Source organism: Streptomyces sp. XH2 (assembly GCF_049725035.1).
GTDB classification, from domain to species: Bacteria; Actinomycetota; Actinomycetes; order Streptomycetales; family Streptomycetaceae; genus Streptomyces; species Streptomyces roseoverticillatus.
In genome coordinates this window covers 1-54,855 of sequence record NZ_JBMMMZ010000017.1, presented here as the reverse complement: position 1 = coordinate 54,855, position 54,855 = coordinate 1, and the positions used below count along the sequence as shown (strand labels likewise).

At 73.1% G+C, this 54,855-nt stretch carries 48 protein-coding genes and 9 tRNA genes; 18 read left to right on the top strand and 39 right to left on the bottom strand.

Annotated elements, in window-relative coordinates:
- The first annotated feature begins 104 nt into the window (after positions 1 to 104).
- The gene (locus ACOTKD_RS31700; RefSeq protein WP_424892455.1) at positions 105 to 782 is read left to right on the top strand and encodes a VC0807 family protein; all 678 of its coding nucleotides are present in this window, start codon (positions 105 to 107) and stop codon (positions 780 to 782) included.
- Between the two features lie 22 nt (positions 783 to 804).
- Here the strand turns inward: ACOTKD_RS31700 and ACOTKD_RS31695 are convergent, their stop codons facing one another.
- Genes ACOTKD_RS31695 through pgsA form a run of 3 tightly spaced genes read right to left on the bottom strand, consistent with a single transcriptional unit; the run spans position 805 to position 3,622 of the window.
- A complete protein-coding gene (locus ACOTKD_RS31695; protein ID WP_424892454.1) occupies positions 805 to 1,965 on the bottom strand; it encodes a glycosyltransferase family 4 protein in 1,161 nt (386 codons plus the stop codon).
- Positions 1,962 to 2,957: a phosphatidylinositol mannoside acyltransferase gene (locus ACOTKD_RS31690; protein WP_424892453.1), complete on the bottom strand. Its 996-nt coding sequence runs from the start codon at positions 2,955 to 2,957 to the stop codon at positions 1,962 to 1,964. The genes ACOTKD_RS31695 and ACOTKD_RS31690 overlap by 4 nt, the downstream gene beginning before the upstream one ends.
- Positions 2,954 to 3,622, bottom strand: coding sequence for a phosphatidylinositol phosphate synthase (gene pgsA / locus ACOTKD_RS31685; protein ID WP_424892452.1), 669 nt, complete (start codon positions 3,620 to 3,622; stop codon positions 2,954 to 2,956). Before pgsA ends, ACOTKD_RS31690 begins: the two co-directional genes overlap by 4 nt.
- Positions 3,623 to 3,866: 244 nt before the next feature.
- Here pgsA and ACOTKD_RS31680 point away from each other — a divergent pair, with 244 nt between their 5' ends.
- Both ACOTKD_RS31680 and ACOTKD_RS31675 read left to right on the top strand, forming a co-directional pair.
- Positions 3,867 to 6,074, top strand: a complete 2,208-nt coding sequence (locus ACOTKD_RS31680) for an elongation factor G-like protein EF-G2 (protein ID WP_424892451.1) — start codon at positions 3,867 to 3,869, stop codon at positions 6,072 to 6,074.
- A 176-nt stretch (positions 6,075 to 6,250) separates the two neighbouring features.
- Positions 6,251 to 7,903, top strand: coding sequence for a hypothetical protein (locus ACOTKD_RS31675; protein ID WP_424892450.1), 1,653 nt, complete (start codon positions 6,251 to 6,253; stop codon positions 7,901 to 7,903).
- A 68-nt stretch (positions 7,904 to 7,971) separates the two neighbouring features.
- Here ACOTKD_RS31675 and ACOTKD_RS31670 read toward each other — a convergent pair whose 3' ends face one another.
- From ACOTKD_RS31670 to ACOTKD_RS31645, 6 genes are all read right to left on the bottom strand, one after another.
- Positions 7,972 to 9,207 carry a hypothetical protein gene (locus ACOTKD_RS31670; protein ID WP_424892449.1) on the bottom strand — a complete coding sequence of 412 codons (1,236 nt, stop codon included), beginning with the start codon at positions 9,205 to 9,207 and terminating at the stop codon, positions 7,972 to 7,974.
- Positions 9,207 to 10,070 (bottom strand): polysaccharide deacetylase family protein, encoded by an 864-nt coding sequence (locus ACOTKD_RS31665; RefSeq protein WP_424892448.1) that lies wholly within the window; start codon positions 10,068 to 10,070, stop codon positions 9,207 to 9,209. The genes ACOTKD_RS31670 and ACOTKD_RS31665 overlap by 1 nt, the downstream gene beginning before the upstream one ends.
- Positions 10,071 to 10,137: 67 nt before the next feature.
- Entirely contained in the window at positions 10,138 to 10,698 is a 561-nt protein-coding gene (locus ACOTKD_RS31660; protein WP_424892447.1) for an HIT family protein, read from the bottom strand.
- 143 nt (positions 10,699 to 10,841) lie between these two features.
- On the bottom strand, positions 10,842 to 12,818 hold the full coding sequence (gene thrS, locus ACOTKD_RS31655; protein ID WP_424892446.1) for a threonine--tRNA ligase: 1,977 nt from the start codon (positions 12,816 to 12,818) through the stop codon (positions 10,842 to 10,844).
- A 137-nt stretch (positions 12,819 to 12,955) separates the two neighbouring features.
- A complete protein-coding gene (locus ACOTKD_RS31650) occupies positions 12,956 to 14,197 on the bottom strand; it encodes a hypothetical protein (protein WP_424892445.1) in 1,242 nt (413 codons plus the stop codon).
- The gene (locus ACOTKD_RS31645; protein ID WP_424892444.1) at positions 14,197 to 14,829 is read right to left on the bottom strand and encodes a DUF4365 domain-containing protein; all 633 of its coding nucleotides are present in this window, start codon (positions 14,827 to 14,829) and stop codon (positions 14,197 to 14,199) included. The genes ACOTKD_RS31650 and ACOTKD_RS31645 overlap by 1 nt, the downstream gene beginning before the upstream one ends.
- A gap of 167 nt (positions 14,830 to 14,996) precedes the next feature.
- Here ACOTKD_RS31645 and ACOTKD_RS31640 point away from each other — a divergent pair, with 167 nt between their 5' ends.
- A complete protein-coding gene (locus ACOTKD_RS31640; protein ID WP_424892443.1) occupies positions 14,997 to 15,719 on the top strand; it encodes a 3'-5' exonuclease in 723 nt (240 codons plus the stop codon).
- 95 nt (positions 15,720 to 15,814) lie between these two features.
- On the opposite strand, the gene ACOTKD_RS31635 is transcribed toward ACOTKD_RS31640, so the two are convergent.
- The 4 genes from ACOTKD_RS31635 to ACOTKD_RS31620 form a co-directional block, all read right to left on the bottom strand.
- Positions 15,815 to 15,886: transfer RNA gene (locus ACOTKD_RS31635), tRNA-Val, on the bottom strand.
- Positions 15,887 to 15,948: 62 nt separating this feature from the next.
- The gene (locus ACOTKD_RS31630) at positions 15,949 to 16,446 is read right to left on the bottom strand and encodes an SRPBCC family protein (RefSeq protein WP_424892442.1); all 498 of its coding nucleotides are present in this window, start codon (positions 16,444 to 16,446) and stop codon (positions 15,949 to 15,951) included.
- A gap of 67 nt (positions 16,447 to 16,513) precedes the next feature.
- Positions 16,514 to 16,585, bottom strand: a tRNA-Val gene (locus ACOTKD_RS31625).
- 86 nt (positions 16,586 to 16,671) lie between these two features.
- The gene (locus tag ACOTKD_RS31620; RefSeq protein ID WP_424892441.1) at positions 16,672 to 17,127 is read right to left on the bottom strand and encodes a TIGR02611 family protein; all 456 of its coding nucleotides are present in this window, start codon (positions 17,125 to 17,127) and stop codon (positions 16,672 to 16,674) included.
- A gap of 192 nt (positions 17,128 to 17,319) precedes the next feature.
- Here ACOTKD_RS31620 and ACOTKD_RS31615 point away from each other — a divergent pair, with 192 nt between their 5' ends.
- Together ACOTKD_RS31615 and ACOTKD_RS31610 are read left to right on the top strand one after the other, a co-directional pair.
- Positions 17,320 to 17,733, top strand: coding sequence for an SsgA family sporulation/cell division regulator (locus ACOTKD_RS31615; protein ID WP_003959770.1), 414 nt, complete (start codon positions 17,320 to 17,322; stop codon positions 17,731 to 17,733).
- A 217-nt stretch (positions 17,734 to 17,950) separates the two neighbouring features.
- Entirely contained in the window at positions 17,951 to 18,508 is a 558-nt protein-coding gene (locus ACOTKD_RS31610) for a CGNR zinc finger domain-containing protein (RefSeq protein WP_424892440.1), read from the top strand.
- 198 nt (positions 18,509 to 18,706) lie between these two features.
- On the opposite strand, the gene ACOTKD_RS31605 is transcribed toward ACOTKD_RS31610, so the two are convergent.
- On the bottom strand, positions 18,707 to 19,153 hold the full coding sequence (locus tag ACOTKD_RS31605) for a hypothetical protein (protein ID WP_424892439.1): 447 nt from the start codon (positions 19,151 to 19,153) through the stop codon (positions 18,707 to 18,709).
- A 218-nt stretch (positions 19,154 to 19,371) separates the two neighbouring features.
- Here ACOTKD_RS31605 and ACOTKD_RS31600 point away from each other — a divergent pair, with 218 nt between their 5' ends.
- A complete protein-coding gene (locus ACOTKD_RS31600; RefSeq protein WP_424892438.1) occupies positions 19,372 to 19,875 on the top strand; it encodes a DsbA family protein in 504 nt (167 codons plus the stop codon).
- Positions 19,876 to 19,897: 22 nt separating this feature from the next.
- Here the strand turns inward: ACOTKD_RS31600 and ACOTKD_RS31595 are convergent, their stop codons facing one another.
- The 3 genes from ACOTKD_RS31595 to ACOTKD_RS31585 all read right to left on the bottom strand — a co-directional run bounded on the left by ACOTKD_RS31595 (position 19,898) and on the right by ACOTKD_RS31585 (position 22,658).
- A complete protein-coding gene (locus tag ACOTKD_RS31595) occupies positions 19,898 to 20,734 on the bottom strand; it encodes a GNAT family N-acetyltransferase (RefSeq protein WP_424892437.1) in 837 nt (278 codons plus the stop codon).
- A gap of 65 nt (positions 20,735 to 20,799) precedes the next feature.
- Positions 20,800 to 21,621, bottom strand: a complete 822-nt coding sequence (locus ACOTKD_RS31590; RefSeq protein ID WP_424892436.1) for an aminotransferase class IV — start codon at positions 21,619 to 21,621, stop codon at positions 20,800 to 20,802.
- Positions 21,618 to 22,658 (bottom strand): chorismate-binding protein, encoded by a 1,041-nt coding sequence (locus ACOTKD_RS31585; protein ID WP_424892599.1) that lies wholly within the window; start codon positions 22,656 to 22,658, stop codon positions 21,618 to 21,620. The genes ACOTKD_RS31590 and ACOTKD_RS31585 overlap by 4 nt, the downstream gene beginning before the upstream one ends.
- A gap of 175 nt (positions 22,659 to 22,833) precedes the next feature.
- Here ACOTKD_RS31585 and ACOTKD_RS31580 point away from each other — a divergent pair.
- The 6 genes from ACOTKD_RS31580 to ACOTKD_RS31555 all read left to right on the top strand — a co-directional run bounded on the left by ACOTKD_RS31580 (position 22,834) and on the right by ACOTKD_RS31555 (position 23,378).
- Positions 22,834 to 22,906 (top strand) — tRNA-Gly (locus ACOTKD_RS31580).
- Positions 22,907 to 22,941: 35 nt separating this feature from the next.
- Positions 22,942 to 23,015 (top strand) — tRNA-Cys (locus tag ACOTKD_RS31575).
- 1 nt (position 23,016) lies between these two features.
- Positions 23,017 to 23,091, top strand: a tRNA-Val gene (locus tag ACOTKD_RS31570).
- 19 nt (positions 23,092 to 23,110) lie between these two features.
- Positions 23,111 to 23,182: transfer RNA gene (locus ACOTKD_RS31565), tRNA-Val, on the top strand.
- Positions 23,183 to 23,212: 30 nt separating this feature from the next.
- A tRNA-Val gene (locus ACOTKD_RS31560) sits at positions 23,213 to 23,284 on the top strand.
- Positions 23,285 to 23,306: 22 nt separating this feature from the next.
- A tRNA-Val gene (locus ACOTKD_RS31555) sits at positions 23,307 to 23,378 on the top strand.
- A gap of 219 nt (positions 23,379 to 23,597) precedes the next feature.
- Here the strand turns inward: ACOTKD_RS31555 and ACOTKD_RS31550 are convergent.
- Positions 23,598 to 23,816 (bottom strand): hypothetical protein, encoded by a 219-nt coding sequence (locus ACOTKD_RS31550; protein ID WP_424892435.1) that lies wholly within the window; start codon positions 23,814 to 23,816, stop codon positions 23,598 to 23,600.
- A gap of 619 nt (positions 23,817 to 24,435) precedes the next feature.
- On the opposite strand from ACOTKD_RS31550, the gene ACOTKD_RS31545 reads away from it, so the two are divergent.
- On the top strand, positions 24,436 to 25,764 hold the full coding sequence (locus ACOTKD_RS31545; protein ID WP_424892598.1) for a protein kinase domain-containing protein: 1,329 nt from the start codon (positions 24,436 to 24,438) through the stop codon (positions 25,762 to 25,764).
- A 214-nt stretch (positions 25,765 to 25,978) separates the two neighbouring features.
- Here ACOTKD_RS31545 and ACOTKD_RS31540 read toward each other — a convergent pair whose 3' ends face one another.
- The 8 genes from ACOTKD_RS31540 to ACOTKD_RS31505 all read right to left on the bottom strand — a co-directional run bounded on the left by ACOTKD_RS31540 (position 25,979) and on the right by ACOTKD_RS31505 (position 38,422).
- Entirely contained in the window at positions 25,979 to 26,797 is an 819-nt protein-coding gene (locus ACOTKD_RS31540; RefSeq protein ID WP_424892434.1) for a TrmH family RNA methyltransferase, read from the bottom strand.
- 64 nt (positions 26,798 to 26,861) lie between these two features.
- A complete protein-coding gene (cobA, locus tag ACOTKD_RS31535) occupies positions 26,862 to 28,097 on the bottom strand; it encodes a uroporphyrinogen-III C-methyltransferase (protein WP_424892433.1) in 1,236 nt (411 codons plus the stop codon).
- 117 nt (positions 28,098 to 28,214) lie between these two features.
- Complete coding sequence (gene cobT, locus ACOTKD_RS31530) at positions 28,215 to 33,107, bottom strand: nicotinate-nucleotide--dimethylbenzimidazole phosphoribosyltransferase (RefSeq protein ID WP_424892432.1); 4,893 nt, start codon at positions 33,105 to 33,107, stop codon at positions 28,215 to 28,217.
- 219 nt (positions 33,108 to 33,326) lie between these two features.
- Entirely contained in the window at positions 33,327 to 34,577 is a 1,251-nt protein-coding gene (cbiE, locus tag ACOTKD_RS31525; protein WP_424892431.1) for a precorrin-6y C5,15-methyltransferase (decarboxylating) subunit CbiE, read from the bottom strand.
- Positions 34,578 to 34,713: 136 nt separating this feature from the next.
- Positions 34,714 to 35,355 (bottom strand): GNAT family N-acetyltransferase, encoded by a 642-nt coding sequence (locus ACOTKD_RS31520; RefSeq protein WP_424892430.1) that lies wholly within the window; start codon positions 35,353 to 35,355, stop codon positions 34,714 to 34,716.
- 174 nt (positions 35,356 to 35,529) lie between these two features.
- Positions 35,530 to 36,405: a MetQ/NlpA family ABC transporter substrate-binding protein gene (locus ACOTKD_RS31515; RefSeq protein WP_424892429.1), complete on the bottom strand. Its 876-nt coding sequence runs from the start codon at positions 36,403 to 36,405 to the stop codon at positions 35,530 to 35,532.
- Positions 36,406 to 36,545: 140 nt separating this feature from the next.
- Complete coding sequence (locus ACOTKD_RS31510) at positions 36,546 to 37,322, bottom strand: methionine ABC transporter permease (RefSeq protein WP_424892428.1); 777 nt, start codon at positions 37,320 to 37,322, stop codon at positions 36,546 to 36,548.
- Positions 37,319 to 38,422, bottom strand: coding sequence for a methionine ABC transporter ATP-binding protein (locus ACOTKD_RS31505; RefSeq protein ID WP_424892427.1), 1,104 nt, complete (start codon positions 38,420 to 38,422; stop codon positions 37,319 to 37,321). The genes ACOTKD_RS31510 and ACOTKD_RS31505 overlap by 4 nt, the downstream gene beginning before the upstream one ends.
- A gap of 574 nt (positions 38,423 to 38,996) precedes the next feature.
- Here ACOTKD_RS31505 and ACOTKD_RS31500 point away from each other — a divergent pair.
- Together ACOTKD_RS31500 and ACOTKD_RS31495 are read left to right on the top strand one after the other, a co-directional pair.
- On the top strand, positions 38,997 to 39,356 hold the full coding sequence (locus ACOTKD_RS31500; protein ID WP_424892426.1) for a hypothetical protein: 360 nt from the start codon (positions 38,997 to 38,999) through the stop codon (positions 39,354 to 39,356).
- Positions 39,357 to 39,358: 2 nt separating this feature from the next.
- The gene (locus ACOTKD_RS31495) at positions 39,359 to 39,787 is read left to right on the top strand and encodes a hypothetical protein (protein WP_424892425.1); all 429 of its coding nucleotides are present in this window, start codon (positions 39,359 to 39,361) and stop codon (positions 39,785 to 39,787) included.
- Here ACOTKD_RS31495 and ACOTKD_RS31490 read toward each other — a convergent pair.
- From ACOTKD_RS31490 to ACOTKD_RS31480, 3 genes are all read right to left on the bottom strand, one after another.
- Positions 39,784 to 40,335 carry a GNAT family N-acetyltransferase gene (locus ACOTKD_RS31490; RefSeq protein ID WP_424892424.1) on the bottom strand — a complete coding sequence of 184 codons (552 nt, stop codon included), beginning with the start codon at positions 40,333 to 40,335 and terminating at the stop codon, positions 39,784 to 39,786. The two genes, ACOTKD_RS31495 and ACOTKD_RS31490, sit on opposite strands and share 4 nt — an antisense overlap.
- Positions 40,336 to 40,427: 92 nt before the next feature.
- Positions 40,428 to 40,946, bottom strand: coding sequence for a sigma-70 family RNA polymerase sigma factor (locus tag ACOTKD_RS31485; RefSeq protein WP_424892423.1), 519 nt, complete (start codon positions 40,944 to 40,946; stop codon positions 40,428 to 40,430).
- Positions 40,947 to 41,205: 259 nt separating this feature from the next.
- Entirely contained in the window at positions 41,206 to 42,387 is a 1,182-nt protein-coding gene (locus tag ACOTKD_RS31480) for a glycerophosphodiester phosphodiesterase (RefSeq protein ID WP_424892422.1), read from the bottom strand.
- 232 nt (positions 42,388 to 42,619) lie between these two features.
- Between ACOTKD_RS31480 and ACOTKD_RS31475 the strand changes: the two genes are divergently transcribed.
- Positions 42,620 to 43,297 (top strand): lysophospholipid acyltransferase family protein, encoded by a 678-nt coding sequence (locus tag ACOTKD_RS31475; RefSeq protein WP_424892421.1) that lies wholly within the window; start codon positions 42,620 to 42,622, stop codon positions 43,295 to 43,297.
- Positions 43,298 to 43,334: 37 nt separating this feature from the next.
- Here the strand turns inward: ACOTKD_RS31475 and ACOTKD_RS31470 are convergent, their stop codons facing one another.
- From ACOTKD_RS31470 to ACOTKD_RS31450, 5 genes are all read right to left on the bottom strand, one after another.
- Complete coding sequence (locus ACOTKD_RS31470; protein WP_424892420.1) at positions 43,335 to 44,165, bottom strand: alpha/beta fold hydrolase; 831 nt, start codon at positions 44,163 to 44,165, stop codon at positions 43,335 to 43,337.
- A 291-nt stretch (positions 44,166 to 44,456) separates the two neighbouring features.
- Positions 44,457 to 46,007, bottom strand: coding sequence for an MFS transporter (locus ACOTKD_RS31465; RefSeq protein WP_424892419.1), 1,551 nt, complete (start codon positions 46,005 to 46,007; stop codon positions 44,457 to 44,459).
- Positions 46,004 to 46,570: a TetR/AcrR family transcriptional regulator gene (locus ACOTKD_RS31460; RefSeq protein ID WP_424892418.1), complete on the bottom strand. Its 567-nt coding sequence runs from the start codon at positions 46,568 to 46,570 to the stop codon at positions 46,004 to 46,006. The genes ACOTKD_RS31465 and ACOTKD_RS31460 overlap by 4 nt, the downstream gene beginning before the upstream one ends.
- 78 nt (positions 46,571 to 46,648) lie before the next feature.
- Positions 46,649 to 48,097, bottom strand: a complete 1,449-nt coding sequence (gene argH / locus ACOTKD_RS31455; RefSeq protein ID WP_424892417.1) for an argininosuccinate lyase — start codon at positions 48,095 to 48,097, stop codon at positions 46,649 to 46,651.
- An 87-nt stretch (positions 48,098 to 48,184) separates the two neighbouring features.
- Positions 48,185 to 49,381: an argininosuccinate synthase gene (locus ACOTKD_RS31450; RefSeq protein WP_424892416.1), complete on the bottom strand. Its 1,197-nt coding sequence runs from the start codon at positions 49,379 to 49,381 to the stop codon at positions 48,185 to 48,187.
- A gap of 202 nt (positions 49,382 to 49,583) precedes the next feature.
- On the opposite strand from ACOTKD_RS31450, the gene ACOTKD_RS31445 reads away from it, so the two are divergent.
- A tRNA-Pro gene (locus tag ACOTKD_RS31445) sits at positions 49,584 to 49,660 on the top strand.
- A gap of 96 nt (positions 49,661 to 49,756) precedes the next feature.
- On the opposite strand, the gene ACOTKD_RS31440 is transcribed toward ACOTKD_RS31445, so the two are convergent.
- From ACOTKD_RS31440 to argJ, 5 genes are all read right to left on the bottom strand, one after another.
- Entirely contained in the window at positions 49,757 to 50,959 is a 1,203-nt protein-coding gene (locus tag ACOTKD_RS31440; RefSeq protein WP_424892415.1) for an amidohydrolase family protein, read from the bottom strand.
- A gap of 133 nt (positions 50,960 to 51,092) precedes the next feature.
- Entirely contained in the window at positions 51,093 to 51,635 is a 543-nt protein-coding gene (locus ACOTKD_RS31435) for an arginine repressor (protein WP_424892414.1), read from the bottom strand.
- Positions 51,636 to 51,642: 7 nt separating this feature from the next.
- Positions 51,643 to 52,839 (bottom strand): acetylornithine transaminase, encoded by a 1,197-nt coding sequence (locus ACOTKD_RS31430; RefSeq protein ID WP_424892413.1) that lies wholly within the window; start codon positions 52,837 to 52,839, stop codon positions 51,643 to 51,645.
- A complete protein-coding gene (gene argB / locus ACOTKD_RS31425; protein ID WP_424892412.1) occupies positions 52,836 to 53,798 on the bottom strand; it encodes an acetylglutamate kinase in 963 nt (320 codons plus the stop codon). The genes ACOTKD_RS31430 and argB overlap by 4 nt, the downstream gene beginning before the upstream one ends.
- On the bottom strand, positions 53,795 to 54,855 hold a 1,061-nt coding region (gene argJ, locus ACOTKD_RS31420), incomplete at its 5' end, for a bifunctional glutamate N-acetyltransferase/amino-acid acetyltransferase ArgJ (protein ID WP_424892411.1). The genes argJ and argB, both read right to left, overlap by 4 nt.

The window sequence follows — 54,855 nt, the reverse complement described above, 5'->3', positions numbered from 1 at the left end:
CTCGGCCCTGGCTCCGATCCGCCTCCACCCGGCCCGGCCCTAGCGTCGTGGCAGGACCGGAGGAGCACCACGGAAGACCTGGAATCGCCCGGGGAGGAAACCCCATGACACCGCATGCCCGGCGAGCGCTGCTCGTCACCTTGACCGTCACGATCGCCCTGCCCGCCGCTCTGTACTACGCGCTGCGGGCACAGGGCACCGCCCCGTGGCAGGCCCTGCTGATCAGCGGCGCGATACCGGCCGCGCACGCGATCGTGACGGCCGTCCGCCGCCGGCACATCGCCTTCTTCGACCTGCTTGTCGTCGCCCTGCTCGCCGTCTCGGCAGCCACGTCGCTGGTGAGCGGGGATCCGCGGGTGCTGCTGCTGAAGGACGCCGCGATCCCTGCCGTACTGGGCCTGTGGATCGGGGGCACCCTGTTCCTCTCCCGGCCGTTCGCCTTCCACTTCGGCGCGCACCTGCGACGCGGCAGCGGCGACGCGGAGGCCGAGCGCGCCTGGCAGGAGCTGCCCGCGTACCGGCAGGCCCTGCGGGGGCTGACCCTGCTGTGGGCAGGCGTGGAGTTGCTCGACGCCTGCCTGAGCACGGTGCAGGCGCTCGTGCTGCCCGTCGACGCGGTCCCGGTCGTCGGCCGGATCCAGTCGTTCGCCCTGCTGGCCCTGCTGGTGGTGATCACCGTACGGCGCAGCCGGCGCTTCCGGGCGCGGCACGGGATATCCCTGTTCGGGACGGCCGGGGCGGCGGGGGCACCGGTGCCCCAGGGGGCGGGACCCGGCGCCTAGCGGCCCGGGTCCCGGGGCGGCCTCAGTCCCGGGCGAGGCCGAAGCGGGCGCGCAGGCCGGTGCGTTCGTCGGCGGCGACCGAGGCCGCGCCGGCCGTGACCGTCTCGTAGACGGCCAGGATGTCGGCGCCCACGCGGGACCAGTCGAAGCGGCGCACGTGCGTGCTGCCGCGCTCGCTCAGCCCGGTCCGCAGCTGCGGGTCGCCCAGCAGCCGGACGGCAGCGGCGGCGAGGGCGTCGGCGTCCTCGTTGGCGAAGAGCTCGCCGGCCGAGCCCTGGTCGAGCACCTGGGCGAAGGCGTCCAGGTCGCTGGCGAGGACGGGGGCGCCCGCCGACATCGCCTCGACCAGGATGATGCCGAAGGACTCCCCACCCGTGTTGGGGGCGACGTAGACGTCGACGCTGCGCAGCAGCCGCGCCTTGTCCTCGTCGCTGACCATGCCGAGGAATTCGACGCGGTCGCGCATCTCGGGGGGCAGGCCGGCCACGGCCTCCTCCTCGTCGCCCCGGCCGGCGACCAGCAGCCGGGCCTCGGGGCAGGCGGCGAAGATCTTCGGCAGGGCGCGCATGAGCACGGGCAGGCCCTTGCGGGGTTCGTCGATGCGGCCGATGAAGCCGATCGTCCCGCCCTGCCACTCCTGCTTGGGCTCGGCGCGGGCGAAGAAGTCCACGTCGACGCCGTTGGGGATGACGACGGCGTCGCCGCCCAGGTGCTCGACCAGCGTCCGGCGGGCGTATTCGCTCACCGCGATGCGGGCGCTGATCTTCTCCAGGGCGGGCTGGAGGATCGGATAGGCCGCGATCATCGCCCGGGAGCGCGGGTTGGAGGTGTGGAAGGTCGCCACGATGGGGCCCTGCGCGGCCCAGCAGGTCAGCAGGCCCAGCGAGGGAGAGGTGGGTTCGTGGATGTGGATGACGTCGAAGTCGCCGTCGTGCAGCCAGCGCCGCACGCGGGCGGCCGACAGGAAGCCGAAGTTCAGCCGTGCCACGGAGCCGTTGTAAGGGACGGGCACGGCCCGCCCGGCCGAGACGACGAAGGGCGGCAGCGGCGTCTCGTCGTCCGCCGGGGCGAGCACCGACACCTCGTGGCCCAGCCGGATGAGGTGCTCGGCCAGGTCCCGGATGTGGAACTGCACCCCGCCGGGCACGTCCCACGAGTAGGGACAGACGATCCCGATCCTCATGCCTCGGCCCTCCGGTCGCTCTCAGCCCTGCCCGCGCCCTCGCCCCGCGCCTCTCCCCCGGGGCCGCCCGGTGCCCGCTCCGGCGTGCCGGAGGGGCTGTCGGGGCGCGGCTCCAGGTCGGCGAGCCACAGTCGCTGGAGCATATGCCAGTCCTCGGGGTGCTCGGCGATCCCCGCGGCGAAGAGGTCGGCGACCTGCTGCGTCATCGCGGCGGCCTTCTCGGCGCGCGTGCCCTCCGCGGGCACCTCGACCGGGGCGTGCACCCGCCCCTTCATCACCGGCGAGCGGTCGTACCAGAGCGTCACCGGCAGCAGCAGCGCCCCGGTCTGCACGGCGAGCATCGCGGGCCCGGCGGGCATCTTCGTGGCCTCGCCGAAGAAGGTGACCTCTATGCCCGAGGAGGACAGGTCGCGGTCGGCCACCAGGCACACCAGCCCCCCGGCGCGCAGCCGGCGCGCCAGCGTGCCGAAGGCGCTGCCGCCCGCGTGGGGCAGCACCTCCATGCCCAGCCCCTCGCGGTAGGCCACGAAGCGGTCGTAGAGCGTCTCGGGCTTCAGCCGCTCGGCCACCGTCGTGAAGGGCACCCCGAGCCGGGTGGTCACCCACGCGCCCGCGAGGTCGTAGTTGCCCATGTGCGGCAGCGCGATGACCACGCCGCGCCCGCTCGCCAGGGCCTCCTCCAGATGGTGCAGGCCCTCAGGAGCGAAGGACGAGCGCCTGCGCTCCGCACTCCACACCGGCAGCCGGAAGGACTCCATCCAGTAGCGCATGTACGAGCGCATGCCCGCGCGGGACACCTGCGCGAGGCGCTCCGCGGACGCCCCCGGCAGCACCCGGGACAGGTTGGCCTCCAGGCGCAGCACGCCGCCGCCGCGCCGCCGCCACGCCACGTCGGCGATCCGCTGCCCCAGCCGTACGGCCAGCGGCTCCGGCAGCGTCTTGACCGTGGCCCAGCCGAGCCCGTACAGCGCGTCGGTCAGCCGTTCCTTCACCCGTTGCCACCGCCCTGCGCCGCCGCCGCGGCCTCGGCCTCCGCCTCGGCCGACTCGCGGCGCACCGTCACCACCCGCTGGATCAGCGTCACGAGGCTGCCGGCGGCCACGATCCACAGTGCCACCGGCAGCAGGTACTGGATGCCGGGCACGCCGAACTTGTGCAGGCCCGCGAAGCCGCACGCCACCAGCGAGATGACCAGCCGCTCGGCCCGCTCCACGAGGCCGTTGACGTTCACGGGCAGGCCGATGCTCTCGCCGCGCGCCTTCGTGTACGACACGACCTGGCCGCTGGCGAGGCAGAAGATCGACACCGCGCAGAGCACGTTGTCGTCACCGCCGCCCGCGTACCACAGCGCGAGCCCGCCGAAGATGGCCGAGTCGGCGACGCGGTCGAGCGTGGAGTCCAGGAAGGCGCCCCAGCGGCTGGAGCGGCCCAGCTGCCGGGCCATGTTGCCGTCCACCAGGTCCGAGAAGACGAACAGGGTGATGACGACGGTGCCCCAGAAGAACTCCCCCCGCGGGTAGAAGACCAGGGCGCCCGCCACCACACCGCCGGTACCGACGAGGGTCACCGCGTCGGGGCTGACGCCGAGGCGGATGAGCAGGGCGGCGAACGGCGTGAGAACACGCGTGAAGAACGCACGCGCGTACTTGTTCAGCATGGCCTTCCCGGAGGGGTGTCGTATCGGGCCGCGTGGTCAGGGAGGCCACCGGCTGGCCCATCGTAGCCAGGCGCCCCCTCCGGGCCGCGCACGCACTGCTCGCAGCGCGCGCACCGCGCCTCCGCCTCCCCCGGCGGCGCCACCGCGGGGCGTACGGATGTACCCCCGTGTGCGACGTATGGACGCAGCGTTACCGCAGTGGAAAGCTCGGTGTACCGCAGGTGTCGACCGGGAGGCGGGACACATGGGCGAGAAGACGGGCACGTACCCAGGGGCCGCGGGCAGAGCAGTATCGGCCGACCGGCCGAGCCACGTACGCAATGTGGTGCTGGTCGGCCACAGCGGCTCCGGAAAGACGACGCTGGTGGAGGCCCTCGCGCTGGCGACCGGTGCGGTGAACCGGGCCGGCCGCGTCGAGGACGGCGGTGCGCTCTCGGACTACGACGAGATCGAGCACCGCCAGCAGCGCTCGGTGCAGTTGTCGCTGGCCCCGGTCGAATGGGCCGGCATCAAGATCAATCTGCTGGACACCCCCGGCTACGCGGACTTCGTGGGGGAGCTCAGGGCCGGTCTGCGGGCGGCGGACGCGGCCCTTTTCGTCGTCTCGGCCGCGGAGGGCGCCGAGAACATCAACGGCGCCACCCGCACGGTCTGGGAGGAGTGCGCCGCCGTCGGGATGCCCCGCGCCATCGTCATCACCCATCTGGAGGCAGCCCGCTCCGATTTCGAGGAGATGACACAGACCTGCCGGACGGCCTTCGGCGGCGAGTCCCCCGACGGCGTGCTGCCGCTCTACCTCCCGCTGCACGGGCCCGAGGGCCCCGACGGGCACCGCCCCGTGGCCGGTCTCATCGGCCTGCTCTCCCAGCGGGTCTTCGACTACTCCTCCGGCACCCGTGCCGAGGCCGCACCCGGCCCCGAGCACCTGCCGCTCATCGAGGAGGCCCGCAACCGGCTCATCGAGGGCATCATCGCCGAGAGCGAGGACGAGACCCTCATGGACCGCTACCTCGGCGGCGAGGAGATCGACGTCAAGACCCTCGTCGAGGACCTGGAACGCGCCGTGGCACGCGGCAGCTTCCATCCCGTCCTCGCCGCGGCTCCCGCCGCCGAGGGCGCCAGGCAGGGCCTGGGCACCGTCGAGCTCCTGGAGCTGATCACCGGCGGCTTCCCCACCCCGCTCGAACGCGAGGCCCCGGCCGTCACCACCCCCGACGGCCGTCACCGCGCACCCCTGACCTGCGACCCCGCGGGCCCGCTCGCCGCCGAGGTGATCAAGACCTCGTCGGACCCGTACGTCGGCCGGATCTCCCTCGTCCGCGTCTTCTCCGGCACCCTGCGCCCCGACGAGACCGTCCACGTCTCCGGCCACGGCCTGGAGGACCGCGGCCACGAGGGCCACGACGTCGACGAGCGCATCGGCGCGCTCTCCTCGCCCTTCGGCAAACACCAGCGGCCCCTCCCCCAGGCCATCGCCGGCGACATCGCCTGCGTCGCCAAGCTCACCCGCGCCGAGACCGGCGACACCCTCTCCGCCAAGGGCGACCCCCTCCTCATGGAGCCCTGGCAGCTGCCCGACCCGCTGCTGCCCGTCGCCATCCAGGCGCACAGCAAGGCCGACGAGGACAAGCTCTCCCAGGGCCTCGCCCGGCTCGTCGCCGAGGACCCCACCATGCGCCTGGAGCAGAACGCCCAGACCCACCAGGTCGTCCTGTGGTGCCTGGGCGAGGCCCACCGGGACGTGGCCCTGGAGCGGCTGCGCACCCGCTACGGCGTCCAGGTCGACGTGGTGCCCCACAAGGTGTCGCTCCGCGAGACCTTCGGCGGCAAGGCCGCCGGCCGCGGCCGGCACGTCAAGCAGTCCGGCGGCCACGGCCAGTACGCCATCTGCGAGATCGAGGTCGAGCCGCTGCCCGGCGGCTCCGGCATCGAGTTCGTCGACAAGGTCGTCGGCGGCGCCGTGCCGCGCCAGTTCATCCCCTCCGTGGAGAAGGGCATCCGCGCCCAGGCCGCCCGCGGCGTCGCCGCCGGCTACCCCCTGGTCGACATCCGGGTCACCCTCCTCGACGGCAAGGCGCACTCGGTGGACTCCTCCGACGCCGCGTTCCAGACCGCCGGCGCCCTCGCCCTGCGCGAGGCCGCCGCCGAAACGAGGATCCACCTCCTCGAACCCGTCGCCGAGATCGAGGTCCTGGTCTCCGACGACTACGTGGGTCCCGTCATGAGCGACCTGTCCGGCCGCCGCGGCCGCGTCATCGGCACCGAGCAGTCCGGCGCGGGCCGCACCCTCGTGCGCGCCGAGGTCCCCGAGATCGAGATCGGCCGCTACGCCGTCGACCTGCGCTCCCTGTCGCACGGCACCGGCCGGTTCACCCGCTCCTACGCCCGCCACGAACCGATGCCCCCTCAGATCGCCGAGCGGCTGCGGGAGTCGGCGGACGGCGGAGCGTAACAGGCGCGAACCGCCCGCCCCGCACCCGTGCGGGGCGGGCGGCCTTCACGATCTCTGCGACAGCCGGCACCCCGCGCGGATACGCTGGGTCCGCGGACCAACACGTATGACGCGGGCGGTCGTCGGCATCCGTCGGAAGGCCGCAGGACCGGACATGCGCGGCATTGGGGGCAGCAGTGGCAGCAGGGGACCCGTTCGACTTCAGCCCCGGGGCACAGATCCCGCTCTCGGGCTCCTCCGGACAGACCGCGGCGACCCAGGCGCTCGCCTCGGCCGCCTACCGCGACGGCCCGGTCGACCAGCTCCTCAAGGCCAATTCCGACTGGGCCAAGTCCGAGGTCAAGCCGCCCCGCATATCGCTCTTCGAGCCCAACCTGGGCGAGGCCTTCGCCCGCGCCGTCCAGCTGCGCGTGCTCGGCGGCGGCCGCAAGCCCCTCATCCAGTCCTTCGGCCTCGACCCGCAGCCCGTCGTCGAGCACTGCCTCGCGGCCAATCGCATCCGCAAGCAGCGCGACGTCAGGCTCACCCTCATCACGGGCGTCTGCGGGCTGCTCTTCCTCCCCGGCGTCCTGCTCTGGCTCGGCGTCTTCCAGCTCCGCCGCACCATCGCCGGCGCCCAGAACAAGCGCGCCGGCGCCCTCGGCACCGCGCTCCTCGCGGGCCTCGGCATCCTCGCCGTCATCCTCCTGATCAAGCTGCCCTTCCACGGCTTCTGGGCGTTCTACCTGCGCGCCATGCTCATCGCCCCGCTCGTCGGCGGCTTCTGGGCCAAGTCCGTCTGCGAGCGCACCGCCAAGGACCTCCGCGAGCGCTGGACCGGCCTGCTCTCCGGCGGCGGCATCGGCGCCAAGATCCCCGAAGCCGTCCCCAAGAATCCCGGCGAGACCGCCGCCGAGCGGCTCCGCCAGTCCCTGGAGCGGCTCGCCGCCGAGCAGCAGAGCAACGTCGCCTTCTACGCCGGCACCAAGGGCATCCTCGGCATGGGCACCCGCTGGGGCAGCTGGCAGCTCGCCGAGGAGCTCGTCCCGCTCGAACCCGGCAAGGACATCAACCCCTTCCGCAGCTGGGACGTCGTCCGCGCCATCCACGACCAGCTCCACCTCCTGGAGCGCAGCCCCCTGCACACCGGCGGCTTCCCCACCCCCTCCGTCGAGCACTGGGTCGTCTCCGACGTCGGCGAGGGCGCCGGCGCCGTCTCCCGCCCCGAGGGCACCGACGGGTTCCAGATAAGGGGCGCCGAACTCCAGAAGATCTGCAACGAACAGCAGTTCGGCGCGGGCAGCCGGCACTACCTCGGCGTCCAGTTCGTCCTCTGGGACGGCCAGCTCGTGATCACCCTCCTCATCTCCGTCACCGTCCTCCACAAGACCCTGCGCATCGAGGTCACCGGCCACGCCCTCGGCCCGGTCAACGGCATCTTCATGGGCAAGCCCTCCGCCCGCACCAAGACCACCGCCAAGACCATCAAGTTCTGGGAGAACCGGACCAGGACCCTCTCCGTCGTCCCGCCCCGCGAGGTCGTCCGCCTCGCCGCCCGCGCCCCCCTCACCTGGTACCCGCCCCTCCTGGAGTACTGGGGCGGCAAGCTCGTCCTGCCCGAGCCCTTCGGCCTGCGCCACGCCTGGGCCGAGAAGCCCTGGCGGCACCGCTTCATGGCCGACGACGCCCTTCGCGCCACGACCCCCGTCCTGCGCGTGGTGCACGAGGCCGCCCTGCGCGTCCTCAAGGAGCACGGCGTGAACACCGAGCGCTTCACCAGCCGCGCCATGTCCCTCAGCGGCGCCGTCCAGGACGCCAAGCCGAGCGCCGCGGACGTCTACAACGCGTGACCGCGAAGGCGTGGTGATCCGGCACCGCCGGACCACCACGCCGTAGCGATCCTCCGGACAGGCCTACGTCACCGGAAGATCCCGGTGTGGCCCAGCGAGTACCGACCCGGCTGCGGGTACACCGCCAGCCCGTGCGGCCCGGCACCCACCCGGATCTTGGCGATCTGGTGCCCGTCCCGCGTGTCGATCGCGTACACCTCGGAGTCGTAACGCCCCGACAGCCACAGCACGTTGCCGTCCGCCGACACCCCGCCCATGTCGGGGCTCCCGCCCTCCGGCAGCTCCCACTTCTTCACCAGCTTGCGGCTCGGCAGGTCCAGCACCGAGATCGACCCCTCGCCCCGGTTCGAGATGTACATCGACTTCGAGTCCCGGCTCACGTACAGCCCGTGCGCGCCCTTGCCCGTCGGCATCAGCCACGGCTCGGTGAACCGGTCACCGTCCAGCACCCACACCCCGTCCGCCATCATGTCGGCGATGTACCACGTCTTCCCGTCCGAGGAGATCTTCACGTCCTGCGGCATCGCCCCCTCGAACGGCAGCTTCTGCTGACCGATCACCTTCATCCTCGCCGTGTCGACCTTCAGCAGCTCGCCCGAGAACTCGCACGAGACGATGAAGTACTTCCCGTCGGGCGAGAAGTCCGCGTGGTTCACCCCCTTGCACGACACCGGCTCCGTCTTCTTCCGCTTCATCGTCTGGGCGTCCCGGAACACCAGCTCCCGGTCCATCGACGCCATCACCACCGCGTACTTCCCGTCCGGCGTGAAGTAGAGGTTGTACGGGTCGTGCACGTCGACCGTCCGCCCCTTCTTCCCCGTGGCCGGATCGATCGCCGTCAGCGTGTGACCACGGTCGTTGTTCACCCACAGCGTCTTCATGTCCCACGACGGCACCACGTGCTGCGGCTGGTTCCCCACCGGGATCGTCTCGATGACCTTGTACGTCTTCGGGTCGATGACGCTCACCGTGTCCGACTCCGTGTTGGGCACGTACACCCGCGACGGGAAGTCCTTCACCACCGGCGACAGCTTGTTCGGCCGGTCCGCCGCGTACAGGTCGTGCGGGTCCAGCAGCGGCGGCATCCCGGGCAGCCCCGCCGCCGGCGCCGCCCCCCGCTGCTGCTGTTGCCGCTGTTGCTGCTGCCCGTCCTTGTGCGGCACCCGGTCAGCCGCCTCCGTACCGGAGTCCCCGCCGCAACCGGAGGCCAGCAGAGCACAGGCGGCGGCGAACAGCACGGCACGGTGCACCCCGCGCAGACGCGGCCGGCGCAGAGAGCTCGGGAACGAGGAGAACCGGTTCATCAGGTCAGCAGCTCCGTAGTCGTCACCGCGCGCAGGCCGCGGCGGTGCAGGCCGTCGAGGATCGCGGGCAGCGCGGCGACCGTGCCCGCGTGCCCGAAGTGCAGGCTCACCACCGAACCCGGCCGCACCGCGCCCAGCACGGCGCGGCGGACCGCCTCGGGCCCCGGGTCGGTGAAGTCGAGGGAGTCCACGTCGTAGGAGAGGACGTGCGGATAGCCGGCCTGCCGGGCCAGCCGCGCCACCTGCTCGGTGGCCCGCCGCGCCCGCGACGGCCGGAACCAGCGGCCGATCCCGCCCGTCAGCCGCCGCAGCCGCTCCGCGCACTCGGTGATCTCCGCGGAGGCCGCGGCCTCGGGCATCGAGCAGATGTCGAGGTGGTGCATCGTGTGGTTGCCCAGCTCGTGCCCGCCGTCCAGGATGCGCCGGGCGAGCTGCGGCTGGGCGTCCAGCCAGGTGCCCACGGCGAGCACCGTCACCCGCGCCCCGGCCCGCTCGGCCTCCCCCAGCAGCTCGGTGACGGGCTTGGGCTCCCCCTGGCCGTGGAAGGTCAGCGCCACGTCCTTGCCGGTGCGGGGGCCGTGCTCGATCTGGGCGGGAAGCCCGGGCGGGAGCGGGGCGAGACTGAGGGAAGGGGACGGCTTGGACGGCGACGACGGTGCCGGCAGCCGGGACGCCCTGCCGCCCTTCGGCCCCTTGGACGCCGCGGAAGGGCCGGGCGGAGGGCCCGTGGCCCGTACGGACGGATCCGCTGCGGCCCGGGCGCCCGTGTCGCCGCCGGACGGGCCGCAGCCCACCGCGGCGGCACCGGCGAGGGCACCGCCGGCGGCCGCGCGCAGCACGGTGCGGCGGTGGAGGAACGTCACCGCACCATTAGAACTGCTCTTAATGAGGAATCGGGGAGATTTGCCCGCTTTGCAGGGGCGCGTGTCCTCAGACCGCGGGCCAGGCGTCCGCGAGCATCTTGCGGGTGTCCGCGAGCAGTTGGGGCAGGACCTTGGTGTGGCCCACGACCGGCATGAAATTGGTGTCGCCGCCCCAGCGGGGGACGACGTGCTGGTGCAGGTGGGCGGCGATGCCGGCGCCCGCGGTCGTGCCCTGGTTCATGCCGATGTTGAAGCCGTGCGCGCCGGAGGCGGTGCGCAGCGCGGTCATGGCCCGCTTGGTGAAGGCGGCGAGCTCGGCGGTCTCGGCGTCGTCGAGCTCGGTGTAGTCGGCGACGTGCCGGAAGGGGACGACCATGAGGTGGCCGCCGTTGTACGGGTAGAGGTTCAGCACGGCGTAGACGCGCTCACCCCGGGCGATGATCAGCCCGTCCTCGTCGCTCTTCTCCGGAATCGAGCAGAACGGGCAGCCGTCGTCGGCCCCCGGGCCGGTCGGCTTGTTCTCGCCTTGGATGTACGCCATCCGGTGGGGCGTCCACAGGCGCTGGAACGCGTCCGGCGCCCCGACTCCGATCTGCTGCTCCGGCTCACTCGTCATGGTGGGAAGCATATGCGCCCGGGAGGGCGCGGACGCAGAGAGGGGGGGGGGGCGTGGGGGGGCCCCCGCGCCCGCGGCCCCGCCCCCCCCGCCGGGGGGGCGGGCCACCCCGCGGGGGGCGCCCCTGCGGGCCCCCCCCTCCGGCAGGGAACGCGTCACACCTGGACGCGGCGCTCCACCACGTCGACGAGCTTGGCGATCGCCTGCTCGCGCGGGATGCCGTTCTCCTGCGAGCCGTCGCGGTAGCGGAAGGACACCGTGCCCGCGGCCATGTCCTCGTCACCGACGATGATCATGAACGGCACCTTGAGCTTCTGGTGGTTCCTGATCTTCTTCTGCATGCGGTCCGAAGAGGCGTCCACCTCGACCCGCAGGCCCTTCTTCTTCGCCTCGGCGGCGAAGCCCTGCAGGTACTCGACGTGGGCGTCGCCGATCGGGATGCCGACCGCCTGGACCGGGGCCAGCCACGCCGGGAAGGCTCCCGCGTAGTGCTCCAGGAGCACCGCGAAGAAGCGCTCGATCGAACCGAACAGCGCGCGGTGGATCATGACCGGCTGCTGGCGCGAGCCGTCCGCCGAGGTGTACTGCAGGTCGAAACGCTCCGGCAGGTTGAAGTCCAGCTGGATGGTCGACATCTGCCAGGTGCGGCCGATCGCGTCCTTGGCCTGGACCGAGATCTTCGGGCCGTAGAACGCCGCGCCACCCGGGTCGGCGACGAGCTCCAGGCCCTGCTTCTCGGCCACCTTGCGCAGCGTCTCGGTGGCCTCTTCCCAGGCCTCGTCCGAGCCGACGAACTTCTCCGGGTCCTTGGTGGAGAGCTCCAGGTAGAAGTCGTTCAGGCCGTAGTCGCGCAGCAGGTCCAGGACGAAGGTGAGGGTGCGGTCCAGCTCCTCCGCCATCTGCTCGCGGGTGCAGTAGATGTGCGCGTCGTCCTGCGTGAAGCCGCGGGCACGGGTGAGACCGTGCACGACGCCAGACTTCTCGTATCGGTACACGGTCCCGAACTCGAACAGGCGCAGCGGCAGCTCGCGGTACGAGCGTCCCCGGGCGTCGAAGATCAGGTTGTGCATCGGGCAGTTCATGGGCTTGAGGTAGTAGTCCACGCCCTCGTCGAGCTGCATGGGCGGGTACATGCCGTCGGCGTACCAGTCCAGGTGGCCCGAGGTCTCGAAGAGCTTCCCCTTGGTGGCGTGGGGGGTGTAGACGAACTCGTACCCCTCTTCCTCGTGGCGCCGCCGCGAGTAGTCCTCCATGACCCGGCGGATGATGCCGCCCTTGGGGTGGAAGACGGCGAGGCCCGAGCCGATCTGCTCCGGGATGGAGAAGAGGTCCAGCTCGCTGCCGAGGCGGCGGTGGTCGCGCTTCTCGGCCTCGGCCAGGAAGTCGAGGTGCGCCTTCAGCTCGTCCTTCGACGGCCACGCGGTGCCGTAGATGCGCTGGAGCATCGGGTTCTTCTCGCTGCCGCGCCAGTACGCGGCGGCGTTGCGCATGAGCTTGAACGCCGGGATCACTCGCGTAGTGGGCAGGTGCGGACCCCGGCAGAGGTCCTTCCAGCACAGGTCGCCGGTCTTCGGGTCCACGTTGTCGTAGATCGTCAGCTCGCCCGCGCCGACCTCGACGTCCGCGCCGTCGTCGTGCGAGGCGGAGCCCTTGAGGCCGATCAGCTCCAGCTTGTACGGCTCGGCCGCGAGCTCGTCGCGGGCCTCCTCGTCGGTGACCACGCGGCGGGAGAACTTCTGCCCGCGCTTCTGGATCTCCTGCATCTTCTTCTCGATGGCCTTGAGGTCATCGGGAGTGAACGGCTTCTCGACGTCGAAGTCGTAGTAGAAGCCGTCCTTGACCGGCGGGCCGATGCCCAGCTTGGCCTCGGGGAAGAGCTCCTGCACGGCCTGGGCCATGACGTGCGCGGTCGAGTGGCGCAGGATGTCGAGGCCGTCCTTGGAGGAGATCTCGACGGGCTCGATCTCCTCGCCGTCGGCGACGGCGTACGCGAGGTCCTTGAGCTCGCCCCCGACGCGCGCGGCGACGACGGTGCGCTCACCGGCGAAGAGCTCGGCGGCCGTAGTGCCCGTCGTCACCACGCGCTCTTCCCGCTCGGAATCGCGTTGGATGATCACACGGACGTCTGACACCGGTCTCTCCTGACGTATGGGTCGCCGCAGCGGTCACTGCGCGCCTGAATCGTACCGAGAGCGGCAGCCTGGTCGCGAAACGGTTTACCGGGCGGTCCCGGGAGGGCGCGGTCCCGGGACCTCGCCCGGTCGCGCGCTCAGTCGCCGCCGCACGCCTCCTCGAAGAAGCCGAGGTTCTCGTGGAGCGACTTCAGCAGGCGGTCCCGCTCCCCGTCCTCGACCCGTACGGGCATGACGTCGCGGGCGTCGGCCAGGCGCCGGAAGCCGCCCTTGCTCTCCAGCCGGCCGCTCATGCGGACGGGCAGGCCGAGGAGGTGGGCGTGGCCCGCGATGCGGTAGTCGTCCTCGTCCAGGACGGCGCGGAGCTGGGGCACCTCCGCGCCGGCGAGGACCCTGAGCCGGACCGCTCCGGGGCCGCTCTGGGCCTCGCGGCGCATGCGGAGGACCACTCCGGTGAGGTGGACGGCGACGGACGGCTCGTCGCGGATGTAGCGGGCGCCGGCCTCGCGGAGGACGGGGAGGTCGCCCGGGGTGAACTCGACGGGGCCGGGGCGGGCCGCGAAGCCGTCGGGCGGCCCTGCCGCGGGGGCCCAGTGGAGGGTGATGCGGATGCCTCCGGAGCCGCGGACGAGCTTGCCGATCGCCTCGGTGAGCTCCTGGCAGACGCCCGCCTCGACCGCCGTCTCGAAGGCGTCGCAGCCGCCGGTGGCCCGCTGGTGGTCGGTGGCGTCGCGGACGGCGCAGAGGGCGCGGAGCAGCGTGGTGGTGATCAGCCGGCCGTCGTCGGGGCCGGGCGCCGCGCCGGTGCCCACGGGGAGGAAGGTGGTCAGCTCCCGGCCGCCGGCGGTGGCGCCGGCGAGGAGGCGGTCGAGGGCGGCTTCGGCGTGCCGGCGGTGGCGGGCGCCGTGGTAGCCGGCGCGGCCGCGGGTGGCCAGGGCCGCGGCGAGGAGGAGCGCGCGGGCGCCGGAGCGCAGCTGTTCCTGGGCGGCCCAGGCGGCCGCGGGCGCGTCGGGCTCGGGGGTGTCGCGCTGCCAGTGGATCTCGTCGAGGGGGGTGCGCAGGGCGGTGAGGATGTCGGGGGCGGAGGGGGCGGCGCTGTGCTGGAGGGCGGTGAGTGCTTCGGCGATGAGGTCGGTGCTGTCGGGGTAGGCGCGGCTTTCGGGGACGAGGAGGCTGGTGCGGGGGGTGCGGCCGCGGGCTCCCGTGCCGGAGTCGGGGGGCGTCCAGCGGCTGTACGTGCCGGCTGCCGCGCCGCTGCGGCGCCAGCCGTGGCGGGCGAGGAGGGCGGCGAGGACGGCGGGGTCGACGGTCTCGGGCGGGGGGCCGCCGGGCGGGGCGTGCCGGGGCGGGCGTCCGGGCTGCTCGGTCGGCCGGTGCATCAGGGTCTCCCTCCCGCCCCGACCCGCGTCATGATCTCGCAGAGTGCGCGGTCGTCGAAGACGCGTGTGGCCGGGATCCGCACGGTGGTCCTCTGCCTGCCGGTCACGGGGTGGCCGGCGAGGTTCGTCCAGTAGCAGCAGTGCCTCAGGTGGAGGCTGTCGTGGCCGGCGCGCAGCCAGTCGTCGCGCGATCTCGGCACGATCATCACGACGAGGATCCGGTGGACGGCGACGGGGGTGCGGGCCAGCTTGGCCAGGTGGCCGTTGTCGAGGGTGAAGGCGAAGGTGGGCACGGGGGCGGCCCGGGCGGCGGGGGACGCGGGGGCGCGCGGCGGTGGCTGCACGGCCGGGCGGGGGCCGAGCTGGTAGGTGCATTTGAGCTGCACCTTGATGGTGACCTCGTCGTCGACGGCGTGGCCGGGGGCGGTGTGGCTGATGTGCCAGTCGATGCCGTGGTCGGGGAAGGGCTGGGCGAGCGAGCAGCCCGCGGCCGCGGCGACGGCGTGGAGATAGCCGATCTGGAGCGTCTCCATGCAGGCGGTGGTGGCGAGCGAGCCCCGCGCGGGGGCCGGGGCGGGGGGCTCGGGAAGCTCAGACAGCAGCCCGCCCGGTTCGGGCCGCGGGAACGCCATGTCCGAATCCTTCCGGGCTTGTTCGGGCGTTCGATCCGTACAACTGTGTTGTTTCCTTTGCAACTCCCGTGCAAACAACGGCGGTTCGCATGACTCCACACCCGGGTATCACCTGCCGGGGAGGGTGAAACACGCCATTCGCCGGGCAAGTGCGAGGAGTTGTGAACATGTGCTGGTTCGAGGGGCCACTCGCCGCGTTCGACACCGAGACCACCGGGGTGGACGTCGAGAACGACCGGATCGTGTCGGCGGCCCTCGTGGTGCAGTCGGCGCCCGAGGCCGCTCCGGTCGTGACGCGCTGGCTGGTCGACCCGGGGGTCCCGGTGCCCGAGGGGGCCGTTGCGATACACGGGCTGACCGACGCCTATCTGCAGCGGAACGGCCGGTGGCCGGCTCCGGTCATGGAGGAGGTGGCGCGGGCGCTGGCCGGGCAGGCGGCGCGCTCGATACCGCTGGTGGTGATGAACGCGCCGTTCGACCTGACGCTGCTGGACCGCGAGTTGCGGCGGCACCGGGCGTCGTCGCTGGCCGACTACCTGGGGGCGGCGCCGCTGTGCGTGATGGATCCGTGGGTGCTGGACAAGCACCTGGACCGCTACCGCAAGGGCCGCCGGACGCTGACGGACCTGTGCGCGCAGTACGGGGTGGAGCTGACGGGCGCCCATGACGCGGCGTCGGACGCCTTGGCGTCGTTGCAGGTGGTGCGGGCGGTGGGGCGCCGGTTCGCGGCGCGGCTGGAGCGGCTGAGCCCGGCGGAGCTGCACGCCCGGCAGGCGGTGTGGCACGCGGCACAGGCGCGGGGCCTGCAGGCGTGGTTCGCGCGGAACGGGTCGGAGGAGGCGTGCGATCCGGCGTGGCCGCTGCGGCCGTCGCTGCCGGCCGCGGCGTGAGCGGCACCCGGGCGTCGGGGACACGGCGTACGAGCGCACGGGCGGGCAACGCACAAGGCCGGTCCGTCGATTGACGGACCGGCCTTGCCTGCGTGTGGGCGATACTGGGATCGAACCAGTGACCTCTTCGGTGTGAACGAAGCGCTCTCCCGCTGAGCTAATCGCCCGGGATTCGTGCGGGGTTTCCCCCGGCAACGCACTGAACAATACAGGTCGTGGCGGCCCTCCATCAAATCCCTCCCCCGCCCCCGGCCGGCCGGTCGGCCAGCAGGGCCTGCAGGCCGCGCCGGCCGGTGCGCATCATCCAGGCGTGGTTGGCGGAGAAGAGGGGTCTGGCGGGCAGGGCGAGGCGCCTGAGGAGGGGCTTGCGGGCCTCGACGTCCTGCTCGTAGCGGGCGGTGGAGGCCGCCGGGCCCCGCGGGAGGACGGTCCAGCGGGCCCAGCCCTCGAGGTCGCCCGTCATGGCGATCTCCAGGACGCGGGCGGCGGGGTCGTGCCGGGTGGAGCGGACGGCCACGGTCAGGTCGAAGGGGAGGAAGGAGCGGATCCGGGCGGTGCCGGAGGTGCTGCCCTCCCGGCGGACCTCACGGATCTGCGGCCACCAGCGGGGGTAGCCCTCGACGGCTTCGAGGCGGGCGTAGACGGCGTCGGGCGGGGCGGCGAGGGCCCACGAGCCGTGGAAGCGGTAGCGGTGGAACCGGGAGCGGGCCGGGGCCGGTGAGGGCATGGGACCAGCGGACACCGAACGACCGAGGGTCCGCAAGGGGTGAACCTTGCGGACCCTCGGTCCTGTGTGGGCGATACTGGGATCGAACCAGTGACCTCTTCGGTGTGAACGAAGCGCTCTCCCGCTGAGCTAATCGCCCGGGCGCACCGCAAACATTACCGCATGTCAGACGGTGCTTTGAACCGGCGGCGGGCCGGTCGGCGGGGTGCCCGGCCGGTGGGGTCCCTAGTCCTGCACCTTCCACGGCAGGACCATGCCGAACTTCCAGAGGTAGATCCCGGCGAGGGTGCCGGCGATCACCAGTCCCGTCACGGTGATGATGATGTTCCGCCGCCGGACCCGGGGGTCGAGGGCGCGCTGGGCGGCCTCGGTGACCTTGCGCTTGGTCCAGCGCAGCACGAGCTGGGCCCAGACGAACTCCGTGGCCCAGATGGCCATGCCCGCGAAGATCACGAGCCAGCCGGGGCCGGGCAGGGGCAGCATGATGACGCCGGCGACGACGACGGCCAGGCCGACGACGAAGACGCCGACCTGCCAGCTCAGGTGCAGGGCCCGCGAGCGCTTGACGAAGCGGGGCGCCCGCGATCCGAGGCCGGGCCGCGCGGCGCCCCCGCCGTCCCCGCCCCGCGTCCCGTCCCCCGCCGCGGCGGCGTCCTGCCGCCGGTCACTCTCCGCATCCATGCGCTCCAACCTACCGGACCGTTCCGGAACTCACCGGAATGGCGGTATTCCGTCGCGAGCGACTGCGCCGTCCGAGGTATCCGAACAGTCTCAAAACGGTCAGAGGGGTTTACAACGGCACCGTAGGTGGCATGTCGATTTCGCCGACGTGCGAATCCCCGAGCGCACACTGAGCGAAAGGCCCTGGCGCTTATGAACACCACGGTCAGCTGCGAGCTGCACTTGCGCCTCGTCGTGTCGAGCGAATCCTCACTGCCTGTCCCCGCAGGCCTGCGGTACGACACGGCCGATCCGTATGCCGTGCACGCCACGTTCCACACCGGAGCCGAAGAAACGGTCGAATGGGTGTTCGCCCGCGATCTGCTCGCCGAAGGGCTGCACCGGCCCACCGGCACCGGCGACGTCCGTGTCTGGCCGTCCCGCAGCCACGGTCAGGGCGTCGTGTGCATCGCGCTGAGCTCCCCGGAGGGCGAGGCGCTGCTGGAGGCCCCCGCGCGGGCCCTGGAGTCGTTCCTCAAGCGGACGGACGCCGCGGTGCCGCCGGGCACCGAGCACCGTCACTTCGACCTGGACACGGAGCTCTCGCACATCCTGGCGGAGAGCTGAGTCCGGGCCGGGGCTGACCCCGGAGCGCGCCAGCCCACTCGGGGAGGCTGCGCGCCACATCTCGCACACAGGGCACGGCACGGCGCCGTCGTCCGCGGAGCGGTCCGCGAACGACGGCGCCGTCGCGCTACGGCCCGCGCGGATGCCGCCCAGCCAGTAAGGTCGTGGGCCGCGGTCGAACACTTGCCGCCTCCGTCTGGCCAGGGAGCCCACGAACGTGCAGATCAACCACGACACCAAGGCTGCGCTCGACTCCGTCGTCGACCTCCTCAACACGGGCCCGCAGGACCTGGAGGAGCTGCGCTCCTTCGTGGCGCGGCACGGGATCACCGGCGTCGTGCTGCGGGAGCGGGACGTCGCCGCGGTGCGGTCGATACGCGAGCGGTTCGGGCAGGTCTTCGACGCGGCGAGCACGGGCGAGGCGGCCCGGCTGATCAACGAGCTGGTGGCCGAGGCCGGGACGACGCCGCAGCTGAGCGCCCACGACGGCTACGACTGGCACGTGCACTACTTCGCCCCCGGGGCCTCGGTCGCCGAGAACCTCGCGGCCGACGGGGCCATGGCGCTGGCGTTCCTGCTGGTCGCGGGCGAGCGGGACCGGCTGCGGCGGTGCCACGCGCCGGACTGCGGACACGCCTTCGTGGACCTGTCCCGCAACCGCTCGCGGCGCTACTGCGACGGGCGCACGTGCGGGAACCGGCTGCACGTGGCCGCGTACCGGGCGCGGCGGCGGGGAGCGGAGGCCGAGGCCGAGGGGCCGGGCGCAAAGGTCTGAATCCGGGCAGGACCGGCCGCTTTCCCCTGCGCGGTCTCCACCGGCGTACGGGAAATCGCGGGCGGGCCGGTACGCACCCGGTGCATTACCCGGAAAACAACTGCGGTGCTGCACTCACCGGACCGCGCTACGGGCCCGGATTCGGGCGTCCGGAAATCCCGCCGGGGCGGCGTCCCGGCGGACAGGCCCGACGGCCCGTCATATTCCGTGCTTCTTCAGAATGGCCTCGATATCGGAGAAGTCCTCCCCGTCGGCCGATTTCGTCGCCTTGCCCTGCGGACGGCTCGCGCTGCGGCCCGGGCCCAGTGACGGAGCGGAAGCACCGGGGGCCATGGCATCGCGCCGCGCACCCGCCTCCGCCGCCCTGCGCTCCTTGCGCCCGCCGTCGATGCGGCGCCGCTCGGCCACTCTGCTCACCATGAACAGCAGGGCGGAGAGCGCGAGGATCCCGAAGCCGGCCCAGACGCTCGGCTTGAAGACGACGTCGGTGAGCCAGTCGACGATCCCGGTCAGGACCAGCCCGATGGGAACGAGGGAGAAGGCGGCGATCCGGGTCGCCGCGAGGAACCGCTTGCGGTAGGCGGTCAGCGCGGCGATGCCGAGGCCCGCCGCGGACACCGCGGCGCAGATGGTCGAGGTCAGCATCGGGCTCCTCCTGCTCTTCGCTGCCGGGCTCGCCCTTCCATCGTGCACCGCCCGCCGCCGGACCGGCCATGGCCGGACGCCCGGCTCAGGGAGATCTCCGGGTCGTCCCTGAGTGCAGTCATCCCTGAGGACCAGGCAGGCCGCGGCGGCCGGGAGCCGGGACCGCGGCCGGGGAGACCCGGAGGGCCGCCGCCCCCGCCGCCTGGAAGACTGGCCGCATGAGCGAGACCAACACCTCCCCCGCCGTCCTCGACGTGTGGTGCGAGCTCCAGTGCCCCGACTGCCGTACCGCCCTGGACGACCTGCGGGCGCTGCGCGCACGCTACGGCGACCGGCTGGAGCTGCGGCTGCGGCACTTCCCCCTCGAGAAGCACAAGCACTCCTACGCCGCGGCCCAGGCCGCGGAGGAGGCCGCCGAGCAGGGGCGGGCCTGGCCGTACGCGGAGGCCGTGCTGGCGCGGGCCGAGGAGCTGGGCACGCGAGGCGAGCAGCTGCTGACCGAGGTGGCGGGCGAGCTCGGGCTGGACGCCGAGGAGGTCGACACCGCCCTCGTCGACGGCCGCCACATGCTGATCGTCGACGCGGACCAGGCCGAGGGCAAGGCGATCGGCGTGACGGGCACGCCCACGTACGTCATCGGCGGCGAGCTGCTGGACGGCAGCAAGAACCAGGACGGGCTGCGCGAGCGGATCGAGGAGATCGCCGACCGGCTCCTCGGCTAGACACCCTGCCCGCCGGGCAGCGCTACAGCAGCGGCTTGTACAGGTGGTACGCCGTCGGTGCGTAGCCCAGCGACTCGTACAGCCGCAGGGCCGGGGTGTTGCCGGCGAAGACGTTGAGGCCGAGGGTCCGCGCACCGTGCGCGAGGGCCTCGGCCTCTGCCATCAGCATCAGGGACCTGCCGTGGCCGCGGCCCCGGTGCGCGGGCACGACCTCGACGTCGAAGACGAAGGCGTCCGGGGTGTCCGGGCCGTCGTCGCGCAGCGCCACCCAGAGGGTGCCGACGACGGTGTCCTCGTGGGTGAGGACGCGCAGCATGGTGCCGGCGGTCGCGGCGCCGTCGGGCAGCAGCGTGGCGTCGTCCGACTCGGCCTTGGCGCGGGCCTGCTCGGCCGGGACGCCGCGGTCGATCCAGTCCTGCATGTACGCGGCGCGGGACGCCGCCCGCCAGCCGGTGTACTCGTCGTCGCGCATCGGCCGTCCCTCGCTGCCCTCGGGCAGCCGGGGGGCGGTGGTCAGCGTTTTGGCCATGCCGCGGTTGCGTTCGGTGTAGCCGAGGGCCGCGGCGAGCCCGAGGCCGACCTCGGCGGCGGCGTCGACGGACACCTCGACGCGGGTGCAGCCCCAGCCCCGGAGCACCTCCTCGGCGGCGAGCGCGGCGACGGTGCCGCGGCCGCGCCGGCGGTCGCGCTCGTCGATGGCGAGCCGGACGATGCGCCCGGCGGCCGGTCCGAAGCGGTGGTCGGTGCTCAGGTCGACCGCGCCCACGGGCCTGCTGTTGACGCAGACCTCGTACGAGCGGGACCGGGCGCCGCCGGGGCCGCGCTGTTCGGGTGCGGTGGGCCGCAGGGTGGTGGTCACCCTCGTGTTGTACCGGCCCCGGCGGCCCGGCGTCACGGGGTTTTGCGGGGGCGGTCCACCGGCGCCTACGGGTCGAGGTCCGCCGTCGACTGCTCGTCGAAGATCCGGGCGGCCTTGGCGGTGACCGGGCCGGGGGCCCCGGGCAGCTGCCGCCCGTCGACGGCGCGGACGGCCTGGACGTCGCGGAGGGTGGAGGTCAGGAAGACCTCCTCGGCGCGCTCCAGGACGTCGTAGGGCAGCTCGGTCTCCTTGGCGCCGGCCCATTCCAGGACGAGGGCGCGGGTGATGCCGGCGAGGCAGCCGGAGGCGAGGGGCGGGGTGTGCAGCTCCCCGTCGAGGACGACGAAGACGTTGGAGGCGGTGCCCTCGCACAGCGCCCCGGCGGTATTGGCGAGCAGGGCCTCGGTGGCGCCGTGCGCCTTGGCGCGGGCGAGGGCGACGACGTTCTCGCCGTACGAGGTGGATTTGATGCCGGCCAGGGCGCCGTGTTCGTTGCGGGTCCAGGGCACGGTCACGACGGCGGCCGTGGCGGCGGGCGGGGGCGTCTCGGCGACGGCGACGACGAGGGTGGGGCGCGCGGCGCCGCGCTCGGAGCCGAGCGGGGCGAGGCCGCCGGTGTAGGTGATGCGGAGCCGGCCGCGCGGCATGGGGTTGGCGTCGAGGACGGCCGTGCAGGCGCGGCGGATCTCGTCGAGGTCGGGTTCGGGCAGGCCGAGGGCGCGGGCCGAGGCGGTCAGCCTGGCGAGGTGCCGGGTCAGGGCGAACGGGCGGCCCTGGACGGCCTTGAGGGTCTCGAAGACGCCGTCGCCGACGGTCAGGCCGTGGTCGAGGACGGAGACGCGCGCGCTGTCGGTGTCGTGCAGCGAACCATTGAGCCAGATCGTCACCGGATCGTCCCTCCGAGCGGCTGATGGGTGCCCGACGCTATCGCGAGCAGCCGGGAAGCCTTGAGTTCCGTCTCGGCCCACTCGCGCTCGGGGTCGGAGCCCCAGGTGATGCCGGCGCCGGTGCCGAAGCGGAGGACGGGGCCGGGGGCGGTCGTGCGGTCGATCCAGAAGGTGCGGATGCCGACGGCGAGCTGACCGGTGCCGCGGTCGGCGTCGACCCAGCCGATGCCGCCGCAGTAGGGGCCGCGGGGGGCGGTCTCCAGGTCGCGGATGATCTGCAGGGCGCTCTCCTTGGGGGCGCCGGTGACCGAGCCCGGCGGGAAGGTGGCCGAGAACAGCTCGGCCCACCCGGCGCCGTCGGCGATGCGCCCGCGCACGGTGGAGACGAGGTGGACGAGCCCGGGGTGGGGCTCGACCGCGCAGAGTGCGGGGACGGTCACGGAGCCGGTGGCGCAGACGCGGCCGAGGTCGTTGCGGACGAGGTCCACGATCATCACGTTCTCGGCGTGGTCCTTCTCCAGGAGGTCGGCGGCGGTGCGGCCGGTGCCCTTGATGGGGCCGGACTCGACGGTGCGGCCGGTGCGGCGCAGGTAGAGCTCGGGGGACGCGGTGGCGACCTCGACGCCGTGGGCGGGCAGGCGTATGCAGCCCGCGTAGGGGGCGGGGTTGCCGCGCGCGAGGAGGGCGGTCAGCGCGTCGACGTCGGCCTCGGCGGGGTCGGGCAGGGGCGCGCTGAGGACGCGGCAGAGGTTGGCCTGGTAGACCTCGCCCGCCGCGATGTGCTCGCGGATGCGCCGGACGCCCGCGGTGTAGGCGGCGCGGTCCAGGGAGGTGGTCCAGTCCTCGGGGGCCGGGCCGCGCCACCGGGCGGAGCCCGCGGGGCGGGGCGGCTCGGGCCGTACGTCGCCGAAGCGCGCGCAGGTCAGCCGCCCCTCGAAGTCCGCGACCACCGCCCACCAGCCCGTGGACTCCAGGGCTGCCGGGTCGCGGGTGACATCGCGCAGATCGGTGGCGAGGAGGCCGCCGAAGCGGGCCATCGGAGGGAGGCTCGGGGGGAAGCTGTGCACGTCATTGAGTCTATGGCGGGGCCGTCCGGAGTGGCCCGGGCGAACAATCAGGGCAGCACGCTGCGGAAACGGAATTTGAGCTGGCGCCGGAATCCGCTAGAGTTCAACACGTCGCCGGGACGCGGAAGCGAACCGGGCAGACACTGCGGACGTAGCTCAGTTGGTAGAGCACCACCTTGCCAAGGTGGATGTCGCGAGTTCGAGTCTCGTCGTCCGCTCGAGTTGGGGGATCTTCCCGAACCCCCGCACTCCTGGTGGAGTGGCCGAGAGGCGAGGCAACGGCCTGCAAAGCCGTCTACACGGGTTCAAATCCCGTCTCCACCTCCAAGGACGATTAGCTCAGCGGGAGAGCGCTTCCCTGACACGGAAGAGGTCACTGGTTCAATCCCAGTATCGTCCACCAGGTCTTCACGGACCTTCCCGCGCGATTAGCTCAGCGGGAGAGCGCTTCCCTGACACGGAAGAGGTCACTGGTTCAATCCCAGTATCGCGCACGCTGCACCTGCGTCTTCGCAGGGCATCCCGGACGATTAGCTCAGCGGGAGAGCGCTTCCCTGACACGGAAGAGGTCACTGGTTCAATCCCAGTATCGTCCACGGGGTCTTCACCGACCCTCCCGCGCGATTAGCTCAGCGGGAGAGCGCTTCCCTGACACGGAAGAGGTCACTGGTTCAATCCCAGTATCGCGCACACCGATCGGCCGGAGGCCGGGGCTCAAGGGCTCCGGCCTCCGGCCGTTTTCGCAGGCGGAGCGCGTGCGAGCAGTCGGACGGGAGATGAGAGCAGTACGAAGGGCCGGGCGCCTCCCCAGGTGCCCGGCCCTTCGTGCCGTCCGCCGTACCCCCGTCCCCACGGGGTTGATCCACCGGCTTGTCCCCGGCCCGGGCCGCTCTCCCGGACCCGGGGCGCTCAGCGCCCCAGCATTCCGGCGACGGACGACGCTTGTGTGACGACGGCGTCCCAGCCGCCGAAGAGGAAGGCGAGGAACGCCGCGAGGGGCACCACCATGGCCACCGCCACCAGCGGGTGCCGGGTGTCTGCGGGCCGTGGCGCGAAGAGGCCCGCGACCAGGCCGGCGGCGCGGTGGCCGCGCGCCCGGCTGACCGTACGTCCCGCCGTCTCCGCCATGGTTCCGCTCCCCGTCCTTCCGTCCCTGCCGTTCCCCCGCCTTGCGAAGTCTCACGAGCGGCGGGCGTCTGACCTCGGGGGACGAGTGCTGCACCCGCCGCTCGGTCTCCAATCTAGGCGCGCGGCCCCGGGCGGACGTCATGCCCTCGTACCGATTGGCGGGCATCCGGGAGGATGAGCGGGGCCCGGGCGGCTACTCCCCTGGTTGGAGACGAGTGGTCCGCCCCTTGGGGACTTCCCGGAGGGGGAGCCCCGGAGGCCGCCGCCCGCCGCCCTGGTCGGTGTGGTTTCGATCACGTCCCGCCCACTCCCGGGCGTAATGATCTTCACTGCCCGGGCGGCCGCTCCCCCGCTTGCCGCACCCGTCCCACTGACCCCTCTCGCCTCGTACGGAACGGGTGGCCCGGGGCCGGGCACGGCCCCAATCCCCCTGTGGCGGCGGGCCCTTGGCCCCGCTCCCCCGTACCCGGGGCGCACGGCCGCCGTCCCGGGCCCGCGGGCGGCCGGCCGTACCGGGCGCGGGCAATCCACTTGCCGACGCATGCGCGGCCTATCAGCGCGCCCGCCCGTCAATCCGTAAGCTGTGCCACGTCAGACGGACCGGGCAGCGGGGATGAAGATGGCGATGATGCGGCTCCGGCGCGAGGACCCGCGTGTCGTCGGCTCGTTCCGGCTTCACCGCCGGCTCGGCGCGGGCGGCATGGGCGTGGTGTACCTCGGCTCCGACCGGCGCGGGCAGCGCGTGGCACTGAAGGTGATCCGGCCGGACCTGGCCGAGGACCAGGAGTTCCGCTCGCGGTTCGCGCGCGAGGTCCAGGCGGCCCGGCGGATCCGCGGCGGCTGTACGGCACGGCTCGTGGCCGCCGACCTGGACGCGGACCGCCCCTGGTTCGCGACGCAGTACGTGCCGGGGCCCTCCCTGCACGACAAGGTGAACGAGGACGGGCCGCTGTCGGCCGCTCAGACCGCCTCCATCGGGGCGGCGTTGGCCGAGGGCCTGCTGGCCGTGCACGACGCGGGCGTGGTGCACCGGGACCTCAAGCCGTCGAACATCCTGCTGTCCCCCAAGGGCCCCCGCATCATCGACTTCGGCATCGCGTGGGCGACGGGCGCGAGCACGCTCACCCACGTGGGCACCGCGGTCGGCTCCCCCGGCTTCCTCGCCCCCGAGCAGGTCCGGGGCGCCGCGGTGACCCCCGCCACGGACGTCTTCGCCCTCGGCGCGACCCTCGCCTACGCCTCGACCGCGGACTCACCCTTCGGCCAGGGCAGTTCGGAAGTCATGCTCTACCGCGTCGTCCATGAGGAACCCCAGCTCATGGCCGTGCCGGACGCCCTGGCGCCGCTGATCCACGCGTGCCTGGCCAAGGATCCCGAGGAGCGGCCGAGCACGCTGCAGCTGTCCCTGCGGCTGAAGGAGATCGCCGCCCGGGAAGCGCAGGGCCTCTCCGAGGGCCGGCTTCCCCTGACGCGCCGTGAGCCCGACCGGCCGGCCGACCGGCGCGCCGCGGAGTACGCGGAGCAGCGCACCGAACGGCCCACGGTCAAGGCGCCGGCGCCGCACCACCCCCCGCAGGCCCGGCCGGAGCCCGGCCGGCGGCCGCCCGCACGGCCGGGTCGCGCGAACGGCGCGCGCGGGCAGGCCGCCCGAGGTGCCGCGGGGGCCGCGGCGGCCCGGCGCGGCGGGCAGCCCGCGGCGCGGACGGGCTCCGGGGCCCGGCGGCCCGCGCGGGACCCGCGGCTGCTGCGGCAGCGGGTGACCGTCTTCGTCGTGGTGACGCTGCTGGTCGCGCTGGGCATCGCGGTGGCCCAGGGCTGCCAGGGGCCGGACCGGCGCAACGACGGGTTGCGCCGGGAGCCTTCCGTGTCCCGCAGCGTGGGGCTTCCGGCCGCCCCGGACGGCGGCTCCGCCCTCGCCGGGGGCGGTCTGCCGGTGCGGGGGCTCTGACCGCCCGTCGAGCCGGGTTGCCCGGTGGGTCGAGGAGGTACGCGCCGATGCCGGTGTACGCGGTTTTCCGCCGGACCCTCGCCGTCGTGGTGACACGCCGTTGCGGCGGGACGGTGGCGCCGGACCACGACGCGCTGGTCCCCACCGGGCGAGGTGGGCCGGGCAGCGCCCCGGAACGGTGCGCGGAGAGCCGGGAGCGCAGGCCGTCCGGGACTCAGTCCTGCGGACGCCCCGCCGTCACCGCGTAGAACGACACGGCCGCCGCCGCGCCCACGTTGAGCGAGTCGATGCCGTGGGCCATGGGGATGCGCACCCATTCGTCGGCCGCCATCAGGGCGCGTGTGGACAGGCCGGAGCCCTCCGCGCCGAGCATCAGGGCGACGCGGTCCAGACGGTGCGGTGCGGCCGCGTCGAGGGACGTGGCCTTCTCGTCGGGGGTCAGGGCCAGGATCCGGAAGCCCGCCTCGCGCACGATCTCCAGGTCGCGGGGCCAGGTCTCCAGGCGCGCGTAGGGCACGGAGAACACGGCGCCCATGGAGACCTTGACCGAGCGCCGGTAGAGGGGGTCGGCGCAGTCCGGGGAGAGCAGGACGGCGTCCATGCCGAGGGCCGCCGCGCTGCGGAAGATGGCCCCGATGTTCGTGTGGTCGTTCACGGCCTCCATGACGGCGACGCGGCGCGTGGTCCGCAGCAGCTCGGCCGCGGACGGGAGGGGCTTGCGCTGCATGGAGGCGAGCGCCCCGCGGTGGACGTGATAGCCCGTCACCCGTTCGGCGAGCTCGGGGCTCACGGCGTAGACGGGGGCGGGCGCCTCCTCGATGACGTCGCGCATCACGTCGACCCACTTGGCGGACAGCAGCATCGAGCGCATCGCGTACCCGGCGTGACGGGCGCGCCGGATGACCTTCTCGCCCTCGGCGATGAAGAGCCCTTCGGCGGGCTCGCGGCGGCGGCGCAGCTCGACGTCGGTCAGGCCGGTGTAGTCGTGCAGGCGCGGGTCGGCGGGGTCGTCGATGGTGATGATGTCGGCCATGGTCCTCGGGTCCTCGGTACGGGTGCTCGGTCGCGGTGCGGTGCGGTGGTGGGCTCCGGCGGCCTCAGCGGCCGGTTCCGGTGCCGACCGTCACGACGTCGCCGACGACGATGACCGCGGGCGGCCGTATGCCTTCCGCCCTGACGCGCTCGCCGACGGTCGCGAGGGTTGCGTCGACGCGCCGCTGGGCGGCGGTGGTGCCCTCCTGCACGACGGCGACGGGGGTGGTGGCGGGCCGGCCGTGGCGGACGAGGGTCTCGGCGATGGCCCCGATGTTCTCGACGGACATCAGCAGGACGAGCGTGCCGCGGAGCCTGGCGACGGCCTCCCAGTCGACCAGGGAGCGCGGGTCGCCGGGGGCGACGTGGCCGCTGACGACGGTGAACTCGTGGGCGACGCCGCGGTGGGTGACGGGGATCCCTGCGGCGCCGGGGACGCTGATGGTGCTGGAGATGCCGGGGACGACGGTGCACGGGATGCCGTGCTCGGCCAGCGCCTGGGCCTCCTCCATGCCGCGGCCGAAGACGTAGGGGTCGCCGCCCTTGAGGCGGACGACGGCCTTGCCGGCCCGGGCGTGCTCGATCAGGGCGTTGTTGATGGCTTCCTGGGCCATGGCGCGGCCGTACGGGATCTTCGCGGCGTCGATGACCTCGACGTGCGGCGGGAGCTCGTCGAGGAGGTCGCGCGGGCCGAGGCGGTCGGCGATGACGACGTCCGCCCGGGCGAGGAGGCGGCGGCCGCGCACGGTGATGAGGTCGGGGTCGCCGGGGCCGCCGCCGACGAGGGCGACGTGGCCCGCGGCGGGGCGGGTGCGGAAGTGCGGGGCCGTCAGGGAACCGTCGCGCAGGCCCTCCACGACGGCGTCGCGGACGGCGGCGGAGCGGCGGGGGTCGCGGCCGGTGAGGACGGCGACGGTGATGCCTTCGCTGCGGCCGATGGCGGGCGTCCACGCCGTGGCGGCTTCCGCGTCGTCGCTGCGCACGGCCCACACGCGGCGGGCCTCGGCCTCGGCGGAGGCGGCCCGGTTGGCGTCGGGGTCGTCGGTGGAGATCAGGGCGTACCAGGCGCCGTCGAGGTCGCCGTCCGCGTAGCGGCGGCGCTCCCAGCGCACCTCTCCGGCGTCGGCCATGGCCTCGACGGACGGGGTGGCGGACGGGGAGATCAGCAGGACGTCCGCGCCGGCGGCGATCAGCGCGGGGAGGCGGCGCTGGGCGACCTGGCCGCCGCCGAGGACGACGACGCGTCGGCCCGCGAGGCGCAGTCCGACGGGATAGGCGGCGGATTCGTTGTGCTCGGCCATGGGGGTGCGGGTCTCCTCGTGGGCGAAAGCGCTGGTGAGGACACCTTACGGGGCCGAGGGGGCCGGTCAGGGCCGGGGCGGGCGTTCCACCCCGGCTCCTTCCGTGCCAGCCGGGCGTCAGCTCTTCTCGGTGACGCCGGCCGTGTCGAACGTGGCGACCTCGTGCATCGCCCGGGCGGCGCTCTGCACGACCGGCAGGGCCAGCAGCGCGCCGGTGCCCTCGCCGAGGCGCAGGTCGAGGTCGACGAGGGGCCGCAGGCCGAGCTTGGTGAGGGCCGCGACGTGGCCCGGCTCCGCGCTGCGGTGGCCGGCGATGCAGGCCGCGAGCGCCTCGGGGGCGATCGCCCGGGCCACGAGGGCGGCCGCACCGGCGCTCACGCCGTCCAGGATCACCGGGGTGCGCAGCGAGGCGCCGCCGAGGATCAGGCCGACGAGGGCCGCGTGCTCCAGGCCGCCGATCGCGGTCAGGACGCCGATGGGGTCCTTGGGGTCCGGCTGGTGGAGTTCCAGCGCGCGGCGGACCACGTCGATCTTCCGGGCGTGCATCTCGTCGTTGATGCCGGTGCCGCGGCCGGTGATCTCGGCCGGGTCGGCGCCGGTGTAGACGGAGATGAGGGCGGCCGACACCGTGGTGTTGGCGATGCCCATCTCGCCGGTCAGGAGGGCCTTGTTGCCGGCCGCGACCAGGTCGCGGGCGGTCTCGATGCCCACCTCCAGGGCGCGCATCGCCTCTTCGCGGGTCATGGCGGGACCCGCGGTGATGTCGGCGGTACCGGGCCGGACCTTGCGCGGCAGGAGGCCGGGGGTGCTGGGCAGCTCGCCCGCGACGCCGACGTCCACGACGCAGACCTCGGCGCCGACCTGGTTGGCGAAGGCGTTGCACACGGCCCCGCCGCCCAGGAAGTTGGCGACCATCTGGGAGGTGACCTCCTGCGGCCACGCGGTGACGCCCTGGGCATGCACTCCGTGGTCCCCCGCGAAGATCGCGACGGCGGCGGGCTCGGGGATCGGCGGCGGGCACTTGCGCGACAGGCCGCACAGCTGCGCGGAGATGATCTCCAGCATGCCGAGCGCGCCGGACGGCTTGGTCATCCGCTTCTGCCGCTCCCAGGCCTCGCCGAGCGCCTTCGCGTCCAGCGGGCGGATGCCGCGGAGGGTCTCGGCGAGCAGGTCGTGCGGGTCCTCGCCGGGCAGGGCGCGGCGCCCGTACTCCTCCTCGTGCACGACCCACGACAGTGGGCGGCGCTTGGACCAGCCGGCCTGCATCAGCTCGGGCTCGTCCGGGAACTCGTCGACGTACCCGACGCACAGGTAGGCGACGACCTCCAGGTGCTCGGGCAGGCCGAGGCTGCGGACCATCTCGCGCTCGTCGAAGAAGCTGACCCAGCCGACGCCGAGGCCCTCGGCGCGGGCGGCGAGCCACAGGTTCTCGACCGCGAGCGCGGAGGAGTACGGCGCCATCTGCGGCTGGGTGTGCCGGCCGAGGGTGTGGCGGCCGCCGCGGGTGGGGTCGGCGGTGACGACGATGTTGACGGGCGTCTCGAGGATCGCCTCGATCTTCATTTCCTTGAACTGCTTGGCCCGGCCCTTCGGCAGCGACTTCGCGTACGCGTCGCGCTGGCGCTGGGCCAGTTCGTGCATGGCCTGCCGGGTCTCCGCGGAGCGGATGACGACGAAGTCCCAGGGCTGGGAGTGCCCGACGCTGGGGGCGGTGTGGGCGGCCTCCAGGACGCGCAGCAGGACCTCGTGCGGGACGGGGTCCTTGCGGAACCCGTTGCGGATGTCGCGCCGCTCCCGCATCACGCGGTGCACGGCCTCGCGCTCGGCGTCGCCGTAGCCGGTGGCGGCGGGGGTGTCGGGCCGCGCGGGTTCCGCCGCGGATTCCGCGGCGCGGGGTGCGGGGACGACGACGGGGTCGGCTGCCGCGGCGGGCCCGGCCTCGGCGGCCGGTTCGTCCGGAGCCTGCTGGGGGGCGGGGATGCGGACTTCGGCGACGGACTGTGCGTCGGTGCCGGCCGCGGCCTGCTCGGGCTGCGCCGCCTGGGGCTCACTGCCGGCCGCCGGAGTGTGCGCGGCGGCCTCGGTCTCGGGTGCCTGCGGTTCGGAGATGGTGGCCTGCTCGGGCTGCGGTACGCCGACGGGGGCGTGCGGGGCGGACGGGGTGTCGGCGGGTGCGCCGGCGGCGACGGCCTGCTCGGAGACGACCTCCGGAGAGACTGCCGGGGCGTCGGCGGGACCCTGCGGGGCGGGGTCGGCTGCGCCGGGCTGTGCGGCGTGGGCTTCGGCCGGGACGTCGGCGGCGGGCTGTGCGGCCGAGGCTTCGGCACCGGCGACGGCGGTCTCCGGAGCGTCGGCAGCGGGGCCGGCTGCGCCGGGCTGTGCGGCCGGGGCTTCGGCATCCGCGACGGCAGTCTCCGGGGCAGCGGCAGCAGGGTCGGCTGCGCCGGGCCGGGTGGCTTGAGCCTCGGCAACGGGGACGGCGGTCTGCGGGGCAGCTGCGGCCGGGTCCGCGGGCTGTCCGGCCTGCGGAGCGGTGACGGCCGCGGCAGCAGCGGGGTCCGCGGGCTGTCCAGCCTCCGGGGCAGCGTCGCCAACGGCGTCGGCTGCGCCGGGCTGAACGGCCTGAGCCTCAGCACCGGCGGCGGCCTGCGGATCGGACTCGGCCCCGCCGAGCTGCTCGACCTGGGCCTCAACACCCGCGACGGCAGCCTCCGGAGTGGCGGCAGCAGGGTCAACGGGCTGCGAAGCAGTCTCGGCAACGGCCTCTACGAGCTGCGGGGCGGCGGCAACAGCGGAGTCCGCAGGCTGCCCGGCCTGCGAAACGGCGTCGGCCGCGCCGGGCTGCACGGCTTGCGCCTCGGCACCCGCGACGGCGGCCTGCGGAGCGGCCTCGGCCCCGCCGGGCTGCGCGACCTGCGCCTCAGCACCCGCGACAGCAGCCTCCGGAGCGGCAGCGGGGTCGACAGGCTGCGAAGCAGCCTCGGCAACGGCCTCTACGACCTGCGGAACGGCACCAGCCGGGTCCGCGGACTGCCCGGCCTGCGGAGCAGCGACGGCAGTGGCATCGGCTGCGCCGGGCTGCACGGCCTGAGCCTCAGCATCCGCGGCGGCCAGCGGAGCGGACTCGGCCCCGCCGGACTGCCCGACCTGGGCCTCAGCACCCGCGACGGCGGCCTCCTGGGCAGCGGCAGCAGGGTCGGCGGACCCCGAAGCAGCCTCAGCTACGGCCTCGGCGGACTGCGGAACGGCACCGGCGGAGTCTGCGGACTGTCCGGCCTGCGGCGCAGCGTCGGCTGCGACGGGCTGCACGGCCTGGGCCTCAGCACCCGCGACGACGGCCTCCGGCCCAGCGGCAGCGGGGTCGGCGGCCTGCGAAGCAGCCTCGGCAACGGCCTCGGCGGACTGCGGAACGGCAATGGCGAGGTCCGCAGGCTGCCCGGCCTGCGGAACGGCGACGGCTGCGACGGGCTGCGCGACCTGGTCCTCAGCACCGGCGGCGGCCTCCGGAGCGGCGGCAGCGGGATCGACCGGCTGCCCGGCCTGCAGTGCAGCGTCGGCAACGGCGTCAGCGACCTGAGCGGCCTGCGGAGTTGCGTCAGGGGAATCAGGGGAACCGGCGTTGGTGGCGTCCGCGGGCTGTCCAGCCTGCGACGCAGCGTCAGCCGTGGCGGCGACGTCTACGGCCTGCTCGGCCTGCGGTGCGGCGGCCGGGGCGGCAACAGCGGCCTGCGCCTCGTCGGCGCCCGCAGCCACGCCTGCAACCTGCTCAGCCGGGGCGACGGCCTCGGCCACGACGGGCTGGTCCGGCTGCGGAGCGGCATCGACGTCCGCGGTCTGCTCAGCCGACGCGGCGGCATCGGTACCGGCCTCGGCCACGACAGGCTGGTCCGCCTGCGGGACCGCTCCCGGAACCGGCTCGGCCACCGCGGAAGCGTCACCTACGGGCTCGGGCTCGGCGGGAACGACGGGGGCCGCGGTCTGCGGAGCGGCAGGCTGCTGCGCGTCCTGCAGGACGGCAACCGGAGCACCGGCCACGGCATCAGCCGCAGCCGCCACGGCCTCCGCCGACGGAGCGTCAGCGGGCGCGTCGGCCTGCGGAACCTCACCAGCGGCAGCACCCGGCACGGCCTCGGCGGAAGGCGCCTCCACGGGCGCGGCCGCAGCGGCGGCCTGCCCCGCCGCGTCCGCGGGAACCCCGGACACGCTCGGCGGCACGTGGACCTGCCCGGTCGCCGCGGCGACCACCGCGTCGATGGCGGAGAGCCCGGTCGACGTCGCGGCGGGGACCTCGGGCGCCACCGGGTGCCCGGCGGGCTGCTCGGGGGCGGCTGACGGCACGTCACCGGCGAGGGCGCCCGGCGCCGCCGGGGCGGCGGCCGTGCCCGCGGCCTGGGGCGGCACGAAGGCCGTCGCGGCGGGCGGCTGCGGCTGGGCGTCCCACGTGCCCGGCTGCTGCTGCGGCACCTCGCCGAGGCGCGGGGCCTGCTGAAGGCCCGTCTCGTCGGTGGTGGTGTCGAGGTATTCGGGGCCCGGTGCGGGCGCCACCGGGGGTGCGGGCGGGAAGCCCGGGGCGGGGGCCGGTGCGGCGGGGCCGCGGTCGGCGAGGGAGCGGACGACTCCGCTGGTGGGGTCCGGAACGGGCGGGCCCATGTGGAGGGGGCGGCGCGGCGCCGCGTGGGCGGCGGGCGGCTGGGCCGCGGCGGTGGCCGGCGGCGTGCGGACGTCGCCGTAGTCGACGGAGCCGGTGTCGCGCCCGCCGGTCTCGTGCGTACCGCCCTGGACGGGCGGCTGTTCCATCCAGGCGCCCTGGGCGCCCGGCATCAGCAGGAGGTCGTCCTCGTCGGCGCCGTCCGCCTCCGTACCGTCCCCGTGGTCGAGGAACGTGAAGGCGGGAGGGGCCGGGGCGCCGGGGTCGGCAGGGGCTACGGCCTCCGTGGGGAACGGGTGGCCGGGCAGCGCGCCTGCGTTCTCCGGCTGTCCCTCGCCCGGGAACTGGCCGGTGTCGGTCATGCGTACCCCTCGCCCATCGGTAGTGCTCCTTCCAACCGCTCACGCCCATAGTCAAGAACGAGCGTCCGTGCCTCGCGGCACGTTGTGCATCGCCCGCCCCTACCTTGCCGTGCTCCCGCCAAGAGGAGGGCGCGTTCGGGACATTGGCGACTGTGGTGTCGGACACCGAGGGGGCGGTACAACGATCCGCCAGCCTACCCTCCGCCCGGCGCGGCGGGGTCACAGGTGGGTGCGGCGTCCGCTCAGCAGGAAGGCGACGGAGCGTTCGCGCTCGGACCAGGCGGCGGTGTCGAGCTCCACGGCCTGGAGCAGGGTGCACTCGACGCCGTAGCCGCCTTCGGCGAGGGCCCGGCCGACGGCCTCGGCCTCGTCGCGGGTGGCGGCGTGGGCGACGATGCGCTCGGGGCGGCGGGCGGCGCAGGCCGCGACGACGACGGGGCCCCCGCCGCCGACGCGGACGACGTCGGGTTCGGGGAGGTCCTCCAGGACCTGGGGGGCCGCGCCGTGGACGACCTGGAGCTGGACGCCGTAGCGGCGGGCGACGGCCGTGGTGCGGGCGCAGGCGTCGGGGTCGCGGTCGACGGCGATGACGGCGGCGCCGAAGCGGGCGGCCTCGACGGCGGCGGCGCCGCAGCCGGAGCCGATGTCCCAGACGAGGTCGCCGACGCGGGGACCGAGGCGGGCGAGTTGGGCGGCGCGCAGCTCGGTGGCCTCGCCCTCGCCGAGGTCGCTGCCGTAGGCGTCGGCGGGCAGGGCCCAGCCGCGGACGGCCGGGGGGTAGCCGGGGTCGCGGCCGGCGATCCAGCCGCCGCCGGCGCGGGGCCGGGTGGCGCCCCAGCCGGGGACGGCGACGGGGCCGGCGCTGCCGCTGCCGCCGATGACGATCACGACGTTGGGGTCGCGCCAGTGGTGGTCGGGGGCCTTGTCGGAGGTGAGGACGGTGACCTGTTCGCGCTCGGTGCCGAGCTCCTCGCAGATGACGAACGTGCGGTGGACGTCGCCGAGGAGGAGGGCGAGTTCGGCGGGGCCGGCGCCGGGCGAGGTGAGGACGGCGACCTTGGGGTGGGCGCGGCAGACGTTGACGGCGCGGCGCAGGTCGCGGCTGTGGGCGACGACGACCTGGGCGTCGTCCCAGGGCATGCCGGCGCGGGCGAAGGCGGCGGCGACGGCGGAGACGGCGGGCACGACCTCGACCTCCAGCCCGTGCTGGGGGGCGCGCAGGGTGCGGACGACGCCGAAGAAGCCGGGGTCGCCGTCGGCGAGGACGACGGCGGAGCCGCGGTGGCCGGCGATGCGGCGGGCGGCGAGGTCGACGCTGCCGAGGCGGATGCGTTCGGCGGCGGGGGGCACTTCGGGGAGCGTCAGGTGGTGGGCGGCGCCGGCCACGAGGGTGGCGGCGGCCAGGGCGGAGCGGGCCGCGTCCGTGAGTGGTGAGCCGTCCCACCCGATCACCGTGACCCGGTCGGCCATCGTCGTCATTCTCCTGGGCTTGTGAGCGGGCCTGCGGTGGGTGCCCGTCGGCGGGCAGGGTGAGCGTACCCCGTGCTGGTCCGGACCTTCCGGCTCCGCTTTCCGTGCCGGGGGTGGGACCCGGCCGGCCGGGGCGTCAGGACCAGTCGCGGAAGGCCGTGGCGTACCCGGGGTCGCCGGCGGGCTGCTCGCGCATCTCGTCGAGGTCCTCGGGGAGGAGGCTCCAGATGATGAGGTCGGAGCGGAGCTCGGTCCAGCCCCCGTCCTCGGTGCGGCCGCGTCCTATCCAGGCGTTGCGCAGCACCCCCTCGCTGATGCAGCCGGTCTTCTGCGCGACCTGCTGGGAGGCCGTGTTGTCGGCGGCGGTGCGCAGCTCCAGGCGCTCGAACTTCTGGTCGTTGAAGAGCCACTCGGCCACCGCGAGGACGGATTCGCAGGCGTAGCCCTCGCCGCGGGCCCAGGGGGCGACGACGTAGCCGACCTCGGCGGAGAGGGCGCGCCAGTCGGTGTGGTGGAGGTGGACGCAGCCGACGAGGCGGTGGGTGAGGAACTCGGTGACCGCAAAGACGATTCCGCGCCCGGAGGTGCGCTCGGCGGGGGCCTCGCGCAGGGCCCAGTCACGGGCATGGGCGGTGGTGTAGGGGTGCGGTACGGAGGTCCAGGCGGTGACGAGCTCGTCGCTCATCATCTCCGCGAGCGCGGGCACGTCCTGGGCCTCGAACGGGCGCAGCACCAGCCGGTCCGTACTGATGGAGATGTCCGGGAAGGTGGATGTCATGTGCTGCTCCAACGCCGGGGAGGTGGGCTCGGGACGGGGCGGTCCGGGCTCGGGTGCACCAGCATGCAGCATCGATGCGTGCGTGCGCCAAGCGCGTCGGCCCCGCGCACGTCGTCGCGTGCGCGGGGCCTGGGGCCACAGGGGCGGTTGTGGTGACGCGAGGGGCGACCGGGGTCAGCTCTTCACCGCGCCGAAGGCGGGCAGGACGGCGCCGTTGCTGAACTTCTGCTCGATGAACTTCTTCACCTCGTCGGAGTTCAGGAGCTTCGCGAGCTTCTGGACGCGCGGGTCGTCCTCGTTGCCCTTCTTCACGGCGAGGAAGTTGGCGTAGGGGTTGCCGTCGGCCTTCTCCAGGGCGATGGCGTCCTTGGCCGGGTTGAGCTTGTGGCCGATGGCGAAGTTGCCGTTGATGACGGCGGCGTCGACGTCGGCGAGGCGCGTGGGGATCTGGGCGGCCTCGAGCTCGGTGAACTTCACGCCCTTGTCGTCCTTGATGTCCGACAGCTTGGCGGCGGCGCCGACGCCGTCCTTGAGGACGATGACGCCGTTGTCGGCCAGCAGCTTCAGGGCGCGGCCCTCGTTGGTGGCGTCGTTGGGCACGGCGATGGTCGCGCCGCTGCCGAGGTCGCCGGCCTTCTTTACCTTTTCGGAGTACAGGCCGAGCGGCTCGATCTCGACGTTGACGACGGGGACGATGTCCGTCTTGTTCTTCTTGTTGAAGTCGTCGAGGTACGGCTTGTGCTGGAAGAAGTTGGCGTCGACCTCGCCGTTCTGCGTGGCGGTGTTGGGGAGCACGTAGTCGTTGAACTCCTTCACCTCCAGCTTCAGACCGGCCTTCTCCGCGAGGTTGTCGCGGACGTAGTTGAGGATGTCGCCGTGCGGGGTCGGGCTGGCGGCGACGACGAGCTTGGCGGCCGGGTCGGCGTCCTTGCCCTTCTTCGACGAGCTGCCGGACGAGGAGGTGTCGGACGGAGCGCTGCACGCGCTCAGGCCGAGGGTGAGTGCGGCGGCGGCCGCGACGGCGGCGGTGAGCTTGACGGTGGTACGCACGAAGAGTGCCCCTCTTTCTGGTTTTCCTGGGTTCACGAGGTGTTGCGCCCGGCAAAGGGTCCGGGCTCGTGGATCTGCGGTGAGGGGCGAAGAGCCCCTCGGTGCCAGGCCTGATCAGCTCCGATCAGGAAGTCTTGCGGTCAGGAGACCTTGGCGGCCTCCGGCGCCTCGGCCTGCGCCGGGACGGTCGCCACGGGCTTCGCCGTGGTGCGCGCCGGGGCGAACAGACGGCGCAGCCCCACGGGGGCCGCCTGCCGTCCGCCGCGCCGGGCGAGGGTCCGCACGGCGAGGTCGCCGGCGAGCTGGACGAGCGTGACGATGACGATGAGCAGCACGATGGTGATGTTCATCAGGCCGGTCTCGGAGCGCTGGTAGCCGTAGACGATGGCCAGGTTTCCGAGGCCGCCGCCGCCGACCGCGCCGGCCATCGCGGAGTAGCCGATGAGGGCGATGACGGTGGTGGTCAGGCCCGCGATGACGGAGGGCAGGGCCTGCGGGAGCAGCACCTTGAAGATCACGGTCCAGGTGCCGCCGCCCATGGACTGGACGGCTTCGACGAGGCCGTGGTCGACCTCGCGGAGCGCGGTCTCCACCAGCCGGGCGAAGAACGGGATCGCGCCGATGGCCAGGGCCACGACGGCCGCGCTGGGCCCGATGGAGGTGCCGACCACGAAGCGGCTGAAGGGGATCAGCCAGACCATGAGGACGATGAAGGGCAGCGAGCGGCCGAGGTTGACGACCACTCCGACGGCCTTGTTGACCACGACGTTCTGCAGCAGGCCGCCGCGGTCGGTGAGGACCAGCAGGATGCCCAGCGGGAGGCCGCCGAGGATGGTGTAGACGGTGGACCACCACACCATGAAGAGGGTGTCCAGACAGGCGTTCTGCAGCAGGGGCTGCATCTCGGTCCAGGTCACTTGGCACCATCCTTCAGGAGCTCGTCGGCGGGCGCCGGGGTCTTGACGTCGGCGACGTCGACCTGGAGGCCCTGCTCGCGCAGGAAGCCGATCGGGACGACGTTCTCCTCGAAGCGGCCGGGCAGCTCGATGCGCATCCGGCCGACCTGCTTGCCGCAGACGGTGTCCATCGCGGCGCCCAGGATCGAGATGTCGATGTTGTACGTACGGGAGAGCTGGGAGATGACCGGCTGGGTCGCGGCGTCGCCGTGGAAGGTGACGTCCACGACGGTGCGGTCCGGGCCGGAGGGCTCGCCGCCGACCGGGAAGAGCTCGGCCGCGAGCTCCGAGCCGGGGGTGGCCAGGAGTTCGGAGACGGTGCCGGACTCCACGACGCGGCCGCCCTTCATCAGGGCCGCGGAGTCGCAGATCGTCTTGACGACCTCCATCTCGTGGGTGATGAGGAGGACGGTCAGGCCGAGCTGCTGGTTGAGGTCGCGCAGCAGCTGCAGGATGGAGCGGGTGGTCTCCGGGTCGAGCGCGGAGGTCGACTCGTCGGAGAGCAGCACCTTGGGGTCGCCGGCGAGGGCGCGGGCGATGCCCACGCGCTGCTTCTGGCCGCCGGAGAGCTGGCCGGGGTAGGCCTTGGCCTTGTCGGCGAGGCCGACGAGGTCGAGGAGTTCGAGGGCCTTGCGCTCGCGCTCCTTACCGGAGACGCCGAGGATCTCCAGGGGCAGCTCGATGTTGGACTGCACGGTCCGCGAGGACAGCAGGTTGAAGTGCTGGAAGACCATGCCGATGCGGCTGCGCGCCTTACGGAGCTCGGCCCCGGCGCGGTTGCCGCGCCCGGCGAGGGCGGTGAGGTCCTGGCCCGCCACGGTGACCGTGCCGGAGCTGGGCCGTTCCAGGAGGTTGACGCAGCGGATGAGGGTCGACTTTCCGGCGCCGCTCTGACCGACGACGCCGTACACCTCGCCCTCCCGCACGTGGAGGTCGACGCCGTCGAGGGCGGTGACCTCGCGGCCGCGTGAGCGGTAGACCTTTGTCAGGCCCGTAGTGGTGATCACAGGGGTTTCCGTCACTGTCGAGTGCGCGGCGGTGAGGCGGCCGGGCACGGGCATTCATTGCGGAGCGCGGCATAGGGTGCCCCGGCGGGCGCGAGCGGGGTCGCGGCTTCGGGGGGTCCTGGTGACGCGGGGCTGAGCCTTCCGGTCCGGTCCGGTGGGACGCGGGACGCGGGCTCTACGGGTCTCGCTTCGGGGCGCGAGGCACGGAACGGGGGCCCTCAGCAGTCACACATTCGACACATGCAACGAGCAGCGCCGGGCGTCGTCATCGCCTCGGTCGCACAGGTGCGGCTGCTCGTCGTGGTCATGCAGGGAAGTAAAACAGACAGGCGTACGAGTCGGCCAAGCCTGTCCGAATAGCGGACACGGAAGGCCAGTACATGGACACGCCACCCTTCGATAAGTGATCTTCAAGCCATTAGGCGACCGCCGGTGACCTGCGCGAACGCGCCCGGAGGCCACCCGCGACGAGTCCCCTCCTCCGCGCGGCGCGCTCCCCGGTGTGGTCAAGGCCACGAGCCGGCGGCGCCCGGTGCGGGGCCGAGCGCGGTGCCCCCGGGACGGGCCATTAAAGTCGTCCCATGCTTGTCCAGCCCCATCCGCACGCCCCGGCAGCGCGGTGGCCACGGTGATCGACGCGCTGACGCTCGCGGTCGGCGTGACCGCCCTCGCGCTCGCCGCCTGGTGCGGCTTCGCCTTCTCCCGCGACCAGTCCACCAAGGACTGGCACTTCATCGGCATGGCCGTGGTGTCCGTCCTGGCGGTCGCCCAGCTCGTCATCGGCGTGGTGCGGCTGGCCGGCGGCGACAAGCCCGAGCAGGGCACCGCCATCTTCCTGGCCTACCTGATCGGCTCGGCCGCGGCCGTGCCCGCCGCCGGCTTCATGTCGCTCGCCGAGCGCACCCGCTGGGGCTCGGCCACCGTGGCGGCCGGCGGCGTCATCCTCGCCGTGCTCGAAGTGCGGCTCTACGACATCTGGGGAGGCTGACCGTGACCGAACCGACCACCCCCGCGGGGCCGGGCTTCAACCTCGGCGAGGGCCCGGGCCGGCTGCTGGTGTGGCTCTACGGCGTCTTCACCGTCGCCGCGGCCTCCCGCTCCATCGTCCAGATGATCCTGGACTTCGGCCGGGCACCGCTGGCCTACGTGCTGTCCGCCGTCGCCGCCGTGGTGTACGCCTTCATCACGTACTCCCTCGTCCGCGGTGGCCCCGCGGCCCGCAGGGCGGCCCTCGTGTGCTGCGCCGCGGAGCTCGCCGGCGTCCTCGTCGTCGGCACGTGGACGCTCGTCGCGCCGTCCGCCTTCCCCGACGCCACGGTCTGGTCGGACTACGGCATGGGCTACCTCTTCATCCCGGTCATCCTGCCGGTGACCGCGATGGTGTGGCTGCGCCGCGCGGCGCAGCCACAGGCCGGCTAGAAGCTCGTCGCGAGCGCCGCTTCGGCGGCGCCGTCGCGGGCGCCGGGCGCCTTCTCCCGCTGCTCCTGCTGCTCCTTCAGCTCTTTCTCCATCGTCACCAGCGTCAGCTTGCGCGTGACCTGCTCGGTGGCGACCTGCGCGTACCCCCACTTGCGGGACAGGCGCAGGTTCCCCTCGTTGCGGTGCCCGGTCGCGAGCCGGAAGCGGGTGGCGCCCTCCTCCGCCAGCCGGGCCTCGACCGCGGCGAGCAGCCGCCCGCCCAGGCCGTGCCGCTGCATGCGGGGGTGCACGATCATCCCCGAGATCACCGCCGTGCCCTCCGGGCCGGCCGTGCCGCGCACCGAGCCCACGACCTCGTCCCCCAGCCGGGCCACCAGCACGCAGCCCGCCGCCAGTTCGGCGCGGAGCCCGGCGAGGGACTGGGTGAGCGGTGCGATGGAGTAGTCGCCGTAGAGCTCGGCCTCGCCCTGATGACAGAGGTACTGGAGCTTGAGGATCTGCTCGGCGTCGTGATCGGTCGCCGCAGAGATGGTCACGCTCATGCCCATGTGCCCACGCCTCCCCTTTTCGGTTCGGTCCGCCCTGATCCGCACTGACAGGAGCCGTCGCGGGTGCACGCCGCCTCCGTGGCGCCGGCTGTCTACCGCTCCTTTCCCCAGGGTTCAGGAGCCGCAACCTCCGCCGTCAGCATTCTGCGCAGGCATCCCAGGCAACGGGAACGTACCGGCCCCAAAGATCCTTGTGACATTCCCAACTCGCCTGCGATTTCTCGGTAGGTCGGGTCCTTACGGGACAGCAGGGCCGCCAGCAGGCGGGGGCACCGGCCGGGCAGGCGGCGCACGGCGGCGCGCAGCGCACGGCCCTCTTCGGCAGCGAGCACCTGCTGTTCGACGCCCGCGTCGGGGGCGCACGGCGGCTCGGCGTGGGTGGGGTCGTAGAGCACTTCGCGCCGGGCCTGCCGGCGCGCGGCACGGGCCTCCGCTCTGACGGTCGCCCGCAGCCGGGCCGCGGAGACGATGGTGCGGCTGTCACTGAGCAGCCGCACCCAGACGCCCTGCTCGAGGTCGGCGGCGTCGGTCCCGGCGACCGCGGCCGCCTCGGCGGCGCACTCCGCTTTGAGCAGCGGGCTCAGCCGGGTCAGGAGATCGCTCTGCGTCATGCGGTGCGGGACGTGTGCGCTTGCCGCGCCGGTTGCCGGTGTTGCGGGTTATCACCCGTCCGGGTGGCGGCACGGTTCCGCTTGCCGCGGCTGTCGACGCCGTACGGCGTGAGGCGACATCGGCACCGCCGGACGCCTCTCCGGTGGCTGAGCGCCGTTGCGGCGGAAACGATGGTCTGCCGCGCAGAAACACGTTCCCGCCGCAACGGCGAGCAACCACTGCGGCGCGGCCCGGCGGTGCCGGACCGGCCTCAGTGGGTCAGCCCTTCGAGAACGCGTTGCGCGCCAGCGCAGCGGTGTCGCAGTTGTCCGAGAAGATGCCGTCGATCCCGGTGGCGAAGTACGTCTTGAACGCCGCGAGCGCGTCGCCGTACCCGTTGGGGTCGGTGCCGCGCCGGAAGTCCGCCGGCAGGAAGCTGTTCTCGTTGCGCATGGTGTACGGGTGCAGGATCAGCCCCGCTGCGTGCGCGTCCCGCACCAGCGTCGTCGGCTTGGTCAGCTTGTCGTTCTTGTCCCGCGGAATGATGAGGTTCAGCCACGGGCCGATGCCCTGGGCGAAGCCGGAGACCCACTTCAGGCCCTTGGGCGTGATGAGGTCGGCGACCGTCCGGGGGTCCTTGGCCTCGACGAAGTCCCACGGCTGCGTCGTGAGGTCGTCCAGCAGGAGCACCTTCGGGCAGTCGACGCCCAGCCGGCCCAGCCGCTGGAGGCTGCTCGGCTCGAAGGACTGCAGGAAGGTGTAACCGTTGCGGCCCGAGCGGTTGTAGCGGCGCAGCAGCTTGGCGAGCCGCTCCTCCAGGCCGAGGCCGGCCTTGCGGAAGTAGGTGGGGTGCTTGGTCTCGACGTGCAGCCATATGCGCCGGCCGCGCTTGCGGCCCTGCTCGTCGGCCCACTTCAGGACCTCTTCGAAGGTGGGCACCTGCCACACGCCGTCGTAGAGGGTGTTGTGCTGCCGGTTGCCGGGGATGCGCTCCTTGGCGCGCAGCGTCTTGAGCTCGGCGAGCGTGAAGTCCTCGGTGAACCAGCCGGTGTGGGCCTCGCCGTCGACGGTCTTCGTCGTCTTGCGGGAGGCGAACTCCGGGCGGGAGGCGACGTCCGTGGTGGCCGTGATGTCGTTCTCGTGCCGGCAGACGAGGTGCCCGTCCTTGGTGGGGACGACGTCCTGCTCGATGACGTCCGCGCCGTTGTCGAGGGCGAACTGGTAGGAGCCGAGGGTGTGCTCGGGGCGGTAGCCGCAGGCGCCCCGGTGGCCGATGACGGTCGGCACCGGCAGGTCCTTGTACGAACCGCCGGCCGTGCCGCCGCCGCGGCCCTGCGCCGCCGGGGCGGGGGTCGCGGCCGCCGCCGTGCCCGCTCCGCCGCCGAGGACGACCGCTCCCGCGCCGAGGGCCGCTGCGGCCCCCAGAAGGGTGCGCCTGCCCGGCCGCTGCTCCTGATCCATGAACGCTCCTTGCTTGCGGGTCCCGGCACCGGTTTCGGTCACCTGTCGGACGCGCAGATCGTAAACATGTACGACTTCCGTCTGTGAAGACGGAAGTCAAACGGCGTGCAAACTCATGTCAACACTCCGTATCGCGTCCCCCTACCCGGGGTGCGCGCGGGCCATACCGGCGAGTATGGTCAGCCCCTGCGCAGGCATGCGCCGCACCGACCATCACGACCGGAGGGCCCCGTTGTCCCGCATCTTGCTCAAGGCGTTCCTCGGATTGCTCATGCGCGTCCTGTACCGCCCCAAGGTGGAGGGCACGGAGAACATCCCCGGCAGCGGGCCGGTCATCCTCGCGGGCAGCCACGTGACCTTCGTCGACTCGCTGTTCCTGGCCCTGGTGGTCAAGCGGCAGGTGTTCTTCATCGGCAAGGACGAGTACGTCACGGGCAAGGGGGTCAAGGGCCGGCTCATGGCCTGGTTCTTCCGCAGCTCCGGCATGATCCCGGTGGACCGCGACGGCGGCCACGGCGGTGTCGCGGCGCTGATGACCGGCCGCCGGATCCTCGACGAGGGCCGGGTCTTCGGCATCTACCCCGAGGGCACCCGCTCCCCCGACGGCCGGCTCTACCGCGGCCGCACCGGCATCGCCCGCCTCGCGCTGATGACGGGCGCGCCGGTGGTGCCGTTCGCGATGGTCGGCATGGACAAGGTCCAGCCGGGCGGCAAGGGCATGCTGCACCTCGCCCCGGTGACGGTGCGCTTCGGCGAGCCGCTGGACTTCTCCCGCTACGAGGGCATGGACCGCGACCGCTACATCCTGCGCGCCGTCACCGACGAGGTGATGAGCGAAGTCATGAGCCTGTCGGGCCAGGAGTACGTGGACGTCTACGCGACCAAGGCCAGGGCCTCGAAGGCCGCCTGACGCGACGCCCGCGCCGTCGCTCCCGGCCGCGGCGCGGCTAGCCCAGGCTGATGCAGGCGGGCTGGAAGGCCGGGTCGGCCGGGCCCTTGCGCCCCAGTGCGTTGAGGACCCACTGGGCGACGACCGGGTCCTTGGTGGCCTGGTCGTGCATGAACGGGTCGAGCTTGCACTTGTCCTGCAGCACGACGTTGGTGACGCGCTCGGCCGGGCCGTTGAGCAGGGCGCTGGTGTAGGGGACGACGACCTCGTCGTAGCGGGTGGAGACGACGGTGTAGTCGGGGCCCGCCGGCGCCTCCTCGCCCTCGTTGAGCCTCTTCATGAAGTCCGAGCCCCACTGCTGGTCGACGCAGGACGGGCAGATCGTCCAGCCGGCCGCGACGGCCAGCGGGTTCTTCGTGCCGTGGTTGGACGGGACGATGCCGACGAGGTCGTCGACCTTGTCCGCGCCGCCCAGGAACTTCACGTAGTAGCGCGGCATCATGCCGCCCTGGCTGTGACCGACGAGGTCGACCTTCTTCGCACCCGTGGCGCCCCGCACGGCCTCCACGAAGTCACGCAGCTCCGCCGCCGCCTGCGGGATCGGGGCGGTCTCCAGGTTGCCGTAGTTGAAGGCGAAGACGCAGTAGCCCGCCTCCTTCAGCTTCGGGGAGAGCGCGGACCAGTTCTCGGCCATGAGCTTGAAGGTGCCGTTGACCAGCACGACGGGCTCGGGGTGGGCCGAGTCCGGCTTGCAGGACCAGTCGTTGGCGCCCTTCGGCGGGATGTCGAGGACGGAGGCGGAGGCCGGGGAGGCGGCGAGGCCCGTGAGGCCCAGGGCCGCGGTGGCCGCGGCGGCGAGCAGGAGTCTGACCGTTCTGCGGAGGCGCATGGGGGGGGTGTCCTTTGGCAACGGGACGGCGGAAAACCGCTGTCGTAAACCGAACCACGTTCGACAATGTCGACCAGTGGTCGTGATCGTTGCCCGCGCATAAGGATCCCGTCAAGGGAAATTGTTTCCGGCATATGTCACACGGGCCGGGGCTTGCCGCCCCGGCCCGTCGTGCGCTTTGCTCATGTGAGCCGCGCCCGGCTCAATCCGGCGAGCACGGTTCCGTTTGCCGTACCCGCACGGCGGATCAGCCGTACCCGCGCGCTGGATGCCTCGTTTCCGCGCGGCGGATCAGCCGCCGTAGCCCTCCTCCAGCTTCTGTCCGCGGAGCAGGAACCACGCGGCGACGGCCGTCGCCAGCAGCACCACCGCGCCGACGCCGGAGGCGATCCGCAAGCCGTCGACGAAGGCGTCCTGCGCCGAGGCGAGCAGGTCCGCGCCCTGGGCGGGCGGCAGGGCCGCGGCCGACTCGACGGCTCCGCCGAGGGACTCGCGGGCCTCGCCGGCGGCCGCCGCGGGCACGCCCGCGGGGACGGTGAAGTCCCGGTAGACGCCGGTGACGATCGAGCCGAGCACCGCGATGCCGAGCGCGGCACCGAGCTCGTACGCCGTCTCCGAGACGGCCGAGGCGGCGCCCGCCTGTTCCTTGGGCACGCTGGAGAGGATCACGTCGGCCGTGACGGTGAACGAGAAGCCCGCGCCCACCCCCACGACCAGCAGGGCCGCGCCGAGCACCGGGTAGGCGGTGTCGGACTGCAGCCGGACGAGCGCCGCGAGGGCGACGCCGATGGCCGCCAGCCCGCCGGCCACGACCGAGCGCACCGAGAACCGCCGGGCGGCCCGCCCGGCGAGGAGCCCCGCCGTGACCGCGCCGATCGCCGCCGGCAGCTCGGCGAGCCCCGCCTCCAGCGGGCTGCGCCCCTGGACGAGCTGGAGGAACTGCGACAGGAAGAAGACCATGCCGGACAGGCCGAGGACGGTCAGCAGGTCGGCCAGCACCGCGCCGGAGAAGCCCCGGTGGTGGAAGAGGCGCATGTCCAGCAGCGGCGACGGCAGGGTGAGCTGGCGGCGGACGAACCACACCAGCGCGGCGACTCCGACGGCCGCGGCCGCGGCGACGTCCCAGCGCGCTCCGTGCGTCGCCCCTTCCTTGATCGCGTAGACGACGGCGATGACGCCGGTCATGGACAGCACCACGCTGAGCAGGTCCCACGGGCCGGGCGCCGGGTCGCGCGACTCGGGCAGCAGCTTGATGCCGACGAGCACCAGCACGGCCATCACCGGCAGGTTGATCAGGAAGACCGAGCCCCACCAGAAGTGGCCCAGCAGGAAGCCGCCCACGACCGGGCCCACCGCGGCGCCCGCCGAGGCCATGGCACCCCAGATGCCGATGGCCAGGCTGCGCTCCTTGGGGTCGTGGAAGATGTTGCGGATCAGGGCGAGCGTGGACGGCATCAGCGTCGCGCCCGCGACGCCCAGCAGGGCCCGGGCCGCGATCATCATCTCGGGGCTGGTGGCGTAGGCGTTCAGCACGGAGACGGCGCCGAAGGCCACCGCGCCGGTCAGCAGGAGCTTCTTGCGGCCGATGCGGTCGCCGAGGCTGCCCATGGAGACCAGGAGTCCGGCGATGACGAACGAGTAGACGTCGCCGATCCACAGCAGCTGGGTGCCGGACGGGCGCAGGTCCTCGCTGAGGAAGGGCGTCGCGAGACCGAGGACGGTCGCGTCGACGGCGACGAGGAGGACGGCCAGGGCAAGGACGGCGAGCGCGAGCCAGCGTCCGGGTCGGGGCGTCCCGGCAGGGGCCTCCGTGGTCAGGGGGCTGCCGGTGGTTCCGGTCACCGTTTCGTCCTTCGCTCGGTCCCGGTCCTTCGCTCGGCGCCGCCCAGGAGCAGCTCGGCGACCATGCGGGGCATGTCCTTGGCGGCCACGCGCCGGTCCTGGACGGCCCAGGCGCCGGTGCCGATCAGGCCGTAGAGGGCCTCGGTGAGCCAGGCGGGCGTGAGGTCGAGCCGGAAGGAGCCGTCCTCCTGGCCGCGGCGGAAGAGCTGCTGGACGCGGGTGTCGAGCCGGTTCCAGCCCTCGTTGGTGCCGTTCTCGTAGAGCTGGTTCTCGGTGAAGAGGAAGGCGAGCATGCCGGCGACGGGCTCGGCCTCGTCGATCAGGCGGCGGACGGCGCCGGCCGCGTCGCCCTCCTCGATCCGGGCCGCGTCCAGGGCCTGCTCGAACTGCTGGATGCCCAGCTCCTCCAGGGCGCGCACGAGCGCGTCGCGCCCGGCGAAGTGGCGGTGGAGGGTGGCGCGGCCGATCCCCGCGGCCTTGGCGATCTCGTCCATGGAGGCGGTCGCCTTGCGGGTGAGCAGGGCGGCGGCCTCCTTCAGCACATGGTCCCGGTCAACACTCATGAGACGACGATAACCCGAATGAGACGTTCGCGTCTCATTCAGGTTATCGTCGTCTCAGGTCGAGCCGGGGCCGGGGGCTCAGCCGCGCTTGGCCTCCGCCCACTCCCGCTGGACCGCCAGGTCCGCCTTGACCTCGCCGAGCTGGACCGCGACCGCGGACGGCGCGGTGCCGCCCCGCCCGCTGCGCGAGGCCAGCGCGCCGGGCACGCTCAGGACCGAGCGGACCTCGGGCGTCAGGTGCGGGGAGATCGCGGCGAACTGCTCGTCGGTGAGCCCGTCGAGCTCGATGCCCCGCGCCTCGCACTCCTTGACGCACTCCCCCGCCACCTCGTGCGCCACACGGAACGGCACGCCCTGCTTGACCAGCCACTCGGCGATGTCGGTGGCCAGCGAGAAACCGGCGGGGGCCAGTTCCTCCATCCGGGCGCGGTTGACCGTGAGGGTGGCCATCATCCCGGTGAAGGCCGGGAGCAGGACCTCCAGCTGGTCGCAGGAGTCGAAGACCGGCTCCTTGTCCTCCTGCAGGTCGCGGTTGTACGCGAGCGGCAGGGCCTTGAGCGTGGCGAGCAGCCCGGTGAGGTTGCCGATGAGCCGCCCGGACTTGCCGCGCGCCAGCTCGGCGATGTCCGGGTTCTTCTTCTGGGGCATGATCGACGAGCCGGTCGAGAAGGCGTCGTGGAGGGTCACGAAGGAGAACTCCTTCGTGTTCCAGATGATGACCTCCTCGGCGATGCGCGACAGGTCGACGCCGATCATGGCCGTCACGAAGGCGAACTCGGCGACGAAGTCCCGCGAGGCCGTCCCGTCGATGGAGTTGCCCGCGGAGCCGCGCTCGAAGCCGAGGTCGGCGGCGACCGCCTCCGGGTCCAGCCCGAGGGAGGACCCGGCGAGCGCGCCCGAGCCGTACGGCGAGACCGCCGTGCGCTCGTCCCACTGCCGCAGCCGCTCCGCGTCCCGCGACAGCGCCTGGACGTGTGCGAGCACGTGGTGGGCGAAGAGCACCGGCTGGGCGTGCTGCAGGTGGGTGCGGCCCGGCATGGCGACGTCCGGGTGCGCCTCGGCGAGGCCGACGAGCGCCTCCTGGAGGTCGGCGATCAGCCCGCCGATGATCCGGGCGTGGTCGCGCAGGTACATCCGGAAGAGCGTGGCGACCTGGTCGTTGCGGGACCGCCCGGCGCGCAGCTTGCCGCCGAGGTCGGGGCCGAGCCGCTCCAGCAGGCCGCGCTCCAGGGCGGTGTGCACGTCCTCGTCGGCGACGGTGCCGGTGAAGGTGCCGGCGGCGACGTCCTCCTCCAGCCGGTCGAGGCCGCCCTGCATCCGCTGCAGCTCGTCCTCCGTGAGCAGCCCGGCCTTGTGCAGCACGCGGGCGTGGGCGCGGGAGCCGGCGATGTCGTACGGGGCGAGCCGCCAGTCGAAGTGGACCGAGGCCGAGAGTTTGGCCAGGGCCTCGGCAGGGCCGTCGGCGAACCGGCCGCCCCACAGACGTACGTCGCCGCCGGCGGACTGGCTCTGCGGTCCCGTGGTCATCGTGCTGCTCCTCTGCGTGGCGCGGTGCTGGGGCCTCCCCGGCCGCGGCGGGCCGGGGAGGCGGGAGAACATCGGTCCGGGCGCGGGCTAGTGGGCCAGGTCCCGCTTCGCCGCGATCTTGCTCGACAGGCCGAAGATCTCGATGAAGCCCTTCGACATCGACTGGTCGAAGGTGTCGCCCGTGTCGTACGTGGCGAGGTTGAAGTCGTAGAGCGACTTCTCGGACTTCCGGCCCGTGACGACGGCCCGGCCGCCGTGCAGCGTCATCCGGATGTCGCCGGAGACGTGCTCGTTGGCCTCGGCGATGAAGCCGTCCAGGGCCCGCTTGAGCGGGGAGAACCACAGGCCGTCGTAGACGAGCTCGGTCCACCGCTGCTCGACCTGTCGCTTGTACCGGGCGAGCTCGCGCTCGACCGTGACGGCCTCCAGCTCCTGGTGGGCGGTGATCAGCGCGATCGCGCCGGGCGCCTCGTAGATCTCCCGGGACTTGATGCCCACGAGCCGGTCCTCGACCATGTCGAGCCGGCCGACGCCCTGCGCGCCGGCCCGCTCGTTGAGCTGCTGGATCGCCTGCAGCACGGAGACGGGCTTGCCGTCGATCGCGACCGGGACGCCCCGCTCGAAGGTGATGATCACCTCGTCGGCCTCACGGGGGGTGGCCGGGTTGGCGGTGTAGTCGTAGACGTCCTCGATCGGGGCGTTCCAGATGTCCTCCAGGAAGCCCGTCTCGACGGCCCGGCCGAAGACGTTCTGGTCGATGGAGTACGGGGACTTCTTGGTGGTGGCGATCGGCAGGCCCTTGGCCTCGCAGAAGGCGATGGCCTTGTCTCGCGTCATCGCGTAGTCCCGGACGGGGGCGATGCACTTCAGCTCGGGGGCGAGGGAGGAGATGCCGGCCTCGAACCGCACCTGGTCGTTGCCCTTGCCGGTGCAGCCGTGGGCGACGGTGGTGGCGCCGTGCTTCTGCGCGGCGGCCACCAGGTGCTTGACGATCGTGGGCCGGGAGAGGGCGGAGACCAGCGGGTACCGGTCCATGTAGAGGGCGTTGGCCTTGATCGCCGGGAGGCAGTACTCCTCGGCGAACTCGTCCTTGGCGTCGGCGACCTCCGCCTCCACCGCACCGCAGGCGAGCGCGCGCTTGCGGATGACGTCCAGGTCCTCGCCACCCTGGCCGACGTCCACGGCAACGGCGATGACCTCGGCGCCCGTCTCCTCGGCGATCCAGCCGATGGCGACGGAGGTGTCCAGGCCCCCGGAGTAGGCGAGTACGACGCGCTCGGTCACTGGTTTCTCCTTACGATGCATTCGCTGATGGGTATAACTATGCACTCCACCGTATGGTTCGTCAATGCCCTTCCGGTGTTGCTTTGCGTGGCGGTCCGGTCACTCGGACGGGACCCCGGACCCCGAATTTGGATCACGCCGCCAAACAGGATATTTTCTTTCTGCACGCCCCACCGGGAAGAAACCCGGGAGGGACGGGCACCGGGACGTGGCGCAGTTTGGTAGCGCACTTGACTGGGGGTCAAGGGGTCGTGGGTTCAAATCCCGCCGTCCCGACCAGCGAACATCGCAGGTCGGAAGCCGCTTCCTCGCACAGCGAGGGAGCGGCTTCCGTCGTTTCCGGGCCTTCCCCGCGGATGCGCGCGGCCGCGCCCGCTACGGCAGGGGGACCCGCGTCCCCTCCCTGAAGATCGCGGTCACCGCGTGGACGGCCGTGATGTCGGCGAGCGGGTCCCCGGCCACGGCCACGAGGTCCGCGTCGAAGCCGGGGGCGATGCAGCCCTTGCGGCAGGCGACGCCGCAGGCGCGGGCCGCGGCCGAGGTCGCCGCGCGCAGCGCCTCCAGCGGGGTGAAGCCCGTCTCCACCATGGCCGCGACGCTGTACGGGTGGCTGCCGTGGGCCTTGACCGGGAAGATCCCCGAATCGCTGCCGCACACCACCCCCACCCCCGCCTCGCGCATCGCCGCCAGCCCGGCGACCAGGCCGGGCATGCGGCGGGCGATCCTCGGCGGGGGCGGCGGGCCGCCCGGCAGCGACCCCAGGGTGAGGGAGGCGACCACGCCGAGGCGCACCATGTCGTCGAGCACCCGCCGGTCGTAGTTCACGCCGGGGTCGGTCCCGTCGTTCTCGTCGGCGATCTCGGTGACGAAGAAACAGTGCTCGACCATGTCGAACCCGGCGGCCACGGCGTCGGCGATGCCGGCGGCGGAGTGCGCGTGCGCCGTGATCGGCAGGCCGTGCCGGTGCGCCTCGCGCACGGCGGCCAGCAGCTCGGCGTGGCCGTACTGCACGTGGAAGGGGTCCGAGCCGGGCGTGAGGTCGCCGCCGGTCACCATCACCTTCACGACGTCGACGCCGCGCCCGGCCCGTTCGCGTACGGCCGCCCGGATCGCGTCGACGCCCTCGGCCTGCCCGCCGAGGAACCAGCAGTGGCCACGGGCGGTGGTCAGGGGCGGGCCGGAGGCGAGCACGGTGGGCCCGGCCGTGGGGTCCTTGGCGGTCTCCTCCCGGATCCGCAGCGCCAGATAGCCCCGGTCCCCCAGGTCGCGCACGGTCGTCACCCCCGCGGCGAGGGTCGCGCGGGCCGCGGCCCGCATGCGGCCCTGCAGCTCCTCGTCGCCGGCGCGCCGCAGCCGGCCGACGGCGTCCTCGCTCGCGTCGAAGGCGAGGTGGACGTGAGTGTCCACGAACCCGGGCAGCAGCGTCGCCTCCCCCAGGTCCACGAGCCGGGCCCGCGCGGGCACGCTCCCACCGGGCACCACGCCGGTGATCCGCCCGCCCTCCACCAGCACCGCGGGCCGTTCGACGGTCCCCGGGCCTATCCCGTCGAAGAGCTTCGCCGCGCGGATCGCCAGCATGTGTCCTCCCTCGCCCCATGCCTGTTGTTGGGCCGGTGTTCACGAGGCCGACGCCCTGCGCCCCTCGTCATCCTGCCCACACCGGCGGCGAGTTCACGCCCGCGGAGGCCCGCGGACGCGTCCGGACGGCTCGTCAGCGCTCCTTCTGAGCCAGCCTCAGGAGGTGGTCCGCGAGCGCCTGGCCGCCCTTGGGGTCACGGCTGATGAGCATCACCGTGTCATCGCCCGCGATGGTGCCGATGATCTCGTGGACGCCCGCCTGGTCGATCGCCGAGGCGAAGAACTGGGCGGCGCCCGGCGGGGTGCGCAGGACCACGAGGTTGGCCGAGGCCTCCGCCGAGATCAGCAGCTCGCCCGCGAGGCGCGCCATGCGCGCCTCGGTCGCGGACTCCCCGAGCGGGGCCCGGGGAGTGCGGTCGCCGCCCTCGGAGGGGACGGCGTAGATCAGCTCGCCCCCGGTGTTGCGGATCTTGACCGCGCCCAGTTCGTCGAGGTCGCGGGAGAGCGTCGCCTGGGTGACGGACAGGCCGTCGTCGGCGAGCAGCTTGGCGAGCTGGCTCTGCGACCGGACCGCCTGCCGGCCGAGGATGTCCACGATCCGGCGGTGGCGGGCGGTACGGGTCTGCGGTACGGCCTGTCCGCCGTGGAACTGCTCCGGCTCCTGCGCCTGGGTCATCGTCTCGTCAGTCTCCGCTTCGTCGTTCCCCGGGAGCAGCGGCGTCCAGGACACCCGGCAGTGCCCGGAGGAACGTTTCCACCTCATCTTCGGTGATGACCAGCGGCGGGGCCAAACGCACCACGTCGGGTGCGACCGCGTTCACCAGAAGGCCGGCGTCCTGTGCTGCCTGCTGCACCTTCGGTGCAAGGGGCTCGGAAAGGACAATACCCAGCAGCAGGCCCGCGCCACGGACACGGTCGACCAGGGGGTGCCCGAGCGCAGCGATCCCGTCACGCAGCCGCTCCCCCGCAGCCGCCACGCGGGCGAGGATCCCCTCGGTCTCCAGGGTGTCGATGACGGCCAGGGCGGCGGCGCACGCGACGGGGTTCCCGCCGAAGGTGGAGCCGTGCTGACCGGGTGTCAGCAGGTCGGCCGCCGGGCCGAAGGCGAGGGTCGCGCCGATGGGCAGGCCGCCGCCGAGGCCCTTGGCGAGGGTGACGACGTCGGGCTCGACGCCCTGTGCCTGATGTTCGAACCAGTGGCCCGTACGGCCGATACCTGTCTGGATCTCGTCCAGGACGAGGAGGGTGCCGGTGGCGCGGGTGATCTCGCGGGCGGCTGCCAGGTAGCCGGGGGGCGGGACGATGACGCCGCCCTCGCCCTGGACGGGCTCCAGCACGACGAGCGCGGTGTCGGTGGTGACGGCCGCCCGGAGTGCGTCCTCGTCCCCGTAGGGGACGTGGGTGACGCCGGCGGGGAGCGGCAGGAAGGGGTCCTGCTTGGCGGGCTGGCCGGTGAGGGCCAGCGCGCCCATCGTACGGCCGTGGAAGCCGCCGGTGGCGGCGACCATGTGGGGCCGCCCCGTCCGCCGCCCGATCTTGAAGGCCGCCTCGACGGCCTCCGCGCCCGAGTTGGAGAAGTACACGCGCCCCGGCCGGCCGGCCAGGCCGAGCAGCCGCTCGGCGAGGGCGACCGTCGGCTCGGCGGTGAAGAGGTTGGAGACGTGGCCGAGGGTGGCGATCTGGTCCGACACGGCCCGGACGACCGCCGGGTGGGCGTGGCCGAGGGCGTTGACGGCGATGCCGCCGACGAGGTCGAGGTAGGGCTTGCCGTCGGCGTCCCAGACCGTGCTGCCCTCGCCGCGGAGCAGGGGGACGCGCGGGGTGCCGTAGTTGTCCATCAGGGCGCCCTGCCAGCGCCGGGTGAGTTCCGCGTTGCTCACTGCTGCTTCCCCTCCGGCTCGTTCACCGCTTCGTCGGGCACGACCATCGTGCCGATCCCCTCGTCCGTGAAGATCTCCAGCAGGATCGAGTGCTGGACCCTGCCGTCTATCACGCGGGCCGTGGTGACGCCGTTGCGCACGGCGTGCAGGCAGCCCTGCATCTTGGGCACCATGCCGCTCGCCAGGTCCGGGAGCAGCGCCTCCAGTTCGCTCGCGGTGAGCCGGCTGATGACCTCGTCGCTGTGCGGCCAGTCCTCGTACAGGCCCTCGACGTCGGTGAGGACCATGAGCGTCTCGGCGCCGAGGGCCGCGGCGAGCGCGGCGGCCGCGGTGTCGGCGTTGACGTTGAAGACACCGTGGGCGTCGGCGTCGTCGGCGCTGCGGGCGATGGAGGAGATGACGGGGATGCGCCCGTCGTCGAGCAGGGCCTGGACGGCGCCGGTGTCGATGCCGGTGATCTCGCCGACGCGGCCGATGTCGACGCGCTCGCCCTCTATCTCGGCGTAGTGCTTGGTGGCGGTCATGGTGTGGGCGTCCTCGCCCGTCATCCCGACGGCGAGCGGGCCGTGCTCGTTGAGCAGCCCGACGAGTTCGCGCTGCACCTGTCCGGCGAGGACCATGCGGACGACGTCCATGGCCTCGGGCGTGGTGACGCGCAGGCCGGCCTTGAACTCCGACGTGAGGCCCAGCCGGTCGAGCTGGGCGCTGATCTGCGGGCCGCCGCCGTGCACGACGACGGGGCGCAGTCCGGCGTGGTGGAGGAAGACGACGTCCTGGGCGAAGGCGGCCTTGAGCTCGTCGTCGACCATGGCGTTGCCGCCGAACTTGATGACGACGGTCTTACCGTGATGCCGCGTCAGCCAGGGCAGCGCCTCGACGAGGATGCGGGCCTTGGGGAGGGCGGTGTGCTTACGGGTCGGGCCCGCGCTGTCCGTGGTCGTGCTGTCCGTGGTCGTCATGAGGAGTACGCGCTGTTCTCGTGGACGTAGTCGGCGGTGAGGTCGTTGGCCCAGATGACGGCGGTCTCGGAGCCCTCGGCGAGGTCGGCGGTGATGCGGACCTCCCGGTAGCGCATGTCGACGAGGTCGCGGTCGTCGCCGACGGAGCCGTTGCGGCAGACCCACACGCCGTTGATGGCCACGTTGAGCTTGTCCGGGTCGAAAGCCGCGGACGTGGTGCCGATGGCCGACAGCACACGCCCCCAGTTCGGATCCTCACCGTGCAGAGCACACTTGAGGAGGTTGTTGCGGGCGATGGAACGCCCGACCTCGACCGCGTCGTCCTCACTCGCGGCGTTGATCACCTCGATACGGATGTCCTTGCTCGCCCCCTCGGCATCACCGATCAGCTGACGCGCCAGGTCATCACACACCTCCCGCACCGCCTCCGCGAACACCTCCTGGACGGGAGTGACGCCGGAGGCGCCGGAGGCCAGCAGCAGCACCGTGTCATTGGTCGACATGCAGCCGTCGGAATCCACCCGGTCGAACGTCGTCCGCGTAGCGGAACGCAGTGCGGTGTCGAGGCCTGCGGTGTCGATGTCGGCGTCGGTGGTGAGGACGACGAGCATGGTGGCCAGGCCCGGGGCGAGCATCCCCGCACCCTTGGCCATCCCGCCCACCGTCCAGCCCTCGCCCTGGACGACGGCGGTCTTGTGGACCGTGTCGGTCGTCTTGATCGCGATGGCCGCCTTCTCCCCGCCGTGCGCGGAGAGCCCGGCCGCGGCCTTCTCGATACCGGGAAGAAGCCTGTCCATCGGCAACCGGACACCGATCAGACCCGTGGAAGCGATCGCGATCTCCCCGGCGCTGTGCCCCAGCACCTCGGCCGCCTTCTCGGCGGTGGCATGAGTGTCCTGGAAGCCCTCAGGACCGGTACAGGCATTGGCGCCACCGGAGTTCAGGACCACGGCGGAGACCTGCCCGCCCCTGACGACCTGCTGGGACCACAGCACCGGCGCCGCCTTGACACGGTTCGCGGTGAACACCCCCGCAGCGGCCAGACGCGGCCCCTGGT

What these genes read in the sequence shown, in the direction of transcription:
- ACOTKD_RS31700 (WP_424892455.1), top strand. Translation starts at nt 105, where the DNA reads ATGACACCGCATGCCCGGCGAGCGCTGCTCGTCACCTTGACCGTCACG.
- ACOTKD_RS31695 (WP_424892454.1), bottom strand. Translation starts at nt 1,965, where the DNA reads ATGAGGATCGGGATCGTCTGTCCCTACTCGTGGGACGTGCCCGGCGGG.
- pgsA (WP_424892452.1), bottom strand. Translation starts at nt 3,622, where the DNA reads ATGCTGAACAAGTACGCGCGTGCGTTCTTCACGCGTGTTCTCACGCCG.
- ACOTKD_RS31680 (WP_424892451.1), top strand. Translation starts at nt 3,867, where the DNA reads ATGGGCGAGAAGACGGGCACGTACCCAGGGGCCGCGGGCAGAGCAGTA.
- ACOTKD_RS31670 (WP_424892449.1), bottom strand. Translation starts at nt 9,207, where the DNA reads ATGAACCGGTTCTCCTCGTTCCCGAGCTCTCTGCGCCGGCCGCGTCTG.
- ACOTKD_RS31660 (WP_424892447.1), bottom strand. Translation starts at nt 10,698, where the DNA reads ATGCTTCCCACCATGACGAGTGAGCCGGAGCAGCAGATCGGAGTCGGG.
- ACOTKD_RS31650 (WP_424892445.1), bottom strand. Translation starts at nt 14,197, where the DNA reads ATGCACCGGCCGACCGAGCAGCCCGGACGCCCGCCCCGGCACGCCCCG.
- ACOTKD_RS31645 (WP_424892444.1), bottom strand. Translation starts at nt 14,829, where the DNA reads ATGGCGTTCCCGCGGCCCGAACCGGGCGGGCTGCTGTCTGAGCTTCCC.
- ACOTKD_RS31640 (WP_424892443.1), top strand. Translation starts at nt 14,997, where the DNA reads ATGTGCTGGTTCGAGGGGCCACTCGCCGCGTTCGACACCGAGACCACC.
- ACOTKD_RS31630 (WP_424892442.1), bottom strand. Translation starts at nt 16,446, where the DNA reads ATGCCCTCACCGGCCCCGGCCCGCTCCCGGTTCCACCGCTACCGCTTC.
- ACOTKD_RS31620 (WP_424892441.1), bottom strand. Translation starts at nt 17,127, where the DNA reads ATGGATGCGGAGAGTGACCGGCGGCAGGACGCCGCCGCGGCGGGGGAC.
- ACOTKD_RS31615 (WP_003959770.1), top strand. Translation starts at nt 17,320, where the DNA reads ATGAACACCACGGTCAGCTGCGAGCTGCACTTGCGCCTCGTCGTGTCG.
- ACOTKD_RS31605 (WP_424892439.1), bottom strand. Translation starts at nt 19,153, where the DNA reads ATGCTGACCTCGACCATCTGCGCCGCGGTGTCCGCGGCGGGCCTCGGC.
- ACOTKD_RS31600 (WP_424892438.1), top strand. Translation starts at nt 19,372, where the DNA reads ATGAGCGAGACCAACACCTCCCCCGCCGTCCTCGACGTGTGGTGCGAG.
- ACOTKD_RS31585 (WP_424892599.1), bottom strand. Translation starts at nt 22,658, where the DNA reads ATGGCCCGCTTCGGCGGCCTCCTCGCCACCGATCTGCGCGATGTCACC.
- ACOTKD_RS31550 (WP_424892435.1), bottom strand. Translation starts at nt 23,816, where the DNA reads ATGGCGGAGACGGCGGGACGTACGGTCAGCCGGGCGCGCGGCCACCGC.
- ACOTKD_RS31545 (WP_424892598.1), top strand. Translation starts at nt 24,436, where the DNA reads ATGGCGATGATGCGGCTCCGGCGCGAGGACCCGCGTGTCGTCGGCTCG.
- ACOTKD_RS31540 (WP_424892434.1), bottom strand. Translation starts at nt 26,797, where the DNA reads ATGGCCGACATCATCACCATCGACGACCCCGCCGACCCGCGCCTGCAC.
- cobA (WP_424892433.1), bottom strand. Translation starts at nt 28,097, where the DNA reads ATGGCCGAGCACAACGAATCCGCCGCCTATCCCGTCGGACTGCGCCTC.
- cobT (WP_424892432.1), bottom strand. Translation starts at nt 33,107, where the DNA reads ATGACCGACACCGGCCAGTTCCCGGGCGAGGGACAGCCGGAGAACGCA.
- cbiE (WP_424892431.1), bottom strand. Translation starts at nt 34,577, where the DNA reads ATGGCCGACCGGGTCACGGTGATCGGGTGGGACGGCTCACCACTCACG.
- ACOTKD_RS31520 (WP_424892430.1), bottom strand. Translation starts at nt 35,355, where the DNA reads ATGACATCCACCTTCCCGGACATCTCCATCAGTACGGACCGGCTGGTG.
- ACOTKD_RS31505 (WP_424892427.1), bottom strand. Translation starts at nt 38,422, where the DNA reads ATGCCCGTGCCCGGCCGCCTCACCGCCGCGCACTCGACAGTGACGGAA.
- ACOTKD_RS31490 (WP_424892424.1), bottom strand. Translation starts at nt 40,335, where the DNA reads ATGGGCATGAGCGTGACCATCTCTGCGGCGACCGATCACGACGCCGAG.
- ACOTKD_RS31485 (WP_424892423.1), bottom strand. Translation starts at nt 40,946, where the DNA reads ATGACGCAGAGCGATCTCCTGACCCGGCTGAGCCCGCTGCTCAAAGCG.
- ACOTKD_RS31480 (WP_424892422.1), bottom strand. Translation starts at nt 42,387, where the DNA reads ATGGATCAGGAGCAGCGGCCGGGCAGGCGCACCCTTCTGGGGGCCGCA.
- ACOTKD_RS31470 (WP_424892420.1), bottom strand. Translation starts at nt 44,165, where the DNA reads ATGCGCCTCCGCAGAACGGTCAGACTCCTGCTCGCCGCCGCGGCCACC.
- ACOTKD_RS31460 (WP_424892418.1), bottom strand. Translation starts at nt 46,570, where the DNA reads ATGAGTGTTGACCGGGACCATGTGCTGAAGGAGGCCGCCGCCCTGCTC.
- argH (WP_424892417.1), bottom strand. Translation starts at nt 48,097, where the DNA reads ATGACCACGGGACCGCAGAGCCAGTCCGCCGGCGGCGACGTACGTCTG.
- ACOTKD_RS31440 (WP_424892415.1), bottom strand. Translation starts at nt 50,959, where the DNA reads ATGCTGGCGATCCGCGCGGCGAAGCTCTTCGACGGGATAGGCCCGGGG.
- ACOTKD_RS31435 (WP_424892414.1), bottom strand. Translation starts at nt 51,635, where the DNA reads ATGACCCAGGCGCAGGAGCCGGAGCAGTTCCACGGCGGACAGGCCGTA.
- argB (WP_424892412.1), bottom strand. Translation starts at nt 53,798, where the DNA reads ATGACGACCACGGACAGCACGACCACGGACAGCGCGGGCCCGACCCGT.